Genomic DNA, 55,083 nt, shown 5'->3' with positions numbered 1-55,083 from the left:
TAGAAGCTCGACGTACCGCGCGATCGAAGAGTCGCACTAAATCCAAATGGCTCAGCAGGCGCAGTTGTCCTAGCTTACCAAAGTATACTCGAAAACGTTGCACCTTTTCGCCGTTGCTTTGAAACTGTCCTGCAAACGCAGGAATCGGCGGCGGTTCGTAGACTACATTTTGCCCGAAGTCCACGCCACAAATGCCGCAGAGGGAGCAACCTTCAAAAGCACAATCGGGAACCGTCGTTTCCTCGAGAGCTTTTTGTAAGTCGCCCTTGAGCCAGTTTTTATCGATGCCGGTGTTGATATGATCCCAAGGCAAGCGGGCGTTCAAGCGTTCGTCCCAACTGTACTGCGGGCGCTTGCGCTTGGAATCGAGACGTTCGTTGCTCGCATCCATGACGTTCCATTCGCCCTCCTCAATTTGGCGGTATTTCCAACTGAGGCCGGAATCCGCGATCGCGCTTTCCCAAGCCCCAAAAGCTCGATCCAAGCTCTCCATCCACGCATCCATCCCCGCGCCCAACTCCCAAGCGCGCCGTACTACTGCCGCCAATCTGCGATCGCCGCGTCCCAAAAAGTCTTCCATCGCCGAAATTCGCACGTCGGTAAAATTCGCCTTCACGCCGCGCAGTTTATAAAACTCTTCCCGCAATAATTTCTGCTTTCTTAAAAACTCTGCCGTCGAAACAGAATGCCATTGAAACGGCGTATGCGGTTTGGGCGTAAAGTTGGAAATCGTCACGGTAAAATTCAACCGTTTGCGCCCTTCCATCGCGCATTCCCGTCGCAACCAACGCAGCGTTTCAGCAATCCCTAAAATATCGGCATCGGTTTCTCCCGGTAAACCGATCATAAAGTAAAGTTTGACCTTATCCCAACCCTGTTCTACGGCTGTTTTTATGCCGCGCAATAACTCTTCGTTGGTTAAACCTTTATTAATAACATCCCGCAGCCGTTGCGTTCCGGCTTCCGGCGCAAAGGTTAAACTCGGCTGTCGCGTGCCGCCTAAAATATTAGCAATATTTTCATCAAAACGATCGACGCGCTGACTGGGTAAAGAAAGGGAAATATTCTCATCCTTGAGGCGGTTTTTAATCTCCATTCCTACGGCAGGGAGGGAGAGGTAATCGGAACAACTTAAGGAGAGTAAAGAAAACTCATTAAATCCTGTCGCGCGCATTCCCTTTTCAATCGCATCCACCACTTGTTCCGGTTCGACATCGCGCGCGGGACGAGTTAACATTCCCGGTTGGCAAAACCGACAACCGCGCGTACAACCGCGACGAATTTCTACCGTCAAGCGATCGTGAACGGTTTCAATATAAGGCACTAAACCGATAGAATATTGGGGCTGAGGTGCGGCAACGCGACGAAGAATGCGCGGCGGTACATCATCGCGATTGGGATGAACGGAACCATCTTCCGCCATGTCGTAGAATTGGGGAACGTATACGCCGGGAACTTGCGCGAGATTGAGGAGAAGCTGTTCCCGCGTCCAATTTTCATCCTTTCCTTTTTCGATAACTTCCCCAATTTCTGGGAGTAAATCTTCGCCGTCACCCAGCGCGAAAAAGTCGAGGAAATCGGCGTAAGGTTCGGGGTTAGAAGTCGCGGTTTGTCCGCCTGCAAAAATGAGGGGAAAATTGTTATTTTCGTTAGCTTGAAGATTTCTTTCTTGCCAAGTTAAAGGAATTCCTGCCAAACTCAGCATTTCCAAAATATTCGTCGCGCCGAGTTCGTAACTGAGGCTAAAACCGAGGATATCAAAATCGGTGAGGGGGCAGCGAGATTCGAGGGCAAAAAGCGGCGTTTGCGTGTCGCGCAGTTTTTGGGCAAAGTCGGGGGCGGGCAAATAAGCGCGATCGCACAATTGACTTGACTTTGAGTTCAAAATGTTGTATAGGATAATATGCCCTAAATTGGAAGCGCCCACCTCATACACTTCCGGATAGGTCAACACCCAACGCACCTTAGCACTTTCCCAAGGCTTATGCACCGCACCGAGTTCGTTCCCCAAGTAGCGGGCAGGTTTAAAAATATCGGGCGTTAGAAGTTCTTCGATCGCAATTGCCATGACACTACCCTCTCGCTAATTCAACCGCGCTCTCTACTATAGCGAACCGAGGGCGATTTTGTCGGCATAGCTGCACTGTTAATGATTTTATGAGGAATTCTTTTGACTCAGATTCATCGAGGAAGGAGTTAAAGAGTATCGGCTTTCTCTAATAATTTACAACTCATGTGCCAGTACGGGGACTTTGCAGTCGGATAAAAATTTTCTCGATTTAAAAGCCGATGAAAAATTAAAATTCCTCACCACTTGGAAGTCAGCCTGCTAAACTCAAAGAAAAGGAAAGAAGCGGGGTATCCTCAAATGCTAAAATCGGACATTCAGAATCTCCCTAGCAGCGACGAACTGCCCTGTTCGGACGAAACTCCCGTGGATAACGAAGAACAAAACTTTATTCCCAACTTCTTGCTATTTCTTCTCGAATATATTTGGGGAAACCGTCAGGATTGGTTTTTTGGCGTGGATATGGCGGTTTACCATACCACGGGAGAAAATCCCAAAGTTCCTGTCATTCCCGATGGTTTCCTCAGCGTGAATGTCGAACGGCGCAAAGGCGGAAAATCGCGCGATAGCTATGTCGTGTGGGAAGAAAATAACGTTCCAATCCTCGCCATCGAAGTCGTCTCCAAAACGCCGGGGGGAGAATACGACAGCAAAGAAAAAATCTACGCTCAGTTAGGGGTGCTGTACTACGTTGTCTACAATCCCCGACAATTCGGACGCGGCGATCCTCGGAAATTGGAAGTGTATAAATTAATTAACGGAAAATATAGCTGGCAGGTACAAGAACCCGTTTGGATGCCAGAAATTGGCTTAGGAATCGGTAGGGGGATTCGCAACTATGGGGGAGTGAGAAGAGAAGTTTTATACTGGTTTGATGAAGAAGGAAAGCGCTATATCGGCACGGAAGAAGCCGAACAGAAGATAAGGGCGCAATTGTCAGAGACGCGCCAAGAATTGGAGATTGCGCGGCAACGGACGGAATTAGAACGGCAGCAGGCAGAATTAGCGCGGCGACAGGCGGAATTAGAACGGCAATTGCGCGAACAAGAACAACAGCAACGCGCGTTCGCACAACAACAAGCCGAACAGGAACGACAACAAGCTGAATCCGCGCAACAACAAGCCGAACAGGAGCGACAACGAGCCGAATCCGCACAACAACAAGCCGAACAGGAGCGACAACGAGCCGAACAACTGGAACGAGAATTAGAACGTTATCGCCAGCAATTCGGACAATTACACGATCGCAACGCTACAAATCATGACGATTGACTAATATTTTAAGGCTGGGGAGGTATAAACGGCAGATTCAGAGTTGGAAAAAAAGCGAATGGTGAGTAAGCGTGCATTCTAAACGGAATACAAACCAATCGAAATAGGTTTGTATTTAATCTCCAAGCGGGTCTGGGAGGGGATGGCTCTGTGTCATCATGGAGGGGGAGCGATCGCGTTACTATCGAGCATGGCAAAAACTGCAAAGAAGCCAAAAACCAACCTCATCCAACAACTGACTGAAAGCAATTACCTGTTTCGAGGATTCGACGAAGCGCAACTGGCGCAATACTTACCCCCCGATTCTCTCAAAGTCGAGAAGCTATTTTCTAACCGTCCGATTTATACGGCTTTTCTCCCCGATGAATTTCTGGATGTTCTCTACGTTATCCTGAACGAGGGATTAGTGATCGCGCGGAGTACGCCCCTCGATCGCATCATCGCCATTCATTATCCCGGTAGTTGCTTTGGGATGAATAGCCTCCCCTTCGGTTACGGGCTAACCAATCGCGCTTTTCCCAGTTTAGTGGAAGCTTATAAAACCACCCACGCGATCGAAATTCCCCTAGCGGCCGTGCGAGAAATGTACGAAAATAGCGAACAATTCCGCGATCGCTATACCTTACTCTCGGAATTGCAAGTTAAGTTTCAGTATCACCTACTCAATTGCAGCAGTTACCCTCCCCAAGCAGTCGCCTCGCTGCTGAGGGCGTTAATTTATCAAGAACGCGAGTTAGGCAATCAGCCCAACACTGACGGCGTTTATACCTTCGATCTTCCCATTGATGCGATCGCGCGCGCCTGCCAACTCAACCAACGCACCGTCGAGCAAGTCCTCAAAGGAATGCAACAAATCGGACTGCTCGAAGCAGCAAAAGGCAATGAAACATCCAGCGATTCGGTACGCGCGATCGATCCCGAAGGCCTAAAAGAAGTATACGGTAAAACGCGCGATAAAGTTTCCTGGTGGCCTCTGCGCTAAGCCAATCACCCCATCCCCCCTTAGTAATTCGTAGTTAGTAATTCGTAATTCGTAATTCAGCCCTCAACCTTTACCATTTACCACTCAGCACTTACCATTCATAATTCATAATTCACACACTCCCCCCTCTTCCTTGCTAAAATCGTACTGCTTTCTCGAGGTTCAACCCCATGTCAGTCACGATGCGTCATCAACTCGACATTCCCGAAGTTTTTCAAGTCTATCAAAACCACAAAAATTTTGAAATCATTGAGGGCAATTCTAGTAAAAGTAGAGACTGTTATATTTTCTTTTCCAGCCACGGAATTTACTTTCCTAATACGCCGGAAGAATTCAAACTTAAAGTGATAGAAGGCAATCGCTTTGAATGGAAACGCAATATCCCCAAAAGCTACGCTAAAGTCATTTTCCTGCGAGATGTTTTCAAGCAGTGGTATCTTGAAGGAATCAATGGCGAAATTAACTCTATCGAAAAATTAGCCGAGTTCCTCAAGCAAGAATCTCAAGGCTTAGATATAATTTGCATCGGGAGTTCGGCAGGAGGCTATGCTGCTACCTTATTCGGCGCGCTGTTAAATGCAAAAAAAGTTTTTAACTTTTCGGGGCAATTCTCCCTTATTCCCTATTTAGAAACAGAAAGAGATTTGCATCCCCTCCTAGTTAAACATGAATTCAATCCGGCGGTTAACCAATACTTCAATATTTCTAAGTTTATTCAAAACAGTTCAACCCCTATCTTGTACTTGTATCCCGGAAAATGCGAACAAGATATTCCTCAAGCTCGAGTCGCTACATCCTTGAACAATGTTTATGACTTCAAGTTTAACGATGGCAGTCATGGCTGTACGGTTTTACCCATTTCATTAATGGACTTATTCGAGCGTTCCTTAGACAGTTTGGTTAAGTTGCAGCGCGCAACCCAGGGAAAATTTATCAATACTTGGCTTTTTTCCCTGCGCGTTTCCGGTTTTCCCAAAACCTATAACTACTTCCTTAGCAAAATCTACAAAATCTTCAACAAAAAAATTTTCAAAAAGTGACAAATGTTAAAAAGGTAAATTGCTTAAGGAGCCGAAGGAGAGGTATCCTTATTATTTATATCAAGATTCTCTTCATTGAGCGTAGGATCTATAAAAATCTCTTCGTTCGGAATGGGAGCTTGAACCTCCTCCTCGGGACATTCTTCAATCTGTCCGTCGGGTAAAGTTGCTCCGCAAAAATCTGCCCCCATCTCAAAAATATTATCGAGAATTGCATCTTTAAGATTTGCGCCGCGAAGATTGGCTCGCTCCAAATTCGCATTTTTTAGATTAGCACCGCTGAGATCTGCATTTTCTAAGTTAGCTTTTGCTAACTCCGCGCGTTCTAAATTCGCACCGCTCAATCGACTTTCCGAAAGATTAGCTTCAGCGAGACTTACCGCTCTCATATCTGCTTTTTGAAGGTTGGCTGAAATGAGAATAGAATTTCTTAGCTTAACGCCTCGTAAATCCGCAGCACTTAAATCCGCATGAATCAAATTCGCTCCCACCATAAAGGCATTTTGTAAATCTGCACCGATTAAATTCGCGCCTTGAAGATTTGCCCCCCCCAAATAAATGTTCTTCATTTGAGCGCCACTAAAATCGGCATTTTCCATTTGTCCGTTCTCGAGGCTAATCATAAAAAGTTCGGCATTCTTAAAAATCGTGCCGTTGAGAACTGCCCCTTGAAGCACTGTACTTCTAATCGTCGCCCCCGTTAAATTCGCCCCAGTTAGATTGGCATCTTTGAGCGTCGAACCGAAAATTTGAGCGCGACTCAAATCCGCCATTGCTAGATTAGCGCCTTCTAAGTTGGCTTGGCGCAACTCCCGCCCACTCCAGTTCACCCCTTGCCAATTTCTGTTACCCCAGCGTCCGCCATTTTCGTCGCAGTTCGAGCAACCTCCGGGCTGTAAGAATGAGTCTGGGGTTGGAAAATATTGTGCTGTCGCTACTGTCGTTACACTGGAGAGGATTACCAAGCTTCCGATTAAAGACTGTCGTAATTTCATCACAACTCCGATTGTTAACGAACATTTAAGGGCTTGTACGATTCTAACTAAAAATGGCAAAGTTTGAGAGGACGCGATGAAATTGAATCGCTCCCCGCCCGCACAATTAACGAAAGCGCCCGCGAAAGCGAGAATCAAAATGATGCTGTTTGCGTTGATTGCAGGACAAACAGAGGGTTTGTAGATTGCTAATATCGTTAGAACCGCCCGTCGCAAGGGGGATAATATGGTCGATAGTGAGTTGGGTTTCAAGGTGCGTTTTTCCGCAACTTTGGCAATGAAAGTTGTCGCGTTGAAAAACGTATTTTCGAACGGATTTAGGGATAGAAATTCGGGGCGTTTTTGGCATAATTTAATCGTCCTGCAACAATCGCTACTTCATTAAATGGGAAGGAAGAATAATTTCGGGCAGTAAAGGTCGGAGATCGTCTACAGAGATCGGTCCAAAGTTCATAATAGTCGGAGATTCTAGGGTGAAGTCGATGAGCGTTCCGCGTCGCCCGTAATGGCTGCGTTCTCCCCGAACAATTAAGGAGACGCGATCGCTAAAATAACGCATTGCTGCATCGAAGTGAGTAATCGGTTCGGTACCAACTCTCGCACCAGCACAGACGAGGGGAAATGGAATTGCACCAATTAAATCGTAGATGAAGCGATCGGGACAAGCGATGAAAATTGTCGAAAAACCTTGAGTGATTTCTGGGTTTAACTGAGGATTCGCTTCGACAATCATAGTGACGGGACAGGGAAAGTGAGAAATCATCCGTTCTGCTGACGCATTGAGGACGGCAACTTCTCGCACGCGATCGCCCCTTGTTAAAATTGTTAAGGGTTGTTCTTGACCTAACTGCTTCAATGCACGTAAAGCTGCGATCGCTTTAGGTCTTCCCCCATGTACGACTAAACCATAAAGCGTATCCATCGGTAACAAGATAATGCGATCTTGCTCTAAATGCTCAATGAGAGTCGGGACGATATCCAGACTCGCTTTTACAACTTGTGCTTCTGTTTTGAGAGACATAGGAGTAAAGTTTTGAACTTATTTTTTTTGCTAACCGTATCACTATATACAAAAAAATAGACGGTTTTATGAATGTTCGTTAAAACTCATACCCCCTAAAAGAGATTCCGAACAGTCCTCGTCGTAGAAGTCAGAAATTTCTCTCTTTAGGGGGTTGTGCCGATTTGCTAGGCTCAAATAAAGAATACTTTTTCGGTATCGTTCAATCCTCTTGTTTTGCAAGTTGCGCTTGACGAATATCGTCGAGGGGCGACTCGGATTCAACTTTTTCCGGTTCGTCGGGAATGAATTCAACGACGAGTTTCATGCGGATTTTGCCTTTTTGCCAGCGAGGGTCTTTTAATTTGAGGATTTCTACATCTACGCCTCTTTCGCTCATGAATCTGTGCTCGTAAGTACAGGACTCATTAAAGCGAATATCTAAATTAAGTTTATTGTCTGCAAAACTTGTTTTCAATAATTCATTAAATTGATTAGTTGCAGTATCAAGAATATTTATAAACTTTCCTAGCTTGACAAGACTATCTTTAAAGGCAATGATGTCTTCATCCTTAAACCCTGGGATATCAATAGAATTCCACATTATTTTTTACCTCAGTTCGCAGTTTATTCAAGGGATAGGGTAGGGACGTTATATATAACGTCCCTACCGTTAAAACAACTTAGCCAGCGATTAAATTAATTTTCCGATTCAACATTTAAGTCTACCAAAATAGACTTAATTAGGCGCGCTTTAAGATTCCACTGTTGGCAACTTGCGAGCCGGATAATTGAAAGCCATCAATATCGGGTAACTTCTTGTCGAATAGAGTCAACTCATCAAGATATTGGTTAATCGTAGAAATCGCCCAACCGTAAGCCTCAATATTTTCCTCAACTTCCTGTTGCCGTTCTTGATTGCGATAGAGCTTCTCTAATGCTTCCCGTTCCAAGGTTTTTTCGAGATGCGATCGCGCCGCGCCGTATTGCTTGCAAATGTCCCCTTTTTGCTGTTCCGCCATCGGTAACAAATTGGTTTTCAAGGTTTGGTTAATCGTTTGCCGGAAGGTACTGCGAATCGTGAGTGAAACTTTCGGCTCGAAATCTAACTTCAACAATTGACGAATCGCTGGTTCCGCTTCTACCATACTTTCTGCGTCGTAGCCTTGCGAGGTTTGCTGCAACGTTTGCCGGAATTGGTAAATCGAAAAAGTGCCTTCATCGTAAAAACGAGGACTTTCGCGTACATAGCGATCGCACTCTACTTTTGCCGCTCCCGTTAGCCCCGAAATTAACCCTTTCTCCAGTTCTCGTACCTTGAATTCTATCCCGCCATCGTTACCGAGCAAACGATAAATCGAACGATAAGTTTCGGTTTTTCGCAAGCGTTGCAGGAGGCGGGTGCAGAAATTCCGTGCAATGGTTTCTGAATACTCCACTAACACCAATTCTAAGTCATTCGCCAAGGAATATAAGGCTTCGACTAATACCGCAATTAACGGCGCAGTAGAGTTGCGCGGATGACTACTAACCGCGCAGCGATAAGCCTTCATTACTGAAAAAGTTTGCAGCAATTCATCGAGGCGAGTCACCATTTTTGCTTTCAAAGCTTGGAAGTCTTCTTCAAACGCAGGATCGGCGTTAGTAATCACTTGATTGACTTCGGTTTCTAGCAATTGTTGCAGTTCGCTCGCCGCCTCTTGGAGTTGTTGGTTTAAACGCTCTAATTCCCGCGCTTTCATCGCTTCGATTTCCTGGGGCTGACTGTCTAAATCGCGGCGAATTTCTAAGTAGCGATTCTTTAATTCCGTACAAATTGGGGCGAGATCGTCGGCGAGGGCGGCAATGAGTTGGGGGTGCTTTTCTTCGGTGAGATAGCGCGTAATTCCGGCTCGAAATTCTTCTATACCGCTATCTTCAATTAGGCGGTCGATTAAGGAGTTTCCCCATTCCCCGAGAATGCGCGTATAATTTTCATTAGGCGTATCGTAACCATTAACAGAAACTTTAAATTGCGTCCGAGTGAGTTTGCCAGAATTGGCACAATAATTGTTAAACTCGCTGACGAACTGGGGCGTTTCTTCTTCCTCGCTGAAACCCTTGACATTTTCGGCGAAAAGTGTATCTAGCCCAAAGCGATCGCGTGCCGTCGTTCCTTTAACCTGGCTGCCATAGAAACCGAGCAAACCGCTGGTTTTATACAAGCGTGTTATATCCTGAAATTGCTCTTGAATGAGGTTTTCGAGACGCTTGCGAAGTTCGGTATTGTACCAAGTTTCATCGATGCGGTTGAAGACGTAAAAAACGCGATCGCGAACTCCCGGATTAGAACGCATCTTTTCGAGCAATTCCGTCTCTTCCTTCGTCATTTCGCCCGCCGCCGCCGGTTTCAGCACGGCAATCACTGCCGAAGTTTCCGAGTCTTCAATCTTACGATACGTTAACTCCGAATCCTTTTTCACCGGCGCGTCAATCCCCGGCAAATCGACTAAAATATTGCCATCGTTGAGCAAGGGATGACAGCAGAAATAATTGAGGCGCTTGAGGACTGCGCTATTACTTCCCCGCCGCGCGTAACTCGCTGCTTCTGATAAGTTGGAAAAATGCAACTGTTCCATCGAATAAATCGCATTATCCTTCGCATGAATGCGATCGCGATTAGCGGTAAACCCTTCAATCAGGAGTTGTAAGCCTTTGGCTTGCTTGGCGCGATCGGATTTACTTTCTCCGCCTTCTGTTTGAATAATCGCGGCACTGGCTTTTTGTAAGAGTTCGAGGACTTCAGCACGAGCAAAATCCCCCTCAATATTTAACCCCAATCGCTCGCACAAAACCTTGACTTGCTCGCCAATTTCTGCTTCGCTGGAAAAGGTTAAAACAACTCGTTCTTGTCCCGCTTCAGCATATTCAATGTAGCATTCCGTTCCCGTCGCGTGACCTTCGGCGCTGTAAAGGAGTTCGCGTCCGAGGAGGGCATTAATCAGCATTGATTTGCCCGCACTAAATGCCCCAGCAAAAACGATTTCAAACCGAGGCGAAAGTGCTTTTTTCAACGAAGCTTCGACAGCGATGGGGCTGTGTTTTGCTTTCAGTTTGGGTTCTTTCTCCCAGAGTCGTAGGATGCTTTGAACGGGTTCTTGTAGGGTAGTGCGCTTAGAGGTGTCGAATTTCATGAGTTTCAGTGCAGGACAGTTAAATGAGTGTCACCATACTTAAGCTACCCAAGCCCTCTCCTAAATTTCGTAAATTAGAGTATAAAATTTTTCATCTCGTTTTCTAGCGACGCACCAGCTATTTGTTCTGAGAAAGCAGTTTCAGCGATACTCCATCAAAAAAAACTCAACAAATTTACTGAGATAAGCTGTAGCGTATAGAGATGGAGCGATCGCAATAGAAACAGGAGTCGCTCGGCGCAGCGCGGGCAGCCTGAAATGCGTACTGTCAGATCGCGCGTACTGTCTGACTAGGAGCAAGAAGTTGCCAATTTAATACCAATTAAAAATCAAAAATTAAAAATGAAGAAACCTAGATATATTCTGGGTTTCAGCCTCAAGATGTGTCGTCCGAACTCGGAGAATTGGGATAAAAATATAATACCGCGCGATAAGGTCTAATTTGTTAGCAGAAAAGATTTAGCACAACTGGAGTGAAAAAGATAGAACCGGGTGACAGAAGTTTGCTCGGATTGCCTTCGCTACATTCTAAAGAGAGCAATAAAACACCCAATTTTTTCTAGCTCGGTTTAGAAAAGACAACCCTTAATAGTTTATGGAAGACCAAACCTTAAAGCCCAACTCCCCCCAAAATGATACGACTGAAGTCGCGGATTCAAGAGCAGAACTAGCTGATGCAAATCGCTCTTTTTTAGAATACGTTATGGTGGAAGGTGGCTTTGCCGATCCTTACGATGCTAGAGACTTCACAGAAGTCGTGTTTCGCGTTATGCGCGACGTAATGACAACGGAAGCAGCGGATCGCGTCGCTGACGAACTGCATGAAGAAGCGATGCCAACTAAAGAAAAAGCCCTGCAAATGGAAGTGACCGATTTGTGGAAAGATACTAATCCATTAGTCGGCTTTTTAAGTCGCGTTCGTCCCCCTTGGAAAGGTCCTGGAATTTTTGAGATCGATTCCGATCGCTTCCTCTTCCGCGTAGCCAATGAAAGCGGTTTCCAAAGAGATAATGAAGATAAAGATGCGGCGCGCAAGCAAGCGGTAAAAGCCGTCTTCACGGCGACTAAAAGAGAACTTTCCCCAGAACGCATTCAGGAAATTGAAAGCTGGATGCCGGAAGGTGATGTTCGCACTCTGTGGGCGCAAGCCTAAAAATATAGCGTTACACAGAGCGATTAGAACATTTTGTAGTAGGGTGGGCAGCGCCCACCAGCCAAGACTTTGGTGCGTTTAGGAACGTATCTTCACGGTTCAAGTAGCGCTATATCGCCTGAAATTAGTAACACAACATTTAATTCTTGTCAACACAAAAACCCGGCTCCTTTCTTTTAGGAAGGGAAGCCGGGTTTTCTTGTTTCAATCAGTCAGCTAAGACTACTTCACGCTGACTTTACCGCCAGCTTCTTCAAGCTGCTTCTTGATATTTTCTGCTTCTTCTTTGGGAGCAGCTTCTTTGACGGGCTTGGGAGCAGCTTCCACCAATTCTTTGGCTTCTTTGAGGCCTAAACCGGTGATAGCGCGCACGACTTTGAGGATGGCAATCTTCTTGTCGGCGGGAACTTCTTCGAGAACGACATCAAATTCGGTTTTCTCTTCAACCGGCTCGCCGCCGCCAGCAGCACCACCAGCACCCGGAGCCATCATCATCATACCGCCAGCAGGAGCAGCAGCGCTCACGCCGAAAGCTTCTTCAATGCCCTTAACCAATTCTGAGGCTTCGAGCAGAGTCAGGGATTTTAACTTTTCCAAAATTTCATCGGTAACAGCAGACATTTGGTTTTCTCCTTAAAAAAATAAAGTGTTTGCAAGTTGGTACGGTGGAATTCAAGCACTCGTTAAAATTTCAACAATTTTGAATTCCAACTAAGCTGCGTCGTCGGCTTTGTCTTTATCCGCAACGGCTTGCAGCGCGCGCGCCAAAGAAGACGGCACTTCGTTGATAGCCACAGCCAATTTGGTCGCGACTGCGTTGATACCGCCAGCAATTTGAGCGTAGAGTTGCTCTTTGGACGGCAAATCGCCGATCGCTTCTACGTCCGCTTGCGACAGGGCGCGCCCTTCCATAACACCGCCGCGTAATTGGGTTTTTTTGGTGTCTTTTTGGAAGGCTTTGTAGGCTTTAATCGCCGCGCTTGCGTCTTCTTGAACGAAGAGTACCGCTGTGGATTCTTTGAGGAATTCCTGCATCGGCTGCCACCGTTCTTCTTCGCCAATCGCAATCCGCATCAGCGTATTTTTGGCGACTTTGCATTGCGTCCCGACAGGGCGCAAGCGATTGCGTAAGTCGCTGATTTCGGCGACCGACAGACCTTTATAGTCGATAATCAGGGCGACTTGGGCTTCGTCTAAGCATTCTTTTAACTCTGCGACTACGCCCTCTTTACTCTCCCGCGTTCTTCCCATTGTCCCGTTCACCTCCTTGTGGGCGTGGGCAGTTCTTACCCGTATTCAAAAAACCCCGGCTGTTGATTGCCGGGGTTTCATTCATTCAGAGTTCTCGAGATTGGACGAGCGAGCTTTTCCGGCAAGCGTTCCAAATTCCGAACTCTAAAATCTGTTCGACCTCGGCAGGATATTTAAGCTTGATGGCCCCTGCTATCTCGGGCGTGCTGTTTAGAGCGATTGATTCAGTTGTAGGGACTTTTTTAAATCGATGGTTCTAAACCTCACGCTGCATCAGTAGCTTTTAAGTCGCGCAGTGCTGTAATATCGACTTCGATCGCAGGTCCCATTGAAGAAGTCACGTACATCGTGCGCCAGTAGCGACCTTTTGCACCGGAAGGACGGTTGCGATCGACGGTTTCCTGAAGGGCTTTCAGATTCGCGAGCAAGTCTTCGGCTGAAAAGGAGGCCTTACCAAACATAACATGAACGATGCCGGTACGATCGGCCCGGAATTCTATTTTACCGGCTTTGAATTCCGCGATCGCGCCTGCTAAATCCATTGTCACCGTTCCCGACTTCGGCGAGGGCATCAACCCGCGAGGGCCGAGTTGTCGTCCGAGCTTTGCCACCTGCGGCATCATATCGGGCGTGGCGATGAGTTTATCGAAATCCATCATTCCTTTTTGGATTTCGTCGATGAGTTCTTCCGAACCAGCGATATCGGCTCCAGCGTTGCTCGCTTCGGTCACTTTTTCACCGCGCGCGATAACAGCAACGCGAACTTTCTGCCCGGTTCCTTTGGGATACGTCACCGTCGTCCGCAACTGCTGGTCGGTATACTTAGGATCGATCCCCAAGCGGATGTGAACTTCTGCGGTTTCGTCAAACTTAGCGGTTGCTGTCTCTTTCAACAGGTTCAGCGCTTCTGTGGGTTCGTAAGCGCGTTCTTCAACCTTTGCTTGCGCCTCTCTCAGGCGGCGCGACACTTTTTTAACCATGTAATTGTTCTCTCCTTGGGTGCGAGCGAAGTTTCAACTTCTCCCCAGACTAATGTTGAATTATTCTTTAACTTCTACGCCCATGTTGCGAGCGGTTCCTGCCACGATTTTCATTGCCGCGTCAATGTCATTAGCATTGAGGTCGGGCATTTTCGTTTTGGCAATTTCTTCGAGTTGGGCGCGGGTAATCGAGCCAACTTTTTGACGGTTGGGCGTACTCGAACCGCGTTCGATTCCGGCTGCTTGACGGATTAACACCGAAGCAGGCGGGGTTTTGAGAACGAAGCTAAAGCTGCGGTCTTCATACACCGAAATTTCTACCGGGATAATCGTTCCGGCTTTGTCGGCGGTTTTGGCGTTGTATTCTTTACAGAACGCCATGATGTTCACCCCGTGCTGACCCAAGGCGGGACCGACCGGAGGGGCGGGGTTAGCTTTACCGGCTGGCAAGGCTAATTTAATTACTGTGACGACTTTTTTTGCCATTACTAGCTTTGTTTTTGTACCTGATTGAATTCCAATTCTACGGGCGTATCGCGTCCGAAGATGGAGAGTAGGGCTTTCAGTTTGCTCCGTTCGGGGCTAACTTCGATGACTTCGCCTTCAAAGTCTTTAAACGGTCCGGAAAGCACCAAAATTTTATCGCCCACTGCCATGTCGATTTTGACAACGGGTTCTTGTTCTTGCGCGTGTTTAAAGATGCGCTCGACTTCTGTCGGACTGAGGGGTACGGGTCGAACGTGACCTCGCCCCCGTCCATAAGGACGTTTTTGTTCGGCACCAACGAAGTTAATCACGTTGGGCGTGTTTTTGACGGCTTGCCATGCGTCATCGTCCAACAACATTTGTACGAGAACGTAGCCGGGAAAGACTTTTTCTTCACCGTGGAGGCGAGCGCCGTCTTTGCGAACTTTGACGGTGGGTGTTTGCGGAATTTGCACTTGGAGAATGCGGTCCGCTACATCCAGAGTGCGAATGCGCTGTTCGAGGTTGGCCTTAACTCGCTTTTCGCAACCCGAGGCCACTTGAACGGCGTACCAACGGGCTTGCTTGGCTAAGGCTTTGCCCTCCTGTTCTGGGTCTTTGTATTCTTCGAGTTCGTCAGAGGTATAACTCATCAAAATACCGCTTTTGCTAACCAACTAAACAAGTTATCGACAAGGTAAATGGTGGTTGCAACTAATGTCACCATTAAAATTACAGCGGCTGATTCGCCAATCCATTGTTGCTGGGAAGGCCAGATGACTTTGGAGAGTTCCTCTCGAGTGTCTCCAAAAAACTCGGTCGGACTAAAGCCGCTTTGCGTTTCCGGGGTTTCGGGAACGCTTTTTTGAATGGTCGGTTTGCTGTCAGTCACCTTTTCTTTTGATACCTCTTTTTTCGCCACAGTCTCTACTCCCCTCTTTACTTGGTTGTTCTAGATAGCGAGTGGTTTCCTCCCCGCGAGCGAGGGATGGCTCTTTCCCTTTAGTCTAGCCGATCGCTCCTCCTTTCGGAAATCGCGATCTAGAGCTAGACTTTGCCCTACGGCTCGGGTTGCTCTTTATGAGAGTGTACCAACGCGCCCTGGAGGACTTGAACCCCCGACATCAGGTTTTGGAGACCTGCGTTCTACCAACTGAACTAAGAGCGCACTTTGGAGGATTTTCAAACTTGGGTTCGATCTTCCACTCGATCTAGTTTAGCGCATGAGGGGGCTTTTTAAGCACGCCGATTGGCAAATTCGGGTTTTAGAGGGAGCGATCGAAGCGTTGCTTAATCCGGGTGGCTTTACCGACGCGATCGCGTAAATAGTACAGCTTAGCCCGACGCACTCGACCTCGACGCACGACTTTAATATTCGCAATCCGGGGGGAATGGAGCAGAAAAACCCGCTCGACTCCAACACCTTGGAAGATTCGACGCACGGTAATCGTTTCATTGATTCCGCCATTGCGCATGGCAATCACAGTGCCTTCGTAAGGCTGAATCCGCTCTTTGCCACCTTCCAGAATCCTTACGCCGACGCGGATCGTGTCGCCGACGAAGATTTCCGGCCGGTCATCTTTAATAAATTCCGCTTCTATGGAACGGATAACTTCTGCCGCGTTCATGACTTTAGGAAAAACTCACAGTCTTTAATTATATCTTAATCGCTTGGGTTATGTCCAGTGTTTTTTTGGGGTAGGACGAGAGCGAAGGCAGATGTAGAATCCGAGCAGACATTTGCTATGGTGTTGTTAGCGGCTGTCTTTGTATCAAGCAAGGGGAGTTGTCAAGATTCCTCCGGTAACAAGACTTATGGTGCAGATCGACGATGATGCCAATCAAACCCAGCTACCTCCCATTAAAGAGGTTTTAAGCCAGAGTGTGGAACAATTGGGGATCGAGCGCATCGAACGACATATTTTTATTTGTGCGGATCAAACAAAACCTCTGTGTTGCTCGAAAGAAGTCAGCTTGCAAGCGTGGAATTATCTGAAACGGCGCTTGAGCGAATTAGGACTGGACTCGCCCAAAAAACTCGATTCGCCTTACGTCTTTCGCACCAAGGCGAATTGCTTGCGGGTTTGCGCCGCCGGTCCGATCCTACTGGTCTATCCAGATGGTGTTTGGTATAGAAATGCTACACCCGATGCGATCGAACGGATTATTCAGGAACATTTGATTGGGAACCGAGTGGTTGAGGAATATCTTTTTTGCACTCACCCGCTTTCTCCCAGCGCTCAAGCTCCAAACATAAACTCTACACCCTAACCTCAGAAATGCTAACCCATCATCGCAGGCCGGTTTGTTTGTCGTTGATTTCTCTCGATCTGCCGATTTGGTTTACGGTAGAGACGGCTGCAACGTTATATCAAAAAGATCGCGATCGCTTTCACTTGCTTCTAAACCAAGCACCGTTTCCCGTTTCTACCTTGGAAATTCCTTCGGAATCGCCCCAATCCGAGCCTTCCGCTTTGGAGACGAATAAGGGACTGCTATGGCTGGAACTTTCTCCTTATCGCGCCATTATGACGATGCAAGGCAATGGCAAGTTAGGCTATCGTCACTTTTGGGAACAGGGAGTTTATGGGATAACTCGCTATTGGCTGTATGAAGATATGAATAACGCGCGAGGTGCATTTCGCTTGCGGAATTTTACGCGCAGTTTGATTCTTGAAGGTAGTCCTTTGCCTCATAGTTTGCGTATCGAGTACGAACTGTGGGCAGACCAGTTGCAGTTAGGATGTTATGTTTTAAGTTTAGAAATTCATCATTAGTTTAATCTTCTGTTTCTTCATCTTCATCGAGAAGATCGAGTAAAGATTCGTACTGCTGAAAATTGTTAAGCGGTTCGAGTTCGGGTTCGGTCAGTTCCGGCGCTAAAAGAGTAGTTTCGCGTTCGTCTAATTGTTGCCGATTCCGAGCTTCTATAGCAGAAATCTTGGCTTTCAACGCTAATTCTTGCGCTTGCAATCTTAAATTGCAATCGGCTTGCAAGGTTTGGGAAAGCGATCGCAAGCGCAATTCGCGATCGCCCTCTAAAACTTCCCGCTGTTGTCGCAGCGCCAATTGTTTCTCTCGTTCGGCTTCAGCAAGCTGCTTGCGAGATAACCCAAACGCGATCGCAACCCCTGCCAAAACTCCCAGCATCAATCCTAAAATAAACGCGCCCATCCTCCCCCTCCGAGCGGTGCGATCGGATTCTACCATCGTCAGCGCGATCGCATTGCCGAAACTCGGGTTTTCGATTAAAATAGCGATCGCGCGCCCGCGAGTCAGCTTTTAGAATTAACCTTGCAATCCGGACGGTGCGATCGCCGCCCTTGCGTTCAGTTCAGCCATGCTTCACTAGCCGTCTCTTGACTGTACGGGCTTCGGGCTACCCCAGTATTCCAGTTTGACTTCCTCGAAGTGAATGAACCGGGGTAGCCCGAGCCCGCTTGAGTTAAGCCGTCTAGTCCTCAGAGGTTTACGAAGGGAAAGCTAAACTCAGCTAAGGCGCGCTTTTAAAATAATGAATAATGAATGATAAATAATAAATAATGAAATTATATCGCCTTTTTATTGTGGTAAAAGGACATTGGGTAGGGTGGGCAGCGCCCACCAGCTAAGACTTTTGTGCGTCAAGAAACGTATAATAAAAAGAAAGTAGCGCTATATTTCTTATTATAAATTCTTATTTTTATTGTGGTAAAAGTGGCGATAAAACAGTTCAAATTGACCGCCATATCTTTGGATTAACGATAGCTGTTGACGATACAAACCTCGAAAATAATTCGCAAATAAAAGCGTAAAGATTGCAACAATTAAACCCACTGCTGTGGTAATGAGCGCATCGCTAATTCCAAAACTAACTTGCGATGGATTGGTTCCCCCCACATCCCCTAACTTCAAATTTGCAAACGCCTCAATTAATCCTAAAATCGTTCCCAACAGTCCTAAGAGAGGCGCAACCGCAATAATGGTTTCAAAAATCGTATTAAAGCGTTTAAAAAGCAAAATTTCAGCTTGCGCTGCACTTTCTAACGCCAATCGCAAATCTTCTGGCGTTGGTTCCTTCAGTTCCAAAGCCGCTAAAAAAATGCGCGCCATCGGCAAGTTTTCGTTTTTCTCCAAACTCGCAATAGCTGCTAGCGGGTTTTCCGGGTAAAGCAGCAGAAACTCTCGGATAACGGGGATTTGATACTTTTGAATGCGCCACCAAAAGTATAAGCGCTCGACAATCAACGCGATCGCGATCGCGGAAAACAAAAATAAAGGGATCAGAACGAACCCGCCGAGGGAGAATAATCGAATCGACATTGGGACAAATCGTATCGCACTGCAAGCAGGAACCAAGGTTTATCTTAGCCTGCAATCGATTCGCAAGCCGATCGAATTATCTCGCCGCTCTTAAAAAGAACTGCACTTGCACCCAGGAAATCGCCCGCTTGCCGATCCCCTATTTAATCGCTAAAACCGAATGCAAATTGACAACTTCCCCAATCGTAACGATCGCGGGCGCTTCAAACCCCGTCGCCTCGACCTGCTCTACAATCGTCTCTAGCGTCCCAATTAACTGCTCTTGATCTGGGCGCGTTCCCCAGCGAATCAGCGCGATCGGCGTTTCGGGGCTGCGTCCGGCGGCGATAAACTGTTCGATAATATAACCGAGGTTGTGAACGCCCATATAAATCACCGTCGTTTCCGAACCTTGCGCGATCGCGGACCAATTCACCTGCGGGCGATATTTCCCCGCCGCTTCGTGTCCCGTTACAAACGTGACCGAAGAACTATAGTTGCGATGAGTCAGAGGAATCCCGGCATAAGCGGGGGCGGCGATCCCCGACGTAATCCCCGGTACGACTTCCACTGGAACGCCCGCCGCGATCAAATCTTCCATTTCCTCGCCGCCGCGCCCGAACACAAAGGGATCCCCGCCTTTCAAACGAACGATAACCGCATGAGTTTGCGCTTGTTCGATTAACAATTGCGTCGTCTCTTCTTGGGGTAACGAATGACGGCCGCGACGTTTGCCCGCATTAATTTGCTCGGCGTGCGGGCTAATTAAGTTAATAATTTCCGGGCTGACGAGGGCATCGTAGACGACAACATCGGCGCATTCTAATAATACCTTTGCCTTCACGGTTAGCAAGCCCGGATCTCCCGGCCCCGCCCCAACTAAATAGACTTTACCTACACCCTTTGCCGCTATCATTGGATTTTTGAGTTCTGTAATTGGGAACGGTCAACATATCGCAATTCGGTAAAGCCTCGGTCGTTACTTTTTATTGCGTTCGCTTGACTTAAGGGTAGGTAAAGCTCGGCAAAAATTTGGTATTCTGCACTACAAATCTTCAGGACTCATGTAATTTTTGCCTTAAATTCATGCGTCGTCCGAGCAACCTAATTATTGCCTAAAAATTGAGCGACTAACCCCCGTAAACTTGCCCCTAATTCGGATGGCGTTCGAGAAAGGCTTCCACTTCGCCCGCTGTAGGCTGAGCGGCGATCGCGCCCGGTCTCTCTGTCGTTAAAGCCCCCGCCGCACAAGCATAAGTAACGATTTCGCGAGCCATGTCTGGATTTTGCAAGCAAGCGATCCCGCGCTGGCACAGTTGATGGAGGAAAGCAGCTAAAAAGGCATCGCCCGCCCCAGTGGTATCGCTGACATTCGCTGCGAAGGGATCGACGCGACCTTCGGTTTCACTGATGCAATAACTCACGGGCTTATCGCCGCCCGCAGTGATGAGAACGCCTTCAACGGAGTTTAATCGACGCACGATCGCGCCCGCATCTTCCGTCCCAAAAACTTTTTGGGCTTCTTCATCCGTCATTTTCAGGAAATCCACATAAGGCCACAAATCGTGGATGTGCGATCTCGCTTCACTTTCATCCCTCCAAAACATCGGTCGCCAGTTAAAATCAACGACGATTTTAACGTTATGCCGATCTGCAAATTCCAGAGCGCGAAAGACTGCCTTCCGCGTTTCTGGGTAAGCGAGTTCTAACGTCCCCAGTACCAAAAAATCCGCCACTTGAAACAGATTTTCCGGCAGCGCATCGGCTTGTAAATAAGCATCAGCAAAAGCATCAGCGGGCAGATCGCCGAAACCAGCAAAAGCGCGATCGCCATTTTCCGATCTCACCACGTACACTTTTCGCGTCGGTGCGGTGGGATGGCGTTGAACTCCCATTGTCTCCACGCCCGCCGACTCCAACACCGAAAAAAGTTCCGTTCCGACCGGATCTTCACCAATGCAACCGATAAAAGCGGTGGGCGTTCCTAATTTCACCAGCCCGCAAGCGACGTTAGCAGGCGCGCCACCGGGGTAATCCGTCCACGATTCCACTTCTTCGATTTCTCGCCCGGGTTGGTCGGCAAGGCGATCGAATAATATTTCTCCAAGGCAGAGTACGCGCAGTTCACTCATCAGTTATTAATTGTTTGAGCGCTTTGATTGTAGCCAGAAACTCGGTTGGAGTTTAGTCGAATAACACACCCAATCCGAAAGAATTGCTGGGCTGTAGGCGTGTTGATTGGTAACGTCCCTACCAAGATTTCGTAGGGTGGGAAACGCCACCCGCCTCAAATCACTGTCATTCAGGGTCAATCATTCGCGATCCCTCGTCTGTTAAATAACAATGGGTTCGCCCCAACCGCGTAGGAAGTAATAAATTAGCCCCAAATATTCTTCTACCACTTTACTCATCAAAGCGAGAGCATCGGCTGTGGGAATAAAGTCAGTCACTCCGATGCGGCGATCGGGCGATTGGGGAGGCTGGGCGGTATGAAAGTCGGTCGGACGAGAGATTACATTTAATTTAACCGCCATAAACGCTGTTGCCGTGCGCCTCATGTGCATGGCGGAGTTTACGACCATAATCGGTCGATTGGGGATATTGAGATCGCTCAAAATTTCTTTAACATTGAGAGCAATCTCGTGAAGATTTTTCCCTTCGGTTTCCAGGATAATATCGCTGCTCGATACGCCCAGACGTTCGAGCAGAGAGGCAATCTTTTCAGCTTCTACGGGAATTTCTTTACTGGTTAAGTTTTCTCGGGGGGCAGCGGCAACGATTACTAAAGGCGCAAAAGCGTTGCGACGTTGTTGTCGATAGAGGGCGGCGGTATAGAGGATGCGATCGCCAGATTCACCCAATTCGATCCGAGAACCGTTACTAAAATTGTTCAGTTCTGAGGGATTGTAACGGGGATTGCCGGTTAACACGGCACTATCGGTTGTCCCGTGACCGATTAAGACAATCGCAGAAGCATTTTTCCTCACCGTCGGGGCAATCTCGCGACGAATGTCATTAAGGCGCGTCCACTCGTACTCGGTTCGCTGGGCGGCTTTGTAGCTCAAAAAAGGATTGCTCGTCACGAGCAGTACCAGCAAACCGCTGATAATCAGTTTGCGTCCCAAGGCTTTGGCCTTATCGTCCAAGAGCTTTTGCAGCCCGACGTACACTAAGATAATCGCCAGACCGAGGGGTTTGAGGAAAAAGGCAAGTATTTCCCACAAATAGGACATCCCGACAAAGCTGGGATCGTAGAAGCCAACGGTCAGGGTAAACCAAATTAAGATCGTGCCGATAATCGCCCGCCACCGATCGGTCAGCCAAGCGATGAGAACGAAATAGATGAGGTAGCCAACCAGCAGCCATAATAGCAGCCGTGTCAGAAGTAAAAACATTTGACCCCTGTTCCCAATGAATTATTGTTTCTTCCTGGAGAGGTTTCCCAGCATTTCTCCCAAAGTCCTTTATACCCGATTAGCGGTTCACTTGGCTGCGAAAAACAAACATTTTTATTTAGAGTTTTGTTTTAATTGGGCTTTAATGGCGGAGATCGCAGTTTCGATGACAAAAACGCGAGCATAATTCTTGTCATTTCCGGGGACAATCGTCCACGGGGCAATAGGCGTACTGGTGCGCGCGATCGCCTGATTGACAGCAACGTTGTAGAGGGGATAGCGTTCGCGGTTGCGCCAATCCTCTTCGGTCAGTTTATAAGCTTTAAGCGGATTGTTTTTCCGGGCTTCAAAGCGTTGCAGTTGCTCGTCTTGAGAGATGTGCAGCCAGAACTTCACTAGCACGTAGCCAGCGGTTCGCAACTGCGCCTCAAATTCGTTAATTTCTTGAAACGCGCGCCGCCACTCGATATCGGTTGCGAACCCTTCGACGCGCTCGACTAAGACGCGCCCGTACCAACTGCGATCGAAAATCCCGATAATGCCATCGGGCGGGAGATCGCGCCAGAATCGCCAAAGATAGTGATGGGCTTTTTCTTGGCTGGTGGGGGCGGCGTAGGTATTCACTTTATAGCTGCGCGGGTCGAGACTGTCGGTGAGGCGTTTAATCGCACCGCCCTTCCCGGCTGCATCCCAGCCTTCAAACAGCAGCACGACGGGAATTCGTTCTTGATAAATGGCGCGCTGGAGGGCGAGTAAATCGATTTGCGCCGCTCGCAATTTTTGCTTGTAAGTCTCTTTGTCGAGGGCGACACTGAGATCGACTTCGGCTAAGAGATTGGGTTCGGTGGGCAACAGTTCGCTTTGCGGCGGCAAATTCGGCGGCGGAATGCGAACGGCCTGCCGTTCGAGGGCTTCGGTTAAAGTAGCGACCAGTTGGGATAGGACTTTTACCCGAGTCCAGCGCGAGCAATTCCCTTCAACTAGCGTCCAAGGGGCAACGCCGGTACTGGTTTGCATTAGCATATCTTCAACGAGAGTGCTGTATTCTTTGTAACGTTTTGCTTGCTGCCAATCTTCAGGACGAACGCGCCACGCCGTAAGCTCATCCTCGCCCATTTTTTTGAGGCGTTTTTTGAGTTCTTTGCGAGACAGATGAATAAAAAATTTAGCAATAGCTGTGTCATCATCAGCTAGCTGGCGCTCGAAGGCATTGATTTGGGTCATTGCTTGGGGGGCTTCGGGGGGCAGCAAGCGCTTGAAAAGTCGGTCTTCGAGGACGTGGGTGTACCAACTATGATAAAAAATCGCGATCGCGCCTTGGGAGGGCAGTTTTTGCCAAAAGCGCCACAGAAATGGATAAGCTGCTTCTTGTAGGGTGGGGGCAACGATGGATTGGACGACAAAACCGCGCGGATCCATATAGTTGACCATTTTTTTGACCAATGCGCCCTTTCCGGCGGCGGCCCACCCTTCGAGGACGACAATAACCGGTAGTTTTTTCTCCCGACAGGTTAATTGCAGCGAACGCAACTGCAACATCAATTCTTCAATTTGTGCGGCGTAAGTCTCTTTATCGAGAGTGCGTTCCAAATCCAGAGATTCCAACATTCAGAGTTGCCCCCATCAGCGCGAGATCGTCTTTTATCCTACCTTTAGAACGGTTTGAATCGGAAATTGTCGCGGGTCGCGATCGCGGCGCGACGAACTTTCATTTTTAGGGTACAGTGTAAACTTAAAGTTCGGCATGAAAGCTCGATGGTTCGAGTTTTTCCCTGGGAATTGGGACGCTAAACCCCAATCCCCGCCCATTCTAACGTTATCGATCCGGAGAGGAGTGATGCTCTGTTTGTCCCGAGCGGTGTTAAGAGCCGCAAGCGCTGCAATAATTTTGCTGACCTTCGGTTGTACTGAGAGTAAAGTCGCTCAGTGCGACAGAATTATTCAAACTGCCAACCGATTTGTCAATCAAGCCACGCAACTGACCGATAACGGACAGACTAACGAACCTCAAGCAATTTTGCAGGCAGCCGATGCAATGGACAAAGCAGCGGAGGAAATGCAAGCTCTTCAAATTAGTGACGAGCCACTTGAAGAGTATCGCAACGGTTTTGTCAATATGTATCAAGACATTTCTAAGGCGACCCGAGCTTACGTCCAAGCCTATGAAAAGAAAGACCGTCCGGGAGCCGAAGCTGCGCTGAGTAGCTTGCAGCGAGCCACTCAACCCGAGCCAGAATTAGTGAAAGGCGTGAATGAGTATTGCATGGGCAAAAAGTAAGCGATCGCCTCGCCCCTTAACGCTGGAGTGGCAATGAAAACGGCGTTGGTACACGAATGGTTGACACCGAAAGCGACGGGAGGTTCCGAACTCGTCGTGCGCGCGATTTTAGAGATCGTAGAAGCGGATCTTTATGCTCTGATTGATTTTGAATCGAGCAATCCCGATAGCTATCTTTTCGAGCGCAAAATCGGCACGACCTTTTTACAGCATCTCCCGCGATCGCGCTCTGGCGTACAAAAGTATTTACCTTTATTACCGCTCGCGATCGAGCAATTCGATCTGCGCGAGTACGACATCATCCTCTCCTCCTCCCACGCCGTCGCCAAAGGCGTATTAACCCGCCCCCAGCAGTTACACATCTGCTACTGCCACACCCCGATGCGCTACGCTTGGGACTTAACCTTCGATTACCTCAACAGCAGTCGGATGGGACAAGGACTCCCCGGTTGGGCGACGCGCTACCTCCTGCATCGCCTGCGCCAATGGGATGTCATCTCCGCCAATCGCGTCGATTACTTCATCGCCAACTCCCGCTATACCGCCCGCCGGATTTGGCGCTGCTATCGACGAGAAGCAACCCCCATTTATCCCCCGGTGGATGTCGAGCGCTTTCGCTTTCAACCGCAAAAAGAAGACTTCTACCTTACTGTTTGCCGCTTAGTGAGTTACAAACAAGTCGCCCTCATCGTCCGCGCCTTCAACCAACTCCAGCGCCCCCTGATTATTATCGGTTCCGGACCCGAACTCGATCGCATTCGCAAAATTGCCCAACCCAACATTCAACTCCTCGGCGCGCAGCCCAACCGCGTCGTCGAAGACTATATGGCGCGCGCCAAAGCCTTTGTTTACGCCGCTATCGAAGACTTTGGCATTGCCCTCGTCGAAGCCCAAGCCAGCGGCACGCCCGTCATTGCCTACGGAGTCGGCGGCGCAACCGAAACCGTCCTCGACTTTCGAGATTATCCTAAGACGGGAACCGGCTTGCTCTTTCCCGAGCAAACCCCCGCCAGTCTAATCGCCGCCGTGCAAGAGTTTGAGAACTCCAGTTCCGCCCTTCACTCAGAAAATTGTCGCCAGCAAGCGCTGAAATTCGCACCAAATGTATTTAGCGAGCAGTATTTAGCGTTTCTCGATCGCGCCGATCGGGAATTTAAGCCCTAAAATGGATGAAACCTCGATCGGATTAGTCGAATTCCTGGAGAAATCGCGCTCATCTGGTATCTTGTAGGCAAGACGATCGGGATTCATGTGGTGTGAAGTGAACTGAAGTGAAGGAGTAAGATGACTGCTCATAGCCAACTTGTCTCCGTTAAAATCTTGCGCGGCTCGAAAGAAAGACGTATTTTCGCAGCCGAAGCAAGGCGGAAGTCGCAAGAGTCATTACTCTTGGAGACTCTAAACGGAAATTTCGCCAAACGGTTATTTGATGTTCTATTTTCGCTAACCGTTTTGATTGTTTTTTCTCCCCTTTACTTATTGCTGGCAACTGCGATTGCTATCAATTCCCCCGGGCCGGTGTTTTACATCCAGAAACGGGTGGGGAAAAATTTTAAACCCTTCGGCTGTATCAAATTTAGGACAATGGTGAGCAACGCCGACGAGATGCTCGCCGAGATGCTCGCTAACTCCCCCGAATTACGCCAGGAATTTGATGCTGACTATAAGTTGCGTCAAGATCCCCGCGTTACCGCGATCGGAAAATTCCTCAGATATACCAGTCTCGATGAATTTCCCCAATTTTGGAACGTTTTGATGGGAGATATGAGCGTTATCGGTCCGAGACCGCTCGTTCCCGACGAACTCACCAAATACGGACATCATATCGATAAAGTCTTGACCATACGCCCCGGTATTACGGGTCTGTGGCAAGTCTCCGGACGCAACGATATTCCCTACCACCGCCGGGTGCAAATGGATATCTATTATGTCAATTCTCGCAACTTGTGGCTGGATTTACTCATTGCCATTAAAACGATTGGCATCATCGTGTTTCCGCGCGATCGCGGAGCCTATTAATTCCCATCGACAACGAGGGAATAGTAAGTAAGGACAGAAACTGCCCTCTCCAACCGCAGAGGAGAGTTTGCCCGGGGACGCTGCCATTGTCAAATAATTTAAGTTAACTTAGGGAGAGCTTAATCAGCAGCTTAAGTTACAACTGACATAAAGCAGAGCGGCCCCGAACGTTTTAGCAAGATGCTAGAACAATACCATTTTAGGAACAGGAAAATTGAGCATGAGCCAACCCAAGCGAGCCTTAATCACTGGCATCACCGGTCAAGATGGTTCTTATTTAAGTGAGTTGTTGCTAGAGAAAGGCTATGAAGTTCACGGCATTATCCGCCGGACTTCTACCTTTAATACCGACCGCATCGATCATATTTATGAGGATCCGCACAGCCCGGAGGCAAAGTTATTTCTTCATTACGGAGACTTAACTGATGGAACAACCTTGGGCAGACTTTTAGAAGCCGTCCAGCCCGCAGAAATTTATAATTTAGGCGCTCAATCCCACGTTCGCGTCAGTTTTGATTCTCCCGAATACACTGTCGATGCTGTCGGTCTTGGCACTTTGCGCCTTCTCGAAGCCCTTCGCGACTACCAGCAGCGCACGGGCAATGAAATGCGCTTTTATCAAGCGGGTTCTTCGGAGATGTTCGGGAAAGTCCAAGAAATTCCCCAAAAAGAAACAACTCCTTTCTATCCCCGCAGTCCTTACGCCTGCGCCAAAGTTTACGCTCACTGGCAAACTGTAAACTATCGCGAATCTTACGACTTGTTTGCCTGCAATGGCATCCTGTTCAATCACGAGTCGCCGCGTCGGGGCGAAACTTTCGTGACCCGCAAGATTACGCGCGCTTTAGCTCGGATTGTGGCAGGGCATCAGAAAAAGCTCTATCTCGGCAATTTGGATTCTAAGCGCGATTGGGGCTATGCCAAAGATTACGTGCGAGCAATGTGGCTGATGCTTCAGCAAGATGTTGCTGATGATTACGTCGTCGCGACGGGAGAAACGTATTCGATTAAAGAGTTTCTCGATATTGCCTTCGGTCATGTCAATTTGGATTGGAACGATTACGTCGAATTTGATGCGCGCTATCTGCGACCGGCAGAAGTCGATATCTTGATTGGCGACCCGACCAAGGCCAAAGAAAAGTTGGGCTGGGAACCGTCGGTAACGTTTGAGGGGCTGACAAAGTTAATGGTCGATGCAGATTTGGCAGCCCTCGGGTTGTCGTCTCCGAATGGTTCGGCTTCGGAAAATGTGTTGAAGGATAATGCTTATATCCGGCAAAATGTCGGCAGTGCTGTAGATTGAAGGAGACTTCGAGCAGATGGATGAAGTCAGAAGTCAGCCGATGAGGCTCTGTCTCTAGATTAAGGCTCGCAATTATTGGATTGCTTCTGGCTTCGTTGTATAGGGATGAATTCTTAAAAAGACTGCTGCTAAATCGAGGACTAGACAGAATATCATGCTAGATTTGAGCGCAAAGCGGATCGTCGTTACGGGCGGCGCTGGATTTTTGGGCAAACAGGTCGTCGAACAACTCGTGCGGTCTGGGGCAGATGCTGAGAAAATAACCGTACCGCGATCGCGCGATTTCGACTTAACAACTTTAGAAGCCTGTCAAAAAGTTGCCGCTAACTGCGATATCATTATTCACCTCGCTGCCCATGTCGGCGGTATTGGGTTAAACCGAGAAAAACCTGCCGAACTTTTTTACGACAACTTAATGATGGGGACGCAACTGATTCACTCCGCTTACCAAGCGGGCGTGGAGAAGTTTGTCTGCGTCGGTACGATTTGCGCTTACCCCAAATTTACTCCCGTTCCCTTTAAGGAGGACGACCTTTGGAATGGCTATCCGGAGGAAACTAACGCCCCCTACGGTGTTGCGAAAAAAGCTCTGTTGGTACAATTACAAGCTTATCGCCAGCAGTACGGGTTTGATGGCATCTACCTACTACCCGTCAACCTCTACGGTCCGGAAGATAATTTTAACCCCGACAGTTCCCACGTCATTCCTGCCCTAATTCGCAAAGTTTATGAAGCCCAGCAACGCGGAGACAAGCAATTACCCGCTTGGGGCGATGGCAGTCCGACGCGCGAGTTTCTTTATTCAACCGATGCGGCGCGCGGGATTGTCATGGCGACGCAAGCTTATGAGAGTTCCGAACCCGTGAACCTGGGAACCAATGCCGAAATTTCTATCCGCAATTTGGTAGAAACGATTTGCGAATTGATGGGATTTGAAGGCGAAATTGTTTGGCAAACCGACAAACCCAACGGTCAGCCGCGTCGCTGTTTGGATACAACGCGGGCCAAGGAAGCGTTTGGATTTGTTGCCGAGACGGATTTTCGGCAGGGTTTGAAAAACACAATTGAATGGTATCGCCAGCACGCCGATTGAGGCGTAGAATATTCGGGATAGGAGAGAGCAAAAATTGTAGGGTCGCGTTTACTCTTCTCTCTCTATCCCTATTTTTTATTTTTAATTTTTAACTCTGACTCTCATGTCCTCAGACTCAGATGAGGTTCAACTGTCGATTGTCGTTCCTCTTTATAATGAGGAACCGAATCTTAATGCTTTGTTTGAACGTCTGGAAACCGTTCTGGACAAACTGGGGAGGAGTTACGAAATTGTTTGCATCAACGATGGCAGTAAGGATAATACATTGCTGGGCGCGATCGCGCATCACCAACGCAATCCAGCTATAAAGATTATCAATCTCTCACGTAACTTCGGTAAAGAAATTGCACTGACAGCGGGCTTAGATTACGCTACGGGTACTGCTGTCATTCCCATTGATGCAGATCTCCAAGACCCGCCCGAACTGATCGAACAATTAGTCTTAAAATGGGAAGAAGGGTATGATGTGGTGTATGGGACGCGGCGATCGCGCCAAGGCGAAACTTGGCTAAAGCGCTTCACTGCCGATGCTTTTTATCGCGCGATCGGAAAAATGAGCCGCGTTCCGATTCCCCGCGACACCGGAGACTTTCGACTCCTCGACCGTCGCGTTGTCGAAGCGCTCAAACAACTGCCCGAACGGACGCGCTTTATGAAAGGTTTATTTGCTTGGGTCGGTTTCAAGCAAACCTCTATTCTATTCGATCGCGAACCGCGTCTGAAAGGAACGACGACCTGGAACTACTGGAAACTATGGAACTTTGCTATTGATGGCATTACTTCTTTTAGTTTTGTGCCTTTAAAAATTTGGAGTTATATCGGTTTATCGATCTCCTTGGTTTCTTTGATTTATGCAAGTTTTCTCGTATTGCGAACAATAGTTTTTGGGATTGATGTCGCAGGCTATGCCTCGATTATCGTTGCCGTTCTCTTTTTAGGCGGCATTCAACTGATTACATTAGGGATTATTGGCGAATATATCGGGCGCGTATACGAAGAAGTGAAAGGTCGCCCGATTTATCTAGTGCGCGATGTTTACGGATTCAAAGGAAACGACTAATAGGAGAACCAAGTTTTGAAAGCAAAAACTGGAGCAATATTTCTGTTTATTTTCTGCGTCGTCGTCACTGGAATCGGCGTTTATCTGTTGGGCGGAATTAAGCAAGAACAGATTCAAATTTGGCTCCAGCAGGCGGGAATTTGGGCCCCGATTGTTTATATTCTCCTTTATACTCTCGGAACCCTTTTAATCTTACCCTCTACCCCCCTTAACCTCAGTGGCGGTGCAATTTTTGGCGTTCGAGATGGGACGCTGTGGACGACCGTAGCGGCAATTATCGCAGCCGTCGTTGCTTTTGCCTTTACTCGCACGGTCGGACGAGAGTGGGTTTCTCGAAAATTTGCAGGACGCTGGGAAGCGATCGATGCGGAAATGCGGCAAGGGGGATTGTTTTATATGTTTGCCATCCGTTTGTTGCCCCTCATTCCTTACGGAATTGTTAACTTTGCTGCCGGTTTAACGTCAATTCGTTTTCGCGATTATTTAATCGGTACGCTGCTCGGAACGATACCGGGAATTTTGCCTTTTGTGATGATAGGTGCGGGGATTCAAGCATTGAAAAAAGGGAATGTCGTACCGATTCTTTTTGCCCTCACCTTAACCAGTCTTTTAGTCGGCGGTGCGACTTGGTATCGTCGCCATCGTCAGTCCCCCCGTAAGGCGTTGGCGGAAGCGGAACGGAAGAATAATGGATAATGAATGGAGAATGGATAATGGATAATGGATAATGGATAATGGATGATAAAATTATGAGACGTTCATTGCCAAATTAATTTTTCACCATTCACCATTCACCATTTATCATTCATCATTTATCATTCAGCATTCATCATTTCTCTTTATGTTCGATCGCTTCCCGAACGCGATAAATCGGTCTGCCTTGGGACTCGTGGTAGGTTCGCATCAGCAGTTCTCCGAGCAAACCGATACTAAATAACTGAACCCCGGTTAATAGAAGAACGACCGATAGGATTAATAGGGGGCGATCGCCGATATTTTCTCCAAAGGCTAACTTAACAAAGGTGAGATAGAACCCTAAAAATAGTCCCGCTAAAATCGCTAGAATACCGAGGAAGCCAAAGACGTGCATCGGGCGCGTGAGGAACTTTTTCATAAAAAAGACGGTTAAGAGGTCGAGAACGACGCGAAACGTGCGTCCTAGACCATATTTACTTTTTCCATACTGACGCGCATGATGGCGCACGGGCAGTTCGGTAATTCTCGCACCTTCAATAAACGCTAAAGCGGGTAGGAAGCGGTGCAATTCTCCGTAGAGGTGCATATCGGCAACTAATTCCGAGCGGTAGGCTTTGAGGGAACAGCCGTAATCGTGAATCTTTACACCGGTAATCTTACCGATTAGCCAGTTGGCAATTTTTGAGGGCAGCAAGCGCGTGAGAGCGGCATCTTGGCGTTTTTTGCGCCATCCGCTGACGAGATCGTACCCTTCATCGAGTTTGGCCAGTAACATCGGAATATCGGCAGGATCGTTCTGTAAGTCGCCGTCTAGAGTGATAATGATGCGCCCTCGCGCATGGTTGAATCCGGCGGACATCGCGGGGGTTTGTCCGTAGTTGCGACGCAGGAAGATGGCTCGTAAATGAGGTGTTATAGCGACTTTTTCGCGCAGCAGTTCGACGGAACCATCGGTAGAACCGTCATCGACGCAGATCAGTTCGTAGCTTAGATTCGTATCTTTTAGACTATCTGCGATCGCGTCAATCAAGCGCGGAATGCTCTCGACTTCGTTATAAATCGGAACGACAACAGAAATATCTGGACCGAGGAGAGGCAAATTGAGGGAAATTTCGGGGGAGTGCGAAGATAAAGAGTTACTCATAGATTTAAACGAACCAAATCATCTAAGGAAACGTTTTGAAGGTGGGCTTGTAAAGCCAAGCAAGTCCGGCTCCTACCGCTTCAGCAAAGGTACTAATGAGACGGTATAGGGCAACCACGCTAATGATAATTCCTGGAGAGAAGTTTGTCTTCAAGAGCGCGATCGCGGTAGCCTCAAATACCCCAATTCCACCGGGTACGCCGGGAATAACTAAACCCAGCAACCACGCCAAGCAGAACGCGCTTACCAAGGCTGGAATTTCCTGCGATTGTAGGGGGCGCAAAGCGGACATTGCCACTAAAAACCCACCGCAGCGAAAAGCGATAAAACCAAGTTCCCCCAAGAAAGGGAGAATCGGATAGCGTTTTAACCATCTTTGCGAGTAAAGAGAAGTTTCAATCTCTTGTTTTTTTTTCGCTTTAAGGCGTGCCAGGTAATTCAATACGGGATTGAAAATTCGCGGATGAAATCCGACCAAAATTGATAAGAAAATAATGAATTGCAGCCCGATGTTGGCTTGTGGAAGGCTGAAGAGAGCGACGCATAACGCAGCGGCAGCCATCAATAACGGCTCCATCAGAACGCTGAGTAGGGCAATACTGCTTGGAATCCCTGCACTGCGAGCGGCTTTCATCCTGCCGTAAAAATGCCAAACATTACCGGGGAGATATTTCGCAATATTGGTTATTAAATAAACGCGAATACTCCAAAGTATTCCGACGGATTGCTTAAACTCTTTTAAGATCCAGCCCCAAACCCAACCCGACCAAAGATGAGCGACTAAGGTTATTCCAAATGCGATCGCGAGGCGCACCCATCCCGAACTCACAAGACGCAGGTTAACAACTTCTTGCCAGTTATTTCTAATCGTACTCGCTAAAAAAAATAACGTCGCCCCGACAATAGCCCATCGCAGATAGGGCTTTAGGGATACAACCGTGCGCTTCAGGATTTTTTTCACTTACAATAGAAAAACTTACCTCTCCTGCCCATTTTAACTAATCAGTTTTAAATTACTATATTGTTACTCGATTTTTATGAAACACTTGCCGATTAGCGTCATATTAGATCGCGCTCTAGCTTGCGAGGAGTTATCGCCCGCCGAGGGAATTCTCCTCCTTCAGCAAACCGAACCGGATTGTATTGAGGCAATTCAAAATGCGGCAGATCGTTTGCGCCAACAGCAAAGCGGCGATCGCGTTAGTTACGTTATCAATCGCAACATAAATTTTACAAATATTTGCGAACAACATTGCAACTTTTGTGCATTTCGGCGGGATGCTAGCGATCGCGCCGCCTACTGGCTAAACTGGGGACAAATTCTCGAAAAAACTGCCGATGCGGTGCGACGCGGGGCTACGGAAATTTGTATGCAGGGAGGATTGAACCCACAAGCGAAAATTGACGGCAAAGCTTTACCTTATTATTTAAAGCTGGTTGAAACCATTAAAAACGAATTTTACTTCCTCCATCTCCACGCTTTTTCGCCTCAAGAAATTCAGTTTATCGCGCGAGAAGATGGCTTGAGTTATGAAACGGTAATTGCAGCTTTACAAGAGGCGGGAGTCGGTTCGATGCCGGGAACTGCGGCTGAAGTTTTAGACGATCGCGTGCGGCAAATTATCTGTCCGGAAAAGATCGATAGTGAAACTTGGTTGGAGATTGTCGAAACGGCTCATCGTTTGGGAATGCCGACAACCAGTACAATGTTATCGGGGCATATTGAAACGCCAGAACAACAAATTCATCATCTCGAAAAGCTAAGAACACTGCAACAGAAAGCCATCAAAAATGACTATCCCGCTCGAATAACAGAGTTTATTATTTTACCCTTTGTCGGTCAAGAAGCGCCCGCGCCGCTGCGGAAAAGAGTGGGACGCGATCAACCGATTTTAAGCGATGTTTTACACTTAACAGCGGTGGCGCGACTCTACTTAGGAAATTGGATTTCTAATCATCAACCGAGTTGGGTAAAATTGGGCTTACAAGGGGCGACGGAAGCTTTGCGATGGGGCTGTAACGATCTGGGCGGAACGTTGATGGAAGAACATATTACGACGATGGCGGGTGCGATGGGCGGGACTTGTCTGGAACCGGAACAATTGCGATCGGCAATTGCTTCGATTCAGCGTCCGTCTTGGGAACGCAATACGCTTTATCAACCTGTTAATCGCAGCGAAATCGAACGAGTCGAACTTTGTTTTTGAAGTTTTAATTCTTACTTTTTATGAGAAACTTCAATAACGGTATGAACGTTGCCGCGCGGGTTAAAATCGCCTTTAATGGTGACTTCTAAGGGATTGCAGGCTGCTACGAAATCATCAAGGATTAGGTTAACGGCTTCTTCGTGGGAGATGTAGCGATCGCGGAAACTGTTGATATAAAGTTTAATCGCTTTCAACTCAACCACCGACTCATCCGGGCAGTAGTGAATCTCAATCGTCGCAAAGTCCGGATAACCGGAGAAGGGGCATTTGCAAGTAAATTCCGGTACGGTAACGCGAATGTCGTATTTGCGCCCGACGCGAGGGTTAGGGAAGGTAATTAACTGTCCTTCCTCAATCAATCGTTCCCCGTACTTTAGCGGTTCGTTCATTGTTGATGGCGCAACTCGATCCATAACACTCTAAAAAACTTTGTTTGTCTAAAAAATTGTTGCTTTAAAAGCAGTTAACTGGATGAATTTGTCGAAAAGGGCGATCGCAATTTTACTTAAGATTCAATCCCTTCCCAATCCGGACATTGAGAACTTTCCCAACCGTAAGGGTGCATTCCGCACACCAGCAAATTTCCGCCGTGGATATAGCCGTGATAGTGCTGACAACCGATACAAGCGGCATTCTGTTCTAGGGTGGGTTCGACTTTACGACCGAGGGGAGACTCAAAATCGTCAGCGATCGCATCCCATTCGCCATAAACTACAATAATCGGCTCGAAAAAGTCTTCTAATTCATCCAAAAATTGGTCAACGTTGTCGCTAATCGACTGGTAAGCCCGAGCTACGGTAACTTCCATTTCATCGCCTATCTCTTGAAAAAATTGCTCGACCTCTACGGTCATGGTTTCCAGCCAATCCAATACGCCTTTCGACCAATCATCCATTATCTGCAAATTTCAATGACTCCATCTTTCCTTAAATTAACCGATCTGACTGGGCATCGACCCGGACATAACGGAATATTAAGGGCGAGTCTGGGCTTAATCGCGCTGGAGGCGACGCAATTCGTCTTGGAGTGCTTGAACTTGGGCGCGCAAATTATCGGCACTTCCCGAATTGGAGGTGGCTGAGGACGAGGCGGATTCCTCATCATCGAGAATTTCAATGCGCCGAGGTTCTTGCGAATTGTTGGGTTGGGGCGATTCAACCGCTTGCTGTTGGGCTTGTTTGACTAATTCGTCTACAAACTTACTGGCTTCATCGGCGGTCATTTCGCCGCGCTTGACCATTTCATCTGCCAGTTTTTCGGCTTGCGATCGCAACTCCTGAAATTTTGTCGTTGCTTTTTCTCCCGCGTAGGAAGCCAAACCGACTCCCATAAAGAAGGCTTTTTGCACGAAATTGCCAATGCCTGCCATAATGCTCGACTCCTATCGCTCTTTAAATTGAATGGACTCCTTCTTCTAGGATAAAGTCTGCGCCAAAAACTGCCCATTAAAAAGACCCGGAGTTTGCGCCTATCTCAAGCATCCCGTATTGCTGCTACCTTCCGGTTCTGACAAGGTTTGGGCGTTGCGATCGCGCAAGTCCGGATCGATTCTTAGTTTAACATGAAATTTCACCCAGCGGCATTCGAGGGCAGAAAAGCCAGAAAATGGAGCGCCTTGCCCGGAAATTAAGAGAGCGAGATAAAATTCTCCCCCTTGAGAGAAAATAATTACAATCTCTGTTTGGGGACAATAGTTAAGTAAGCAATGTCGCCCTGTGTGTTAGCGAACTTCTTCACCAAAAAGTCATGAACGAGCGAAATGCGGATTTTGACGCGAGCGAGTCTCATTTGACCGGCAGGCTATTGCCGGAGTTACCGTTTGAAGACTTACCCGTCACCATCGCCCTCTTTGACGAAAATTTGTGCTGTTTGAGGGCGAGCGATCGTTGGTTGGAAGAATTCGGACTCAAACCTCACGAGGCGATTGGCAAATCCTACGACGAAACCTTCAACGCGCCATTCTCCTTTCGAGCAGAGATCGAAAATGATTGCGCGCGCGGGGAACGATATCGCAGCCCTCGGCAATCCTTACAACTGCCGAACGGAACGCAAATTTGGGTTCGCTGGTCGATCGCTCCTTGGTGTCTCGCTTCCGGAGAAATGCGCGGCTTCATTTTTACAGCAGAGATCGCTCGCAAAACACTGTTGGATGAAATTTTTGAAATGTCGCCCGCGATGATGGTTTTAGTTGGATTTGACGGTCGATTTCAAGCGGTTAACTCGCCGTTGGAAACGGTTTTGGGATATACATCCTCCGAACTTCTCGGTCAGCGTTTTCTCAATTTCGTGCATTCGGACGATCTCGAAACTACCTTAGCTCTCTTCAATCGCGCGATCGCTGGTCAAAAATCCCCCGAACTGGAAAATCGCTATCGCTGCAAAGATGGTTCCTTTAAATGGCTATCTTGGACGACAATTCCCCTGCTCGATCGCCAGCAAATTTACGGGATCGCTCGAGATATTACCCCCGCCAAACAGGCAGAAGATGCCCTGAGAGTGCAACAAGAACTCCTGCAAGCGACGCTCGATACAACACCGCATTGGCTGTGCATTAAGGACTGGAACGGTCGCTATTTGATGGCAAACCGCGCGATCGCGCGCGCCTTCAACACAACCCCCGAAAACCTGACGGGTAAATCGATGAGCGACGTTCACGCTAGCGCCCGAGAAGCTGAAATGTTCCTCCGCCAAGATCGCGAGGTAATCGCCTCCCTCAAGGAACAATTTATTCCCGAAGAATGGGTTACAACCAAAGCGGGCAAGCGAATTTGCTTGCAAACGGTCAAAAGACCCTTATTTTTGACCAATAGCTCCGTGCCTCACGTTCTCGTTTCGGCTATTGATATTTCTAAGCGCAAGCAAATTGAGGAAGAGTTACAAAAATTGGCGGCTTTAGTGGCAAATAGTTCCGACGCGATCGGCATTATTAGTTTGGATGGAGAGCCGATTTTTCTCAATCCCGCCAGTTTGCGATTAATCGGTCTAAAAACGCTGGAAGTTGCTCAGAGCAAGCATTTTTTGGATTTTTTCCCCGAAGCAGATCGCCTCTTTCTTCAGGAGCAAATTTTTCCGAAAGTGTTTGAGAAGGGGTATTGGCAAGGGGAATTTCACTTTCAAAATTTACAAACTGGCAATATTGTTCCGATTGACTTTAACTTATTTGTCATTAAAGACACTCAGACGAGCGAACCGCTTGCGCTAGCAACGATTGCTCGCAATATTAGCGATCGCTATCAAGCCGTAAAAGAGCAGGCAAAATTATTATCGATTATTGACTCCACGACTGATTTCATCGGCATTGCCGACGATCGAGGAACTCTAACTTACATTAACAAAGCCGGACGTAAAATGAGCGGATTAGCGCAGGAAGAAGAGTTTTCCGAGCGCAATCTTCTGGAAGTCATCTATCCCTCAGAAACCGCTCTCGCTCCCGAAGAGTGGTTCGCAAAATTGACTCGCGAGGGTATTTGGGAAGGGGAAGGGTTATTGCGGCAGCAAGACGGTCGGGAGATTCCGATTTCTTTAGTTGCGATCGCGGTAAAATCCGAAACTGGAGAAGTCGAATTTTTAGCCAACATCGCTCGGGATATTAGCGATCGCAAGCGCGTCGAAGCCCGTCTGACCGAGCAAGCGAGCAACTTAGAGCAGACTTTAAAACAATTACGTCGCACGCAAATGCAACTGATCCAAACTGAAAAAATGTCGAGTCTGGGGCAATTAGTTGCGGGAGTTGCGCATGAAATTAATAATCCCGTCAATTTTATTTACGGGAATCTCAGTCATGCGGATAATTACGTTAAAGATTTATTGAATTTAGTCGATCTCTATCAACGGGAATTTCCTAACAGCAGTCATATAATTCAAAATAAAATAGAACGGATTGACCTTGAATTTCTGATGTACGATTTGCCTAATGTCCTTTCATCTATGAAAGTCGGGGCAGAACGCATCCGAACTATTGTCACCTCTTTACGAAATTTTTCTCGTATGGATGAAGCTGAGAAAAAAGTGGTGGATATTCATGAAGGAATTGAAAGCACTCTCCTGCTTCTCCAAAACCGTTTGAAAACAATGGGCAGCTACTCCGATATCCGAGTCTATCGCGAATACGGATATTTGCCGCGCGTCGAGTGCTACGCCAGCCACCTCAATCAGGCGTTTATGAATATTGTCACCAACGCGATTGATGCGATCGAAGAACGGAACGAACGGCTGAGTTTAGAAGAGCGTCAAAAATCTCCTGGAGAAATTCGCATTCGCACATCACAATCGCAGGACGCAATCGTAGAAATTCGGATTGCCGATAACGGTTTAGGAATTCCCGAAAGCATTCAATCTCGATTATTCGATCCCTTTTTTACAACTAAAAGAGTAGGGAAAGGAACGGGTTTAGGACTCGCTATCAGTTACCAAATTATCACCGAACAGCATCGCGGTCAACTAGAATTTGTTTCTACACCCGGCGAAGGAACGGAATTTATAATCGCTATTCCAATCCGACAAAGTTAAGAGAGCTAAAATTACTTTTCTAGCGTTACGATATTGAGTTAATCCTTATTTTTACTCTCGATAGGTGAAAGTATATTCAATTTGTTCTGCACTCCCCTCTAAGGCTTCTAGCTTGACGCGCAGCCGCGACCATGAATCGGCTTTAGAAAGTCCTTGGAGATTAGCTGGAGAACCTGGAGAAGCAGTAGCAGTAATAATCTGTCCGTCGGGAGTGCGCAGAGACGTTCTAACCGAACCTTTACCGACAATAACTTGCATCTCGATATTGACTGGAGGATAATTTGAAGGAAGTTCTCGAGCGAGATGAGTATTTAAAGGGGGTTTTCGAGCGATATTAATAAACATCGAACCTGAAAGTTTACCAATTTTGCCACTCCCCTTGTTTTGAGTGATGCTGTATTGTGAATCAATCATGGTTCCAGAACTCTTCTCCCAGCTATCTATGGAGTTAGAATTTCTTGACTCTTGTCCGTCGGAAGAACTCGCTTCAATATTGCAACCCCCGATCGCGCTTAAACTTATTATACAAATTGTTACAGCGAGGATTCGACTTCTTTTGAACATAATTTTTACTCCCAATAGTTGACGGTATACTCGATTGGTTCAGCATTCCATCGGAAATACTTGCCTTATTTCACCCATTTTCCGCGAGAACGAGTTCGATTTGGAAGACTTCAGCGAAGGAACGGGCGAGATCGCGGCGGACGCTTTTTAACTCAATATTGGGAAGAAATTGCGCTAAACTGCCGACGGGTTTATCGACAATTCCGCAGGGGACGATGCAAGAAAATCCGCTTAAATCCGGGCAAACATTGAGGGCAAATCCGTGCAAGGTAATCCAACGTTTGACTTTAATGCCGATCGCTGCCACTTTATACCCTTCCACCCAAACGCCCGTCAATCCTTCCACCCGTTCGCCTCGTAACCCATAACCCGCCAGCGTTCGCAAAATAACTTCCTCGAGTTGCCGCAAATACCAGTGCAAATCTTTTTGGTAGTAATGCAAGTTGAGGATGGGATAGCCGACAATTTGCCCGGGACAATGATACGTCACTTCGCCGCCGCGATCGATACGATGCACTTCAAAGTCGCTTTGGGCGGGATCGAATTTAAGAAATTCTAAACTTGCGCCCGTCCCCAACGTATAAACGGGCGGATGTTCGACTAATACTAAGACATCTTCAAGCGCGGGCGCTTCTAAGCGCGCTTCGACAAGCGATCGCTGATACGCCCAAGCTTCCAAATAGGGGACTAATCCTCGATTTTCCCACCGACAGCAGCGCCGCGAACAGTCTGTCATCTTTCCTATTCCCTAAATCGATAGGCTATGCTTGTAACGCACGGTTCTCCACTCCTGATTCTCTATTCTCCAATAACCATTCACTCTCTTCATGCGTCCAATTCTCAGAGAAGATTTAAAAGTAGAACGATTCAAAATCGCGATCGCCGATTTGCCTCCAGCCCTAACCGGCTTAAAATTAGTACAACTCTCTGATTTCCATTATGACGGCGAGAGTCTCTCCGATAAACTACTCGCCCGCGTTATTGAAGCGGCGAATCGAGAAAATCCCGATTTAATCCTGCTGACGGGCGACTATATCACCGACAAGACCACCCCCCTCCGTTCCCTGGTTCGCGCGCTCAAAAAACTAAAAAGTCGCTCCGGGGTTTATGCTTGTTTGGGCAATCACGATGTTTATAAACCTCAATCAAAGCAGAAAGTTACCGCAGCGCTAACCGAGATCGGGATTAAAGTCCTGTGTAATGAGATTGCTTATCCCTTTGATGAAGCATTCGCGATCGTCGGACTCGCTGATTTTTGGTCGGGGAAATTTCGTCCTAGCACTGTCTTCAACCAACTCGATCCCGCCGTTCCCCGCATCGTCCTCTCACACAATCCCGACACTGCCGAAATTTTACAGCGTTGGCGCGTCGATCTGCAACTCTCCGGTCACACCCACGGCGGACAAATTGGCATTCCTGGGTTAGGATTATTACCGCAATTAGTTGTTCCTTGGGGTCGTCGCAATTTACCTCTGGCGGTAAGGAAAAAAATTCCGCTGTTTGAAAAATGTTCGCGCGTCGTGCAGCATTGGGAATGGGGACAAGGGTTGCATCGCGTTGGCAATCTGCAACTTTATGTGAATCGCGGTTTGGGGTGTTATTTTCCAGGACGATTTTATTGTCCGCCGGAAGTCAGCGCGATTGAGTTAGTTCCGTTGAATAACGATGCAGTCAGTGCTAATAATGTGGGTTCGATAAAAACATCGATTTCTGAAATGAAATGAAATTTGCCGGGAGTTTTTGAATTGAGAACAGAAACGCGATCGATTTGGGGGAAGAAACTCCCGATCGCTTTTTAGGGAAGCGAAATTGGAACGAATTGAATCTGCGGCCAGCGATCGCGTAAATTCTCGCTCGCCGGGGCTTGGAGTTTCGCTAAAATGGTGGAAACGCGATCGGGTTCGATGTGCTGTAGCGTTTCTAGCAGCGTTAAACTTTCATCTAAAAGGCTGGCAACATCAATATTTTCATAAGTTGGCTGATAGTCCCGAATGCGTCGCGTTCCCTCGCCTAATAAAATGACTGCACCGCGCCAGTTTAAATTGGTGAGGTGGTAGCAACCGACTGCGATTTGCAAGATGCCTTGATAAAACTGTTTGTCGGACTGTTCTGCTTCTATCCACAACGCTTCTAAAGTATCGTGACAGGCATAAAAATCTTGGCGGTTAAATTGTTTGATGCCTTGCTGAAATTCAGTTAAATTATCCACGAATTCGGCGTTCAGAGCGTAAAGAGAACATCGATAAAAATCTTTATTACTTCATTGAATGGAACTTTAGCTTATCGATCGAGATTGAGTTTTAAGTGACATTTTTAGTTTTGAATTACCAGGACGCTCGCACTCCTAAAAGTCTTGCGGAAGAGAACGCCCCGATACAGACAAAATTAACCTTTCATGCTTTCGCGAACTTTGAGGATTTCTTCAATCTCAATTTCTTGTTGTTCGCCGGCAAATTCGTTATCGGGGGTGATGAACAACATACAGTGACAGTCTTTGCGCTCGCGCATGGGAACGCAAGGACAGTTCCAATAAGTATTTTTAACTTCTGCTTCTTTATCTTCGTAGTGACGGCAGGGGCATAAGGGCGAACCGAGTTCTTCTTTGTGTTTGGCTAAACCTTCGATAACAACGGCGGTGACAGACGGATCGATGCAAAAGTAAGTATCGGTTCGTTTTGCATATTGCTCGGCAAAGTGTCTCATTGCCTCGAGGTTTTTAAGGTTTTCTGTATTATTGTTTTCGGTGGATGACATAATTGAGATTTATGTTAGATAACAAACTAATTTTTTAGTTATTGTAGCTTAGAGCGTCAATCCTCAATACCGGCTCGTATTTACGCAGTGTTTTACATTTTTGTCAAGCAATCTTAGGAAAAATTAAAAGAATGCTGAAGGGGTTGCTATCTTTGCTGGTTAAGCCGAACTGTCCGCTGTGCGATCGCGCGGCGGAGTCATCGCTGTGTCCTTGGTGCGCCAAGCAGTTACAGAAAATGCAGAGATCGCACCCAGAACGAGATTGGCAAGGCGAGTTACCCTGGTTTGCATGGGGGAATTACGGCGGAGTTTTGAAACGCGCGATCGCAACCCTCAAATACGAAAATCATCCCGAACTGGCGCAACTGCTCGGATTTTCCCTCGGTAAAGCATGGCTGGAGTCGCCCTTTGCCACTCCCCTCAAAGGTGCGATCGTCGTTCCCATTCCCCTACACCCGCGCAAACTCAAACAACGCGGATTCAATCAAGCCGAATTAATCGGGCGCAACTTTTGTCAGTATACCCGCTTGCCGTTGCAGCCTTTGGGGTTGGAACGCTGCAAAGATACCGAAGCAATGTTCGGCCTAAAAGCGAGCGATCGCGCCGCCAATGTCTCGGAAGCCTTCATTGTCGGAAAACCCTTCCAAAAGCGGAAACCGAACGCACCCGTGCTGCTTGTAGACGATATTTACACCACAGGCGCAACCGCCCTTTCCGCCGCCCAAACGTTGCGACAACAGGGGATCGAAGTAGCGGGAATGGTCGTTGTCGCAAGAACCATCGCTCAACCCTAACAGGCTAATCGGTTATTAGATAGAGCGAAAATATCTGAAACCCCAGAAAAAAGTAGGGTGGGCAGCGCCCACCAGCCAAGACTTTCAGCTTTTAGAAACGTACATTCCAAACTGGGTAGTGCTATACCAATAATACTTAAGAAGCGGGCAGCGAGAATCGAACTCGCATCAATAGCTTGGAAGGCTATGGTTTTACCACTAAACTATGCCCGCAGTATTTCACAGTTTTATTATTTTAGCACATCGCAACCGAAAATGTCCAATAAAATTTTTAATTCACTAACGGCGCAAGACTGAGTTGGATGAGGTATTCCTGAGCTACGGCGCGATCGCCCATATAAGTCGGTCGAAACTTCCAGCTTTCCACAAGCTGTTTGCCGAGTTGTTGCGCTTGTGCTTGGCTCAAACTGCCGGATACAACCTTTGTTCCGTAGACGGTTGCTTTGCCGTTTGCTTCGATAACCGCCGTCACTTCCAGCACCGAGCGTCCTTCCAAACGAACGCCAAAAGGAAGTTTAGATAGCTGTTGGCTGCTTTGGAGAGGCGCGGCGAGGCTATCCGGAACGTCGGAATTCGGGCGGGTAAGGCGGGGTGTCCCGAGGGAGGCGCTAGCGCCTTGGCTTTGCGGCGTTTCCGTGGCGGGAGGCGAACTCGAACCCGAAGTAGAATCGTTGTTCGGAGCGGGGGAACCGGAATTGCTTTGTCCTGAATTCCAACGTCGGGGAGAAGAGGAGGTATTAGGCGAGTCATTCCAGATCGAGTCAGAACCGGAGGCAGAACCGCCGTATCTGCGAACTGTACTGTTAGTAGGACTGGAATCGCCGCGCGCGGAAGGGGCGGAGTCGTTAATGAGGGGTGAAGAATTGCTTGCACTGCTACGAGATTGGCGGTTAGCGCGAATTTGCTCTGCCGTTCTCCGCTCGGAAGGGTTTCCGGTAGAGTCCGCGATCGCGCTTTCTGGTGCATTGTTCGCTCCCGTGCGCGCGTCGGAGCGAAACCAGCGCCAAGTCGGTTTCTTTTCAACAGGGGCGGGTATTGCTGCGGTTTGAGGCTGGGTTTTGGCGGGGGCGTTCGGCGTTGTACGGCGTTGCTCTTGAGTTTGGGGGGAAGATTGCGGTACGGGAGCGGGCGCAGTTTCAACGCGGGCGAGGGATTGAGGGGAAACTTGGGGCGTTGGCTGGACGGTGACGGCTTCAACGCGAATGATGTCTTGGGATTTAGCATTGGCTTTGCCTTCGACAAGCAACACGCGGACGACAGCCCATCCCAACGCGAGGTGCGCGATCGCGGAAATAGCGATCGCGGCAATCCACAACCCGCGCGGATCTCGATGCGATTCCGCTAACAGGCGGGGCGATTTAGCCGGGACAGTTGTTTTAGCAACAGAGTCAGCAATGGAGAAAGTCATAAGTCCTACTTGGCAGATGCGTTACTATTTCCCTTCAGCCGCTCGCTCCAGCCTTCCGGATAAAAATCATTATTACCGATCTGGCTTATCGCCCGAAAGATGGCGCACTAATTTCGGTACGTCCATCCCCGTCGTCTGGCGCAATTGTTCCAGGAAAGAAGCCAAATTAACGGCGGTATTTCCGGTGGTTGTATCGATTACGGTAACATTTTGGACTTCCACTTCCGGCACGGATTCAGCCAGAATCTTCATCAAAACATCCAGTTTTTGGAACAAGAAAATGTCGCGTGCATTTGTTCCCGCTGCTTGCCAAGATTCCGCTAAGCTCTTAATCCCTTCGGCTTGAGCCTTGCCATCTTCAATGATACGCGAAGCTTCTCCCTTTGCCTGCGCGATCGCGCGCTTGCATTCCGCCTCCGCAGGCGCAACCACATCCGCTTGCAATTGCTGCTGGACTTGCTTGATTCGTTCGTTTTGCACGGCGACATCTGCCTGCGTTCGCACCACTTCGGCGGCAATTTCTGCTTCTGCTTCCGTTACCATTGCCACCCGCTTTGTCAGCGCATCTTGAATCCGCCGTTCCGCTTCAGCCTTAGAAATTTCGATATCGCGTTCGATGCGCCGCAATGCCGTGATTTTTTGATTTTCTGCGGTTTGAATCGCCGATTCCGCCTTTGCTTGTGCTTCAGCAATGCGCGCATCTCGAATCAAATCCGCTTGTTGCTTGCGCCCCAAAGAATCTAAATATCCCACCTCATCGGAAATATTTTTGATCTGTAAGTTGTCAAGAATTAATCCCAATTTTTCTAGATCGTCTTCTGCTTCTTCGAGCAAACTATGAGCAAAAGCAATTTTATCTTCATTGACTTGTTCTGGGGTTAAGCTCGCTAAAACACCGCGTAAATTTCCTTCTAAGGTTTCCTTTGCAAATTGCTCGATTTCTTGGCGAGTTTTTCCGAGCAAACGTTCGATCGCGTTGTGAATCGTCGGCTCTTCGCCAGCGATCTTAATATTCGCTACGCCTTCCACCGTTAGCGGAATACCGCCTTTTGAATAAGCATTCGCTACTTTTAATTCGATGATGATATTGGTCAAATCCATGCGGAAGGCTTGTTCTAGGAGCGGTACGCGAATGCTGCTGCCGCCTTTGACTAACCGATAGCCAACTTTGCGATCGTCGGAAGTCCGCGTTGGCGAACCTGCAAAAATCAAAACTTCGCTGGGCTGACAAATATAATAAAGGTTGCGAATCACAAATAATGTTGCGCCCGAACCAAGACCGATAAGACTGAGAAGTGCTACAAGAATTTCCATGATTTAATAAAGAGTGAGTAATAAATAGTGAATACTGAATAGTAAATGCTTCATTTCATACCCCCCTATAGACATTCACGCATTCAAAATTCACGCGGTCTGCTCGTCCCCCCTGTCACTCCATCGTCCCATCTCCTTCGACTCTCGTGCTGTGGCTCGTAGAAATGAGTTTTGAGGGGATCGTTGTCGTGCTAGAGTTTGAATGGGTTGCACCCAAAGTTCCAGCAACTTTAATGCCCAAAGTTTGGTCAACTTGAGCAAGAAACTGACGCACGATTTCGGGGTAAGCTTTCATTAAACTCGCGATCGATTTGCCGTCGCCCGTGTCAATAACATTCACATTTTCGAGTTTAAGACGTTCGGGAACGCGAGCAGCTTGACGCAGAACATTTTCTATTTGTTGAATCAAGAATAATTCGGATGCGTCGGCTCCAATCTCTTGCCAAACTTCCGAAAGCATGGTATTCGCGATCGCAGCGGCGCGGGCATTTTCCGCCAGCGTAGAAGCTGTCCCTCTAGCTTGCAACTCCTGCGCTTGTCGTCGCGCATCGGCAGGCAAAACCGTATCGGCTTCTAAACGCAAGCGTTCGAGTTCGGCGCGCACGGTTTGCAACAATTGTTCGGCGCGGGCGCGCGCTTCTTTGGCGGCGGCGGTAGTTCGTTCTTCTTCGGAACGCGCCTGCTGTTCCAGTTCGGCTTTAATTTTACGCAGCAGGTTTTGTTTTTGTTGAATCGCTGTCTGTGCTTGAGTCTTCGCAACTTCAGACTGACGCTGGCAGTCGGCTTCGATGCGTTCGGCTTCCCCAAGGGCTTCCGCCTCAGCAATTTCAGCATCGCGTACAATCGCGGCGATTTGTTTGCGACCGATGGAACTGAGATAATCGACATCATCGGAAACGCTCTGAATTTTGAGCGTGTCGAGTTGCAGTCCCAGTTTGGCGAGATCGCGTTCGACATCTTTGGCAATTTGTTCGGCGAAGCGCAAGCGATCTTCGTTGAGTTCTTCGGGAGTGAGGGTGGCGACAACGCCGCGCAGGTTGCCTTCTAGGGTTTCTTGGGCGACGCGAGTTAGTTCGGAACGCCCGCGATCGAGAAAGCGTTCGATCGCGTTACCCACAACATGAGGATTGCTCGATATTTTAACATTAGCAATCGCTTGAATATTCAGCGGTGTTCCCCCTTTAGAATAAGCATTACGCACTTCAACTGGAACCGGCATAATCGTTAAATCCATCCGTTTAATGGTTTCAACAATGGGAATGCGAATCGCTCGTCCGCCAAAAATAACGCGATAACCGACTTCTTTTCCTTCGTCTGTTTTCCGCTTGCGTCCCGATAAAATTAAGACTTCGTTGGGCTTACAAATACAGAGAAAACTTTTAATAAACCAAACGAGAACGATAACTCCAATGAGGGCTAAGCCCAAGGAACCGAGCGAGAAGAGTTGCGCTTTCAGCACTTGCGGCTGGGCTTTTGCTGGAGAGTTGGGGCTAACCGGAACGCTGGCGACTAAAGCGGTATTTTCTGAGGTTGTCGGGATAGTGACTTTGGAATAATTCATAATTTTTTTTAGGGATTACTCTCTAATATTTCTGGTTCTACGACCCAAACTTTATGGTTTTCGCTGCCGACAATGTAGACCTTTTCGCCGCGCTCGAAGTTGCGATCGCTTTCCGTTAAGGCGATTAAATCAAGATTCGAGCCTTTAACGCTAACTCGGATTTTCCCCTTGCGATCGCGAGCGACAGGAATTTCGACAACGCCTGGAAGTCCGATTAAGTCGTTCGGGCGAATTAAACTGTTAGCTTGGTGACGGCGTAAATGTTGCAATACTAAGGCAACGAACGTGCCTAAAAAGATGCCCATAATGGCAGAAATTGCCGCGATCGCAACGGGCGATAAATTTGAGGGAATGCGCGATAGAACTATCCCTGTTAGCCCAAAGAAACAGACTCCAAACGTCCAAAACTTCAGACTGAAGAAAGGCAGCCAAAAGGGTTTTCGGGGGCGCGGGCGATCGAAAAGAGATTCCTCTGTGGGGGAGTGGGGCGGAAAGTCTAAATCGGTGTCAAAGTCAAAGTCAAAATCCGGCCCGTCGATACCGCCAACGGCAGCGAGGAGGACAAAGGCACCGCCAATAAGCGCACAGAGAGTATAGAGCATTGACGCGATCGAAAAACTCGGCTGAAGGATACCTTCACTAAGATGAGGGAATTTTTCGGAAAAGGGCCGATTATTTAGCTCGATTTAAGCTGGAATTTGCGTTTTATGAAGTTTTGTCGCTCTTTGCAAAGAAACCCTTTTTTGAGGACTGGCGCTAGAGAGCGCATTCTCAGTAGCCCCTAAAGTTTTGTAACAAGTCGAAGAAATCTGCGTAAAAATAACCAGTTTTTGTGGAGCAGAACATAGGGGCGAGCGCTATCCAAGGATCGTAGTATCCGGAAAAATCGGCTTAGAACGCGATCGACCGCAAAACCACTTCCACAAATCATCATCGGTGCTTCAATCTTCCTATGAGACAGCTTCAAACCCTCTCGCCAGAAATTCGAGAAACAGCCCAAGAATTGCAACTTCTGCTCGAACGCCAAAAATGCTTAGAAGAGCGCGATAAAGTTGCCGCTTTGTACCTATTAAAGCTAGGTAGAATCAACAATTTTCACGATTTAGCCAAAACTATCGGACAAGATATCGAGACGCTAGAATCGTGGTTTCGCGTTTACAGCACGCAGGGTTTGTGCGCTTTGCTGCGCTATTAAGGGAGGATAATTTTGGCAAATCCTACAACGAGTTTAGGGATTGGGGAAATTTTGATTCTCATCTCAATAATGGTCATCCTCTAATCATGTTTGGCTTGTCAAGCAGAACATGGGCTGCACAGTTTCCTGGAGGACATCGAAGATTCTTATACTTTTAATCCCGATCTTCCTGATGCTATAGCAGTTCTCTAGATAGTAGCAAGGTGAGCAAGGCAATTCGATCGGTTTCTCAAAAACACTCTCACTGCCTTGGTCATCCTGCATCTCTAACGCGCTTCAAAACATCAAGTAGTAGGGTGGGCAAGGTCATTCAATTAATCTCTCAACAATCTCGATCGCGACCTTGCCCGCCCTACAAATCTAAGATTTGAAATAATCCGGCTCGTTGCCCGGTTTCCATTTAATATTGCAGCCGATGCTCGGTTTTTGCTCGGTAATGGGGGGAAGATTGTTGAGGGCGCGGTCAATTGCATCTCGCAAATCTTTACCCGTAACGGGAATTTGATTTCCCGGACGACTGTCATCTAACTGCCCGCGATACACCAGTTGATGTTGGCTGTCGAATAAGAAAAAGTCCGGCGTACAAGCGGCAGTATAAGCTTTTGCAACGGCTTGCGTTTCGTCGTAGCAAAACGGAAAGTTAAAGCCTAATGTTTCTGCCATTTCTTTTAACTTTTCTGGTGCATCTTCGGGATGGGTGGCTGCATCGTTGGCGCTAATGGCGACAATTCCTAAGCCGCTGTCTGCATAATCTTTTCCTAAGCTTGACAATTGTTCTTGAATGTGTTTTACAAAGGGGCAATGGCGACAGATAAATGCGATTAATAAGGCTTTTTTGCCGAGGAAGCGATCGCGAGAAATCATTTCGCCCGATACGGCATCCGGTAGCTGAAAATCCGGTGCAGGCGTAGCCAGGGATAACATTGTAGAAGGAGTCAGTACCATTGTTGCGATCGCGTCGTGAAGTTCTATCTGAGTTTACGCTGAAGTGGTGGCATTTTTATCGCCGTATTTAAGCAGGAGCGCGATCGCAATACTAACAGCAAAAATCAAAATCGCACTCGCCGCCGAACCAAATCCCCAATTCCGCGACGCACCCAAAAACTGATTGTAAATCAAACGAGAAACCGTCATACTAGACGCGCCGCCGAGGAGTTCCGGATCGACAAAATCGCCTAAGCCCGTGATAAAAACTAAAAGCGAACCGGCTGCAATTCCAGGAAAAGTTTGGGGAATTGTAACTTTCCAGAAGGTTTCCCAAGGATTCGCCCCTAAATCCGCCGATGCTTCCAACAGTTGGCGATCGAGTTTTTCTAAAGACGCATAGAGAATCAGTACCATGTAAGGCAAATAACTGTAAGCCATACCGATAAAAACGGCAGGCGATCGGTTCAATAAATCCAGTGCGGGCAAACCGATAAACGTTAAGGCTGTATTGAGAACGCCCGTCGGTCGTAGGATGGTAATCCAAGCATAAGAGCGCAGTAGCGAAGAAGTCCAAAGGGGAAGAATAAACCCCAGCAATAGGAGATTGCGCCAGCGCTTACCGACCACGATTGCAATCCAATAAGCGACGGGAAAACCGAGCAAAAGGCATAGAATTGTTGCGCCGGTTGCGAAAAAGAGCGATCGCGTCAACACCCGCAAATTAATCGGATCGAAGACTTGAAAATAGTTCTCTAAACCGCTGGGATTAACAACATCTCCCGGACGAATTCCGGGAACTAAACTTAATTCTAGAATCACCAACGTTGGCAATACTAATAATAGAAGCAGCCACAATCCCGGCGGACCGAGCAACACGGCAATTCCAAACCACTGCTGCGGTTGTCCGGAATTGGGGGGGATAAGTTCTTCGGTTGGGGAAGGAACTATCGGTTGGGTTTCTCGGGTTTCTAGGACGTTGTTATCGGACATTACCGTAAGAGCGATGGGGAAATAGCGAATTGAACGTTATACCAATTAAAAATTAAAAATTAAAAAACCTAGATATATTCGGGGTTTCAGCCTCAAGATGTGTCGTCCGAACTTGGAGAATTGGTATTACTTGACGCATAACAAATAACTAAGTAGGTTGAAGAAAATAACCTTAACTTAAAGAGGGCGGGTTTTGACTCCTGAATTCACCTCATAGTAAGGGTTTTAGCTCAACCCGCCCCTACGAATCCGATCGCACTTTTTTACACCCTCCTACTTACAATTACTCGCGCTCGCGCACGTATTCCGAACCGAGCCATTCATCATAATCGTCGGAAAGATCGTCGTAAGTAACCCAATGTAAACCGTACCATGCTTTCTTTACTGTAGCCGGTTTCCATTCATCTTCTGAAAGTGCTTCGATTTCATCGCCAACCTCGAACATTTCCGGTTCGTAAGCTCGGATGCGATCGCGATCGACTTCTTCTTCTTCTGACCCATCATCAATATAATAAACCCATAAGCTCCCTTCCCCATCTCTGTAAACTTTCGCTTTATACCAATCGCCTTCCCATTCCACTTCCATCCGTCGCAGACTCTCAAACTCTGCTTCTTCTTCCACCCGCGCTAAAACCATCTGGGAATCGAAATCGCCCGTCGTCACAAACATCGATTTCTGTTCCTCAATAAAAGCCATTTCTAGCTCGGCGTAGCGAGAAAAATCATACAGAGAAATCTCCCCATCGTTATCCAAATCGACTTCCGGATTTCCCGTTAAACCTTTAAATAAACTTTCGCTAAAAGTCCAATCTCCTGTCGAAGAGTTGTGAGTATAAGCCGAACTCACGCAAGCATAAGAAATCTCTGAATCGGTTCTATCTTTCGCTTCAATAATCAATCCCCCCGAATGGCAGCAGTCTGCCATTAATAAAGCATAGCTGCCATTAAAGGTTTCTTCAATTTTGTCAAAAATCGAGGAAACTGTCCAATGAGTATCGACATCATCCGCTTGCGCGTCGTAGTTATAAAAATAATGTTCTTCTTCTTCTCCATCCCAACCGCCATGACCGGAGAAATAGAAAATCAATAAGTCATCTTCACTGCTATTTTCTAACAGTTCATTGAAAGAATTTTCGATGTTTTCTAAGGTCGCTTCACTATCTTTCAAAAAAACAACTTGCTCTTCCGGTACGCCCGCTTCGAGAAAGAAATTAACAATTTGCTCGTCATATCGATTGGGAACGGCATCGGGGAAAGGCTCTAAAAAGTCAGAGTCTTCCCATTCCAGAATTCCCACCGCAAAAATCCGAGTCGATTCAGGTTGCCAGTCCATAAAGTAGGTCGTAGAGAGTAAATCACTATCAGCAACGATATTAACCTTATTTTGATGTGTCTTTCCACTCTTGTAAGTCGCGCTCGACAGCGTATTTAAAATCGACTGGAACTAGCGCTACGGCTAACTCTGGGACTGCACCAGCGGGCGGATCGATGAGGGCGTAAAGATACTTCTCGTCGAAGCTCGGTTTACCGAGAATTAGCTTATGGGGTTGTACTTGTTCCTTTAAGAAAATAGTGACTGTAGCAAGCGGTTTATCGAGTCCGTATTGAGCCAGATCTTTTTGAGCAATGGTAAAGGCGCGCTCTTGCTCGGAACCTCGCAGGGGCGCGCGTTTGCCTCGGGCGAGGAGGTTGAGTAAGAAAGAGACGGCGGGCTCGCTAGCAGGTACATCTTCGGGACGCTTCATTTGCCAAGGGCGATCGGGGTTGCTAGTACGCTCGAACTGGAGAATTTGGCGATCGCGCTCGATGGTGAAGCGCTCGATGTTATCCTCATTGAGGACAAAAACCCGCTGCGTTTCTTCTTTCTGTACCGCTCGCTGCTTGACCCCTTCAACCTCATTGAAGTAAACGAAACCGCCGAGAACAAGAGCCGTGGCTAATAATATCCAAGTTGCGCGCTTTAATTTCATTCTGGAACTTTCCCGTATCCAAATCGCGGTAACAATCAAAAATCGTGCTACCTTAAAACCTTAATACGCACCGCTAACTCAAGCACAATTATCGCCTTTTTGGGGCTTTACCGTGCGGGTCTTTCCTGCTGTATGCAGTAAGGAGCGTCCATTCCTCTCAAGACTGAATTTTAAAGCGCTATGACCATTTTGGATTCTAAAGGACGGCTATTTGGCAAACTTTCTCTACTCGATTTAGGTGCAGCGCTCATCATGCTCGCCGTCATTTTTGGCATTTTTGTCTATCCCGGCGCTTCGGGATCGGTAGCGCAAATTAATTCGGCAACCAAACCCGTAGAGATGGATCTCGTCATTCGCGGGTTGAGCGTGCGCGATCCCGAAGTGTTTATGCGCCAACTCAGTACGGTGAAAAAGACTGGAGTTATCATTCGCAACGAACCGCACGGCGAAGTAGGAATTAAAAAGATCGAACCTCTGAAGCGATTAGTGGTTGTTCCTCAACCGGATGGTTCGGTGAAAGCATTGCCGGATCCCCGACCGTTAGAAGAATCTTACAGCGCTGATTTTATCCTCACTCTAGCCGATGATGCGCAAGTGGTTGACGGCGAGGTGGTGCTTGGCGGACAGAAGGTGAAAATTGGTACGGTTCTCGAGTTGGACAGTCCTATTTACAATTTTCGCGGTAGCGTCATTGAAGTTCGAGTGCTGAATAATTGACGATGGATCAATGGCAAAAGCATTGATATTTCGTAGGGTGGGCGCTGCCCACCCGCCTTAAGTCAGTGCCATTCGACAATGGATAATGGACAACGTTGAGGCAGTCAAAAGGTCAACATAATTCGTAATCGATAAATCGCGATCGCGCTTTGCCGAGATCGCGATTTTGTTTTTTTCAGGAACTTTCGCGATCGCGCTTGTAGCTTTCCTCAGACTTTAAGCCAAAAATAGCGGTACTCTCACGGAAAGCGAACGAAGAACTGCAAACATTCGCCAATTTTAAGAATAATTGATTAATGAGGGCGTACTGACAACTGACAATTGCAGTGTTATCGTAGAGCATAATTCCGCAAAAAAGTCTAGTTTCGTCTAAATTCACTGAAAACTCACACTACAACCTAGAAAAAACATGGAAGCTCTTGCATATACCCAGGCTTGCGAATCTTACGAACAAGATATGGGCATCGAATACGATCTCCCCGAATTCGATCTCGACTTAAAAGCACTTCCCTCATCAGCCGGATTAGGAACCGCCGCGATCGCGTTAGCCGCAGCAGCCCTCACTACAGCATCCCCTGCCAGCGCCGCTCGCGTCAATACCCCCAACGGCGGCTGTCTCCACGCTCGAACAGGTCCCGGCTCCGAGTATACCTCAGTTAAATGCGTGCGCGACGGTGCCGAACTACTTCCCGTCGTTGCGCGCCAAGGCTCCTGGGTCAAACTTTCCAGCGGGCGTTGGGTGTATGGCCCTTATACGACGGCTGGGGGCAGCAGTTCGGGAGGCAGCGGAACAGTTGTCCTCACTCCCGGCTCGCGCGGCTCGAAAGTCAGTTCGGTACAGAAAAAATTATTTCAATTGGGCTACAATATCGGACCGACAGGCGTAGATGGGACTTATGGTTTTGTAACGACTCAAGCTGTCAAATCCTTCCAATCTAAAAACGGCTTACGGATTGATGGAATTGCCGGCCCGCGAACGCTTCAAGCGATGGGTTTAGGTTAAGCTGCACGTTAACTTTATTGTGTCGGAGCGAAGGGAAACTTTCGCTCCGATGCTTTTAAGAACTTGGAGCGATCTCAACACGAGTTTTAAGCCTTGCAACGAAAGTAAGATGCTTTCCCAAACAGCGATCGATAAAAAAGACCGTCTCTCTGTTCTCCTAGGTCATACAGCGATCGGACGAGTTTCACAACGGATTGCCTCCTGAATTTGCTCTAGCTCGCATCCATAGTCGTATACGAGTTGCTCTGGGGAATCGCCAGCATGAAACCGTTCGGTAATAATATCGGTTGGAATACCCGTTCCTGCAATTGTCATTCGACCAAAAGCAACGCGAGGATCGATAACCACGAGGCGAGGATTGTTTTCTTCTTGATTTCGAGTGAAAGGATAAAGTTTTATCGCTAAACCGCGATCGTCGGGTTCAATCCGTTCGAGGTGGTTATTAAGTTGGTTTTTTAAGCTTAATTGTCCTCCAATCGAAGCATTAATCTGCGAGCCATAATAATCGATAAAGAGGTCAACGCCATCCGTCGAAAATTTCCATTCGGCGAGGGGATGAAGAAGTTTTAACTCGTTGCCTATATAGTCTAAAGCGCTCCTCACTTTAGCTAAATTAATTTGGTGGTCTTGCCTAATCGCTCGCAAAACATGAATTTCAATTAAATTAATAAAAGTTAAGCGCAGGGGCTTTTTGCCCTGAGTTTCGATTAAGGGACGAAATGTTTTATGGCCATAGGCGACCGGATATTGCCTACCTGCTGTCCACGCTCGAATCGTTGAGTCCGGAATCTTGAGATAGCGGGCAGCCTCTCCAACCGAGTAGATAGGTATATTTCTTGGATCTTGACCGCCGTAGATATCCATAAATCTTCACCGATTTTTCTGACCAGCCTCATCCCAATTCTAAGTTGCAATGGCTTGAACCAGTTAGGGGTAGATAGCACAATGCGTAGGAACAATTGCAGATAAGGTTCCTACGCGCGTCTAATTAAAATTGTGCGTTAGCCGTAAGAGAATCTCGGCTTACTGAAAGGACTTTTCGAGTTCCATCCGCTGTTGAGCGTTATTGAGAAAGTAGCCGCTCATCATTGCTGAGGCGAGCAATCGACCTAAGTTTTCCCGACTGGTGGAGATCGTCACCTCAAAGTGTTCTGAGGGTAAGCCGCCCAGCATACTAATAATATTGCGTTCCATGACGTGCAACGCTTCTGGATTGGGTTTAGAGAGTTGCGCGATCGCCTCGGCAGAAAGAGACTGAATATAACTTTCCAACGCATTATCCATTTCTGAGGCGTTATCTAAAAAGCGATTGAGGCGATTGGGTAAGTTTTGCATAACACGAACTTAGCTCTCAAATTTAAAACTTTTGTTTCTACTGCTTCTCATGTTAGCGAGTTTTCACTCGATTCCCCACTACGTTAAACCCACATTCCGCACGACAAATAGTAGCCCTCTGTGCGACATAGCTCGGCCTCGGTTTCTCACGCTCTGATACCGAGGTTTTTCGCCCTTTTTAGAATCC

Annotated in this window: 59 protein-coding genes, 2 tRNA genes, 1 other RNA gene and 1 other annotated feature (1 of these 63 only partly in view); of the genes, 20 read left to right on the top strand and 42 right to left on the bottom strand. The window is 47.7% G+C overall.

All coding sequences use genetic code 11. The annotated features are described in order from the left end of the window. A protein-coding gene (locus tag H6G50_RS21460) for a TIGR03960 family B12-binding radical SAM protein (protein WP_190721172.1) crosses the window boundary here: on the bottom strand, positions 1-2,068 show its 5' portion. 590 nt of this gene lie to the left of the window's left edge; only the first 2,068 of its 2,658 coding nucleotides appear in the window; its start codon is at positions 2,066-2,068; the stop codon falls past the left edge of the window. A 300-nt stretch (positions 2,069-2,368) separates the two neighbouring features. Here H6G50_RS21460 and H6G50_RS21455 point away from each other — a divergent pair, with 300 nt between their 5' ends. From H6G50_RS21455 to H6G50_RS21445, 3 genes are all read left to right on the top strand, one after another. Beyond that, a complete protein-coding gene (locus H6G50_RS21455) occupies positions 2,369-3,340 on the top strand; it encodes a Uma2 family endonuclease (protein ID WP_190721171.1) in 972 nt (323 codons plus the stop codon). Between the two features lie 190 nt (positions 3,341-3,530). Beyond that, the gene (locus H6G50_RS21450) at positions 3,531-4,322 is read left to right on the top strand and encodes a Crp/Fnr family transcriptional regulator (RefSeq protein ID WP_190721169.1); all 792 of its coding nucleotides are present in this window, start codon (positions 3,531-3,533) and stop codon (positions 4,320-4,322) included. Between the two features lie 170 nt (positions 4,323-4,492). Continuing rightward, positions 4,493-5,362, top strand: a complete 870-nt coding sequence (locus H6G50_RS21445) for a hypothetical protein (RefSeq protein WP_190721168.1) — start codon at positions 4,493-4,495, stop codon at positions 5,360-5,362. 23 nt (positions 5,363-5,385) lie between these two features. On the opposite strand, the gene H6G50_RS21440 is transcribed toward H6G50_RS21445, so the two are convergent. The 5 genes from H6G50_RS21440 to H6G50_RS21420 all read right to left on the bottom strand — a co-directional run bounded on the left by H6G50_RS21440 (position 5,386) and on the right by H6G50_RS21420 (position 10,530). Continuing rightward, positions 5,386-6,357, bottom strand: coding sequence for a pentapeptide repeat-containing protein (locus H6G50_RS21440; RefSeq protein WP_242032933.1), 972 nt, complete (start codon positions 6,355-6,357; stop codon positions 5,386-5,388). Between the two features lie 106 nt (positions 6,358-6,463). Beyond that, a complete protein-coding gene (locus H6G50_RS21435) occupies positions 6,464-6,706 on the bottom strand; it encodes an HNH endonuclease (RefSeq protein ID WP_190721165.1) in 243 nt (80 codons plus the stop codon). A 24-nt stretch (positions 6,707-6,730) separates the two neighbouring features. Further along, on the bottom strand, positions 6,731-7,378 hold the full coding sequence (locus H6G50_RS21430; RefSeq protein WP_190721162.1) for an L-threonylcarbamoyladenylate synthase: 648 nt from the start codon (positions 7,376-7,378) through the stop codon (positions 6,731-6,733). Positions 7,379-7,580: 202 nt separating this feature from the next. Further along, positions 7,581-7,961: a KGK domain-containing protein gene (locus H6G50_RS21425; RefSeq protein ID WP_190721159.1), complete on the bottom strand. Its 381-nt coding sequence runs from the start codon at positions 7,959-7,961 to the stop codon at positions 7,581-7,583. A gap of 139 nt (positions 7,962-8,100) precedes the next feature. After that, complete coding sequence (locus H6G50_RS21420; protein ID WP_190721156.1) at positions 8,101-10,530, bottom strand: dynamin-like GTPase family protein; 2,430 nt, start codon at positions 10,528-10,530, stop codon at positions 8,101-8,103. Positions 10,531-11,125: 595 nt separating this feature from the next. Here H6G50_RS21420 and H6G50_RS21415 point away from each other — a divergent pair. Further along, positions 11,126-11,683, top strand: a complete 558-nt coding sequence (locus H6G50_RS21415; RefSeq protein WP_190721153.1) for a DUF2267 domain-containing protein — start codon at positions 11,126-11,128, stop codon at positions 11,681-11,683. 222 nt (positions 11,684-11,905) lie between these two features. Here the strand turns inward: H6G50_RS21415 and rplL are convergent, their stop codons facing one another. The 8 genes from rplL to rplS all read right to left on the bottom strand — a co-directional run bounded on the left by rplL (position 11,906) and on the right by rplS (position 16,007). Then, on the bottom strand, positions 11,906-12,304 hold the full coding sequence (gene rplL / locus H6G50_RS21410; RefSeq protein ID WP_190721150.1) for a 50S ribosomal protein L7/L12: 399 nt from the start codon (positions 12,302-12,304) through the stop codon (positions 11,906-11,908). A 90-nt stretch (positions 12,305-12,394) separates the two neighbouring features. Next, positions 12,395-12,934 (bottom strand): 50S ribosomal protein L10, encoded by a 540-nt coding sequence (rplJ, locus tag H6G50_RS21405; RefSeq protein ID WP_190721147.1) that lies wholly within the window; start codon positions 12,932-12,934, stop codon positions 12,395-12,397. 37 nt (positions 12,935-12,971) lie between these two features. Beyond that, positions 12,972-13,154 (bottom strand) — a sequence feature (ribosomal protein L10 leader region). A 43-nt stretch (positions 13,155-13,197) separates the two neighbouring features. After that, the gene (gene rplA / locus H6G50_RS21400) at positions 13,198-13,914 is read right to left on the bottom strand and encodes a 50S ribosomal protein L1 (RefSeq protein ID WP_190721143.1); all 717 of its coding nucleotides are present in this window, start codon (positions 13,912-13,914) and stop codon (positions 13,198-13,200) included. A gap of 60 nt (positions 13,915-13,974) precedes the next feature. Next, complete coding sequence (gene rplK, locus H6G50_RS21395; protein WP_190721140.1) at positions 13,975-14,400, bottom strand: 50S ribosomal protein L11; 426 nt, start codon at positions 14,398-14,400, stop codon at positions 13,975-13,977. A 2-nt stretch (positions 14,401-14,402) separates the two neighbouring features. Beyond that, positions 14,403-15,032, bottom strand: a complete 630-nt coding sequence (nusG, locus tag H6G50_RS21390; protein ID WP_190721138.1) for a transcription termination/antitermination protein NusG — start codon at positions 15,030-15,032, stop codon at positions 14,403-14,405. Then, positions 15,032-15,250 carry a preprotein translocase subunit SecE gene (gene secE, locus H6G50_RS21385; protein WP_347239979.1) on the bottom strand — a complete coding sequence of 73 codons (219 nt, stop codon included), beginning with the start codon at positions 15,248-15,250 and terminating at the stop codon, positions 15,032-15,034. The genes nusG and secE overlap by 1 nt, the downstream gene beginning before the upstream one ends. A gap of 224 nt (positions 15,251-15,474) precedes the next feature. Next, a tRNA-Trp gene (locus tag H6G50_RS21380) sits at positions 15,475-15,547 on the bottom strand. Positions 15,548-15,644: 97 nt separating this feature from the next. Beyond that, the gene (gene rplS / locus H6G50_RS21375; RefSeq protein ID WP_190721133.1) at positions 15,645-16,007 is read right to left on the bottom strand and encodes a 50S ribosomal protein L19; all 363 of its coding nucleotides are present in this window, start codon (positions 16,005-16,007) and stop codon (positions 15,645-15,647) included. Between the two features lie 187 nt (positions 16,008-16,194). On the opposite strand from rplS, the gene H6G50_RS21370 reads away from it, so the two are divergent. Both H6G50_RS21370 and H6G50_RS21365 read left to right on the top strand, forming a co-directional pair. Continuing rightward, complete coding sequence (locus tag H6G50_RS21370; protein WP_190721130.1) at positions 16,195-16,650, top strand: ferredoxin; 456 nt, start codon at positions 16,195-16,197, stop codon at positions 16,648-16,650. 8 nt (positions 16,651-16,658) lie between these two features. Next, complete coding sequence (locus H6G50_RS21365) at positions 16,659-17,156, top strand: hypothetical protein (RefSeq protein WP_190721127.1); 498 nt, start codon at positions 16,659-16,661, stop codon at positions 17,154-17,156. A gap of 1 nt (position 17,157) precedes the next feature. Here the strand turns inward: H6G50_RS21365 and H6G50_RS21360 are convergent, their stop codons facing one another. The 6 genes from H6G50_RS21360 to pap all read right to left on the bottom strand — a co-directional run bounded on the left by H6G50_RS21360 (position 17,158) and on the right by pap (position 23,663). Beyond that, complete coding sequence (locus H6G50_RS21360; protein WP_190721124.1) at positions 17,158-17,589, bottom strand: hypothetical protein; 432 nt, start codon at positions 17,587-17,589, stop codon at positions 17,158-17,160. Positions 17,590-18,045: 456 nt separating this feature from the next. Beyond that, complete coding sequence (locus tag H6G50_RS21355) at positions 18,046-18,681, bottom strand: MotA/TolQ/ExbB proton channel family protein (protein ID WP_190721121.1); 636 nt, start codon at positions 18,679-18,681, stop codon at positions 18,046-18,048. A gap of 139 nt (positions 18,682-18,820) precedes the next feature. Further along, entirely contained in the window at positions 18,821-19,576 is a 756-nt protein-coding gene (gene cobA / locus H6G50_RS21350; RefSeq protein WP_190721118.1) for a uroporphyrinogen-III C-methyltransferase, read from the bottom strand. A 235-nt stretch (positions 19,577-19,811) separates the two neighbouring features. Next, positions 19,812-20,792, bottom strand: coding sequence for a carbohydrate kinase (locus H6G50_RS21345; protein ID WP_190721115.1), 981 nt, complete (start codon positions 20,790-20,792; stop codon positions 19,812-19,814). A 201-nt stretch (positions 20,793-20,993) separates the two neighbouring features. Next, entirely contained in the window at positions 20,994-22,055 is a 1,062-nt protein-coding gene (locus H6G50_RS21340) for a YdcF family protein (RefSeq protein WP_190721112.1), read from the bottom strand. Between the two features lie 114 nt (positions 22,056-22,169). Beyond that, complete coding sequence (gene pap, locus H6G50_RS21335) at positions 22,170-23,663, bottom strand: polyphosphate:AMP phosphotransferase (RefSeq protein WP_190721109.1); 1,494 nt, start codon at positions 23,661-23,663, stop codon at positions 22,170-22,172. Positions 23,664-23,892: 229 nt separating this feature from the next. Between pap and H6G50_RS21330 the strand changes: the two genes are divergently transcribed. The 7 genes from H6G50_RS21330 (at position 23,893) to H6G50_RS21300 (ending at position 30,504) form a co-directional block, all read left to right on the top strand. Beyond that, a complete protein-coding gene (locus H6G50_RS21330; protein ID WP_190721107.1) occupies positions 23,893-24,333 on the top strand; it encodes a hypothetical protein in 441 nt (146 codons plus the stop codon). A gap of 33 nt (positions 24,334-24,366) precedes the next feature. Further along, a complete protein-coding gene (locus H6G50_RS21325; RefSeq protein ID WP_190721105.1) occupies positions 24,367-25,497 on the top strand; it encodes a glycosyltransferase in 1,131 nt (376 codons plus the stop codon). A gap of 120 nt (positions 25,498-25,617) precedes the next feature. Continuing rightward, on the top strand, positions 25,618-26,352 hold the full coding sequence (locus H6G50_RS21320; RefSeq protein WP_190721102.1) for a sugar transferase: 735 nt from the start codon (positions 25,618-25,620) through the stop codon (positions 26,350-26,352). Positions 26,353-26,572: 220 nt separating this feature from the next. Beyond that, positions 26,573-27,655 (top strand): GDP-mannose 4,6-dehydratase, encoded by a 1,083-nt coding sequence (gene gmd / locus H6G50_RS21315; protein ID WP_190721099.1) that lies wholly within the window; start codon positions 26,573-26,575, stop codon positions 27,653-27,655. Positions 27,656-27,809: 154 nt separating this feature from the next. Then, the gene (locus tag H6G50_RS21310; RefSeq protein ID WP_190721096.1) at positions 27,810-28,748 is read left to right on the top strand and encodes a GDP-L-fucose synthase; all 939 of its coding nucleotides are present in this window, start codon (positions 27,810-27,812) and stop codon (positions 28,746-28,748) included. A gap of 103 nt (positions 28,749-28,851) precedes the next feature. Further along, positions 28,852-29,808 (top strand): glycosyltransferase family 2 protein, encoded by a 957-nt coding sequence (locus H6G50_RS21305; RefSeq protein ID WP_190721093.1) that lies wholly within the window; start codon positions 28,852-28,854, stop codon positions 29,806-29,808. Between the two features lie 15 nt (positions 29,809-29,823). Continuing rightward, positions 29,824-30,504, top strand: coding sequence for a TVP38/TMEM64 family protein (locus H6G50_RS21300; RefSeq protein ID WP_190721090.1), 681 nt, complete (start codon positions 29,824-29,826; stop codon positions 30,502-30,504). Positions 30,505-30,637: 133 nt separating this feature from the next. On the opposite strand, the gene H6G50_RS21295 is transcribed toward H6G50_RS21300, so the two are convergent. Next, positions 30,638-31,648: a glycosyltransferase family 2 protein gene (locus H6G50_RS21295; protein ID WP_190721086.1), complete on the bottom strand. Its 1,011-nt coding sequence runs from the start codon at positions 31,646-31,648 to the stop codon at positions 30,638-30,640. Between the two features lie 22 nt (positions 31,649-31,670). Next, positions 31,671-32,609 (bottom strand): lysylphosphatidylglycerol synthase domain-containing protein, encoded by a 939-nt coding sequence (locus H6G50_RS21290; RefSeq protein ID WP_190721083.1) that lies wholly within the window; start codon positions 32,607-32,609, stop codon positions 31,671-31,673. Positions 32,610-32,685: 76 nt separating this feature from the next. Here H6G50_RS21290 and cofH point away from each other — a divergent pair, with 76 nt between their 5' ends. Next, positions 32,686-33,855, top strand: coding sequence for a 7,8-didemethyl-8-hydroxy-5-deazariboflavin synthase subunit CofH (cofH, locus tag H6G50_RS21285; protein ID WP_190721079.1), 1,170 nt, complete (start codon positions 32,686-32,688; stop codon positions 33,853-33,855). A gap of 11 nt (positions 33,856-33,866) precedes the next feature. On the opposite strand, the gene queF is transcribed toward cofH, so the two are convergent. From queF to ffs, 4 genes are all read right to left on the bottom strand, one after another. Then, positions 33,867-34,268, bottom strand: a complete 402-nt coding sequence (gene queF, locus H6G50_RS21280) for a preQ(1) synthase (protein ID WP_190721076.1) — start codon at positions 34,266-34,268, stop codon at positions 33,867-33,869. Positions 34,269-34,360: 92 nt separating this feature from the next. After that, complete coding sequence (locus tag H6G50_RS21275; protein WP_190721074.1) at positions 34,361-34,750, bottom strand: hypothetical protein; 390 nt, start codon at positions 34,748-34,750, stop codon at positions 34,361-34,363. 96 nt (positions 34,751-34,846) lie between these two features. Beyond that, positions 34,847-35,224: a hypothetical protein gene (locus tag H6G50_RS21270; protein ID WP_190721071.1), complete on the bottom strand. Its 378-nt coding sequence runs from the start codon at positions 35,222-35,224 to the stop codon at positions 34,847-34,849. Between the two features lie 80 nt (positions 35,225-35,304). Further along, positions 35,305-35,401, bottom strand: an RNA gene (gene ffs / locus H6G50_RS21265) — signal recognition particle sRNA small type. Between the two features lie 200 nt (positions 35,402-35,601). Between ffs and H6G50_RS21260 the strand changes: the two genes are divergently transcribed. After that, entirely contained in the window at positions 35,602-38,364 is a 2,763-nt protein-coding gene (locus tag H6G50_RS21260; protein ID WP_190721068.1) for a PAS domain S-box protein, read from the top strand. 51 nt (positions 38,365-38,415) lie between these two features. Here H6G50_RS21260 and H6G50_RS21255 read toward each other — a convergent pair whose 3' ends face one another. Then, complete coding sequence (locus H6G50_RS21255) at positions 38,416-38,928, bottom strand: hypothetical protein (protein WP_206756589.1); 513 nt, start codon at positions 38,926-38,928, stop codon at positions 38,416-38,418. 70 nt (positions 38,929-38,998) lie between these two features. Continuing rightward, a complete protein-coding gene (lipB, locus tag H6G50_RS21250; RefSeq protein WP_190721063.1) occupies positions 38,999-39,664 on the bottom strand; it encodes a lipoyl(octanoyl) transferase LipB in 666 nt (221 codons plus the stop codon). Positions 39,665-39,755: 91 nt separating this feature from the next. On the opposite strand from lipB, the gene H6G50_RS21245 reads away from it, so the two are divergent. Beyond that, entirely contained in the window at positions 39,756-40,652 is an 897-nt protein-coding gene (locus H6G50_RS21245) for a metallophosphoesterase (RefSeq protein WP_190721059.1), read from the top strand. 71 nt (positions 40,653-40,723) lie between these two features. Here the strand turns inward: H6G50_RS21245 and H6G50_RS21240 are convergent, their stop codons facing one another. After that, positions 40,724-41,137 (bottom strand): DUF309 domain-containing protein, encoded by a 414-nt coding sequence (locus H6G50_RS21240; protein WP_190721057.1) that lies wholly within the window; start codon positions 41,135-41,137, stop codon positions 40,724-40,726. Between the two features lie 176 nt (positions 41,138-41,313). Further along, complete coding sequence (locus tag H6G50_RS21235) at positions 41,314-41,682, bottom strand: ferredoxin-thioredoxin reductase catalytic domain-containing protein (RefSeq protein WP_190721055.1); 369 nt, start codon at positions 41,680-41,682, stop codon at positions 41,314-41,316. Positions 41,683-41,813: 131 nt separating this feature from the next. Between H6G50_RS21235 and H6G50_RS21230 the strand changes: the two genes are divergently transcribed. Beyond that, entirely contained in the window at positions 41,814-42,476 is a 663-nt protein-coding gene (locus H6G50_RS21230; protein ID WP_190721052.1) for a ComF family protein, read from the top strand. 142 nt (positions 42,477-42,618) lie between these two features. On the opposite strand, the gene H6G50_RS21225 is transcribed toward H6G50_RS21230, so the two are convergent. The 5 genes from H6G50_RS21225 to H6G50_RS21205 all read right to left on the bottom strand — a co-directional run bounded on the left by H6G50_RS21225 (position 42,619) and on the right by H6G50_RS21205 (position 47,361). Next, a tRNA-Gly gene (locus H6G50_RS21225) sits at positions 42,619-42,689 on the bottom strand. 58 nt (positions 42,690-42,747) lie between these two features. After that, positions 42,748-43,884, bottom strand: coding sequence for a hypothetical protein (locus H6G50_RS21220; RefSeq protein WP_190721049.1), 1,137 nt, complete (start codon positions 43,882-43,884; stop codon positions 42,748-42,750). Positions 43,885-43,956: 72 nt separating this feature from the next. Beyond that, on the bottom strand, positions 43,957-45,198 hold the full coding sequence (locus H6G50_RS21215) for an SPFH domain-containing protein (RefSeq protein WP_190721046.1): 1,242 nt from the start codon (positions 45,196-45,198) through the stop codon (positions 43,957-43,959). A 115-nt stretch (positions 45,199-45,313) separates the two neighbouring features. Continuing rightward, a complete protein-coding gene (locus tag H6G50_RS21210) occupies positions 45,314-46,759 on the bottom strand; it encodes an SPFH domain-containing protein (protein WP_190721043.1) in 1,446 nt (481 codons plus the stop codon). Positions 46,760-46,767: 8 nt separating this feature from the next. Then, complete coding sequence (locus tag H6G50_RS21205; protein ID WP_190721040.1) at positions 46,768-47,361, bottom strand: NfeD family protein; 594 nt, start codon at positions 47,359-47,361, stop codon at positions 46,768-46,770. A 350-nt stretch (positions 47,362-47,711) separates the two neighbouring features. Between H6G50_RS21205 and H6G50_RS21200 the strand changes: the two genes are divergently transcribed. Beyond that, positions 47,712-47,954: a hypothetical protein gene (locus H6G50_RS21200; RefSeq protein ID WP_190721037.1), complete on the top strand. Its 243-nt coding sequence runs from the start codon at positions 47,712-47,714 to the stop codon at positions 47,952-47,954. 360 nt (positions 47,955-48,314) lie between these two features. On the opposite strand, the gene H6G50_RS21195 is transcribed toward H6G50_RS21200, so the two are convergent. The 4 genes from H6G50_RS21195 to H6G50_RS21180 form a co-directional block, all read right to left on the bottom strand. Then, complete coding sequence (locus H6G50_RS21195) at positions 48,315-48,899, bottom strand: thioredoxin family protein (RefSeq protein ID WP_190721034.1); 585 nt, start codon at positions 48,897-48,899, stop codon at positions 48,315-48,317. Between the two features lie 33 nt (positions 48,900-48,932). Next, complete coding sequence (locus H6G50_RS21190) at positions 48,933-49,871, bottom strand: ABC transporter permease (RefSeq protein WP_190721031.1); 939 nt, start codon at positions 49,869-49,871, stop codon at positions 48,933-48,935. A 283-nt stretch (positions 49,872-50,154) separates the two neighbouring features. After that, positions 50,155-51,204 carry a caspase family protein gene (locus H6G50_RS21185; RefSeq protein WP_190721027.1) on the bottom strand — a complete coding sequence of 350 codons (1,050 nt, stop codon included), beginning with the start codon at positions 51,202-51,204 and terminating at the stop codon, positions 50,155-50,157. Positions 51,205-51,250: 46 nt separating this feature from the next. Beyond that, positions 51,251-51,841: a DUF4340 domain-containing protein gene (locus H6G50_RS21180; protein ID WP_190721025.1), complete on the bottom strand. Its 591-nt coding sequence runs from the start codon at positions 51,839-51,841 to the stop codon at positions 51,251-51,253. 180 nt (positions 51,842-52,021) lie between these two features. Here H6G50_RS21180 and H6G50_RS21175 point away from each other — a divergent pair, with 180 nt between their 5' ends. Beyond that, on the top strand, positions 52,022-52,558 hold the full coding sequence (locus tag H6G50_RS21175) for a DUF4330 domain-containing protein (protein ID WP_190721023.1): 537 nt from the start codon (positions 52,022-52,024) through the stop codon (positions 52,556-52,558). Between the two features lie 175 nt (positions 52,559-52,733). Here H6G50_RS21175 and H6G50_RS21170 read toward each other — a convergent pair whose 3' ends face one another. Next, positions 52,734-52,901, bottom strand: coding sequence for a hypothetical protein (locus H6G50_RS21170; protein ID WP_190721021.1), 168 nt, complete (start codon positions 52,899-52,901; stop codon positions 52,734-52,736). Positions 52,902-52,967: 66 nt separating this feature from the next. Between H6G50_RS21170 and H6G50_RS21165 the strand changes: the two genes are divergently transcribed. Further along, entirely contained in the window at positions 52,968-53,561 is a 594-nt protein-coding gene (locus tag H6G50_RS21165; protein ID WP_190721019.1) for a peptidoglycan-binding domain-containing protein, read from the top strand. Between the two features lie 162 nt (positions 53,562-53,723). Here H6G50_RS21165 and H6G50_RS21160 read toward each other — a convergent pair whose 3' ends face one another. Together H6G50_RS21160 and H6G50_RS21155 are read right to left on the bottom strand one after the other, a co-directional pair. Continuing rightward, the gene (locus tag H6G50_RS21160) at positions 53,724-54,425 is read right to left on the bottom strand and encodes a DUF433 domain-containing protein (protein WP_190721003.1); all 702 of its coding nucleotides are present in this window, start codon (positions 54,423-54,425) and stop codon (positions 53,724-53,726) included. Between the two features lie 159 nt (positions 54,426-54,584). Next, the gene (locus H6G50_RS21155) at positions 54,585-54,845 is read right to left on the bottom strand and encodes a DUF760 domain-containing protein (RefSeq protein WP_347239978.1); all 261 of its coding nucleotides are present in this window, start codon (positions 54,843-54,845) and stop codon (positions 54,585-54,587) included. Between the last annotated feature and the right edge of the window lie 238 nt (positions 54,846-55,083).

The sequence above is a fragment of the Oscillatoria sp. FACHB-1406 genome, assembly GCF_014698145.1.
Classification (GTDB): domain Bacteria; phylum Cyanobacteriota; class Cyanobacteriia; order Cyanobacteriales; family Spirulinaceae; genus FACHB-1406.
The sequence above is the reverse complement of the archived record's forward strand: the minus strand, read 5'-3'. Positions and strand labels throughout refer to the sequence as shown.

What these genes read in the sequence shown, in the direction of transcription:
- H6G50_RS21310 (WP_190721096.1), top strand. Translation starts at nt 27,810, where the DNA reads ATGCTAGATTTGAGCGCAAAGCGGATCGTCGTTACGGGCGGCGCTGGA.
- H6G50_RS21210 (WP_190721043.1), bottom strand. Translation starts at nt 46,759, where the DNA reads ATGAATTATTCCAAAGTCACTATCCCGACAACCTCAGAAAATACCGCT.
- H6G50_RS21450 (WP_190721169.1), top strand. Translation starts at nt 3,531, where the DNA reads ATGGCAAAAACTGCAAAGAAGCCAAAAACCAACCTCATCCAACAACTG.
- H6G50_RS21320 (WP_190721102.1), top strand. Translation starts at nt 25,618, where the DNA reads ATGACTGCTCATAGCCAACTTGTCTCCGTTAAAATCTTGCGCGGCTCG.
- H6G50_RS21270 (WP_190721071.1), bottom strand. Translation starts at nt 35,224, where the DNA reads ATGGCAGGCATTGGCAATTTCGTGCAAAAAGCCTTCTTTATGGGAGTC.
- H6G50_RS21295 (WP_190721086.1), bottom strand. Translation starts at nt 31,648, where the DNA reads ATGAGTAACTCTTTATCTTCGCACTCCCCCGAAATTTCCCTCAATTTG.
- queF (WP_190721076.1), bottom strand. Translation starts at nt 34,268, where the DNA reads ATGGATCGAGTTGCGCCATCAACAATGAACGAACCGCTAAAGTACGGG.
- pap (WP_190721109.1), bottom strand. Translation starts at nt 23,663, where the DNA reads ATGTTGGAATCTCTGGATTTGGAACGCACTCTCGATAAAGAGACTTAC.
- rplL (WP_190721150.1), bottom strand. Translation starts at nt 12,304, where the DNA reads ATGTCTGCTGTTACCGATGAAATTTTGGAAAAGTTAAAATCCCTGACT.
- H6G50_RS21190 (WP_190721031.1), bottom strand. Translation starts at nt 49,871, where the DNA reads ATGTCCGATAACAACGTCCTAGAAACCCGAGAAACCCAACCGATAGTT.
- H6G50_RS21340 (WP_190721112.1), bottom strand. Translation starts at nt 22,055, where the DNA reads ATGTTTTTACTTCTGACACGGCTGCTATTATGGCTGCTGGTTGGCTAC.
- H6G50_RS21245 (WP_190721059.1), top strand. Translation starts at nt 39,756, where the DNA reads ATGCGTCCAATTCTCAGAGAAGATTTAAAAGTAGAACGATTCAAAATC.
- rplJ (WP_190721147.1), bottom strand. Translation starts at nt 12,934, where the DNA reads ATGGGAAGAACGCGGGAGAGTAAAGAGGGCGTAGTCGCAGAGTTAAAA.
- H6G50_RS21260 (WP_190721068.1), top strand. Translation starts at nt 35,602, where the DNA reads ATGAACGAGCGAAATGCGGATTTTGACGCGAGCGAGTCTCATTTGACC.
- rplS (WP_190721133.1), bottom strand. Translation starts at nt 16,007, where the DNA reads ATGAACGCGGCAGAAGTTATCCGTTCCATAGAAGCGGAATTTATTAAA.
- H6G50_RS21185 (WP_190721027.1), bottom strand. Translation starts at nt 51,204, where the DNA reads ATGGACTGGCAACCTGAATCGACTCGGATTTTTGCGGTGGGAATTCTG.
- H6G50_RS21345 (WP_190721115.1), bottom strand. Translation starts at nt 20,792, where the DNA reads ATGAGTGAACTGCGCGTACTCTGCCTTGGAGAAATATTATTCGATCGC.
- H6G50_RS21155 (WP_347239978.1), bottom strand. Translation starts at nt 54,845, where the DNA reads ATGGATAATGCGTTGGAAAGTTATATTCAGTCTCTTTCTGCCGAGGCG.
- H6G50_RS21255 (WP_206756589.1), bottom strand. Translation starts at nt 38,928, where the DNA reads ATGTTCAAAAGAAGTCGAATCCTCGCTGTAACAATTTGTATAATAAGT.
- H6G50_RS21365 (WP_190721127.1), top strand. Translation starts at nt 16,659, where the DNA reads ATGCTAACCCATCATCGCAGGCCGGTTTGTTTGTCGTTGATTTCTCTC.
- H6G50_RS21220 (WP_190721049.1), bottom strand. Translation starts at nt 43,884, where the DNA reads ATGACTTTCTCCATTGCTGACTCTGTTGCTAAAACAACTGTCCCGGCT.
- H6G50_RS21205 (WP_190721040.1), bottom strand. Translation starts at nt 47,361, where the DNA reads ATGCTCTATACTCTCTGTGCGCTTATTGGCGGTGCCTTTGTCCTCCTC.
- H6G50_RS21275 (WP_190721074.1), bottom strand. Translation starts at nt 34,750, where the DNA reads ATGGATGATTGGTCGAAAGGCGTATTGGATTGGCTGGAAACCATGACC.
- H6G50_RS21370 (WP_190721130.1), top strand. Translation starts at nt 16,195, where the DNA reads ATGGTGCAGATCGACGATGATGCCAATCAAACCCAGCTACCTCCCATT.
- H6G50_RS21435 (WP_190721165.1), bottom strand. Translation starts at nt 6,706, where the DNA reads ATGCCAAAAACGCCCCGAATTTCTATCCCTAAATCCGTTCGAAAATAC.
- cofH (WP_190721079.1), top strand. Translation starts at nt 32,686, where the DNA reads ATGAAACACTTGCCGATTAGCGTCATATTAGATCGCGCTCTAGCTTGC.
- H6G50_RS21420 (WP_190721156.1), bottom strand. Translation starts at nt 10,530, where the DNA reads ATGAAATTCGACACCTCTAAGCGCACTACCCTACAAGAACCCGTTCAA.
- H6G50_RS21440 (WP_242032933.1), bottom strand. Translation starts at nt 6,357, where the DNA reads ATGAAATTACGACAGTCTTTAATCGGAAGCTTGGTAATCCTCTCCAGT.
- H6G50_RS21180 (WP_190721025.1), bottom strand. Translation starts at nt 51,841, where the DNA reads ATGAAATTAAAGCGCGCAACTTGGATATTATTAGCCACGGCTCTTGTT.
- H6G50_RS21170 (WP_190721021.1), bottom strand. Translation starts at nt 52,901, where the DNA reads ATGCTCTACGATAACACTGCAATTGTCAGTTGTCAGTACGCCCTCATT.
- H6G50_RS21175 (WP_190721023.1), top strand. Translation starts at nt 52,022, where the DNA reads ATGACCATTTTGGATTCTAAAGGACGGCTATTTGGCAAACTTTCTCTA.
- H6G50_RS21305 (WP_190721093.1), top strand. Translation starts at nt 28,852, where the DNA reads ATGTCCTCAGACTCAGATGAGGTTCAACTGTCGATTGTCGTTCCTCTT.
- H6G50_RS21235 (WP_190721055.1), bottom strand. Translation starts at nt 41,682, where the DNA reads ATGTCATCCACCGAAAACAATAATACAGAAAACCTTAAAAACCTCGAG.
- rplA (WP_190721143.1), bottom strand. Translation starts at nt 13,914, where the DNA reads ATGGTTAAAAAAGTGTCGCGCCGCCTGAGAGAGGCGCAAGCAAAGGTT.
- H6G50_RS21330 (WP_190721107.1), top strand. Translation starts at nt 23,893, where the DNA reads ATGCTCTGTTTGTCCCGAGCGGTGTTAAGAGCCGCAAGCGCTGCAATA.
- H6G50_RS21445 (WP_190721168.1), top strand. Translation starts at nt 4,493, where the DNA reads ATGTCAGTCACGATGCGTCATCAACTCGACATTCCCGAAGTTTTTCAA.
- rplK (WP_190721140.1), bottom strand. Translation starts at nt 14,400, where the DNA reads ATGGCAAAAAAAGTCGTCACAGTAATTAAATTAGCCTTGCCAGCCGGT.
- lipB (WP_190721063.1), bottom strand. Translation starts at nt 39,664, where the DNA reads ATGACAGACTGTTCGCGGCGCTGCTGTCGGTGGGAAAATCGAGGATTA.
- H6G50_RS21360 (WP_190721124.1), bottom strand. Translation starts at nt 17,589, where the DNA reads ATGGTAGAATCCGATCGCACCGCTCGGAGGGGGAGGATGGGCGCGTTT.
- H6G50_RS21160 (WP_190721003.1), bottom strand. Translation starts at nt 54,425, where the DNA reads ATGGATATCTACGGCGGTCAAGATCCAAGAAATATACCTATCTACTCG.
- H6G50_RS21325 (WP_190721105.1), top strand. Translation starts at nt 24,367, where the DNA reads ATGAAAACGGCGTTGGTACACGAATGGTTGACACCGAAAGCGACGGGA.
- nusG (WP_190721138.1), bottom strand. Translation starts at nt 15,032, where the DNA reads ATGAGTTATACCTCTGACGAACTCGAAGAATACAAAGACCCAGAACAG.
- cobA (WP_190721118.1), bottom strand. Translation starts at nt 19,576, where the DNA reads ATGATAGCGGCAAAGGGTGTAGGTAAAGTCTATTTAGTTGGGGCGGGG.
- H6G50_RS21215 (WP_190721046.1), bottom strand. Translation starts at nt 45,198, where the DNA reads ATGGAAATTCTTGTAGCACTTCTCAGTCTTATCGGTCTTGGTTCGGGC.
- H6G50_RS21165 (WP_190721019.1), top strand. Translation starts at nt 52,968, where the DNA reads ATGGAAGCTCTTGCATATACCCAGGCTTGCGAATCTTACGAACAAGAT.
- H6G50_RS21455 (WP_190721171.1), top strand. Translation starts at nt 2,369, where the DNA reads ATGCTAAAATCGGACATTCAGAATCTCCCTAGCAGCGACGAACTGCCC.
- H6G50_RS21415 (WP_190721153.1), top strand. Translation starts at nt 11,126, where the DNA reads ATGGAAGACCAAACCTTAAAGCCCAACTCCCCCCAAAATGATACGACT.
- H6G50_RS21195 (WP_190721034.1), bottom strand. Translation starts at nt 48,899, where the DNA reads ATGGTACTGACTCCTTCTACAATGTTATCCCTGGCTACGCCTGCACCG.
- H6G50_RS21430 (WP_190721162.1), bottom strand. Translation starts at nt 7,378, where the DNA reads ATGTCTCTCAAAACAGAAGCACAAGTTGTAAAAGCGAGTCTGGATATC.
- gmd (WP_190721099.1), top strand. Translation starts at nt 26,573, where the DNA reads ATGAGCCAACCCAAGCGAGCCTTAATCACTGGCATCACCGGTCAAGAT.
- H6G50_RS21355 (WP_190721121.1), bottom strand. Translation starts at nt 18,681, where the DNA reads ATGTCGATTCGATTATTCTCCCTCGGCGGGTTCGTTCTGATCCCTTTA.
- H6G50_RS21200 (WP_190721037.1), top strand. Translation starts at nt 47,712, where the DNA reads ATGAGACAGCTTCAAACCCTCTCGCCAGAAATTCGAGAAACAGCCCAA.
- H6G50_RS21425 (WP_190721159.1), bottom strand. Translation starts at nt 7,961, where the DNA reads ATGTGGAATTCTATTGATATCCCAGGGTTTAAGGATGAAGACATCATT.
- H6G50_RS21230 (WP_190721052.1), top strand. Translation starts at nt 41,814, where the DNA reads ATGCTGAAGGGGTTGCTATCTTTGCTGGTTAAGCCGAACTGTCCGCTG.